We start from the raw sequence: 57,671 nt of genomic DNA on the forward strand, positions 1-57,671 counted from the left end.
CAACACCTAATTTATATATTGTTAAAATTAATATTTAATATTGTAACTAATTTTATGTTACATCTTGCAATATTAAAAGCTAACGGAAGTGAATAGTAATGAAATAGAACTACCTTGTTTTCATATTTTTTATAAATCAATCTCGCATATCTAAGCTTAATTTTTCGGCAAAACGATTCATATCTTCATTGGGAAAAAATAATTTTTTTTATAAAAATAAGATATACTTATAGGCAGATAAGCAGAATTGAATTTTTCATTTTATCTATGAGATATTGTAAGATTTATAATATAGCTACAGTTTAAAAAAATGGGGGCATGAATGTTTGTAAAAGATATGAAAATGCTGATTAAGTATGCAATAGAGCTAGACATCTCGGGACTGGAGTGCAAAGTGGGCTATAAAGGTGATGCTATTTTACGACTTAGTTCTAGTGATCAGGATACCGTTCAAAAGATTGCCTCCTTCTGTTCAAGAGCTGACATAGAGCACAAGATTAGCTACAACGGGGCAAGATCCACCACAGATGTTTTTTGCGTCTTTAATTCAGATACGTACGATTTAAAATAAACAAAGAGCAGTAAACAGAAGCACTCTTAATGCTTCATAAGTTAAATTATTAGAAACGTTTTGCTCTTTGTGATATAATCCCCTCTATTAAAAAAAAGATAAAATTAATTTATGTTTGCATCTGAAATAAACTCTATTTTAAACAACAAAGAGAAGCTTCTTACTCAAGTATATTTTGAGCCCCAGAGGCACTTTGAAGAGAAGTACGGGCGTGATACCGTAGTTTTTATGGAGATAGGAACCTTCTTTGAAGTTTATGAGATAAACAATGACGAAGAGCAGGTCGGAAAAGCAAAAGAGATTGCCGAACTTTTAAATATCCAGCTAACCAAAAAAAATAAAAATATTATAGAAAATAGCGACAAAAACCCGCTTTTAGCGGGAGTTCCTGCCGTCTCTTTCGAGAGATATCTAAGCCGTCTTATTTCAGAGCAGAAATACACAGTAGTCGTTATAAAGCAAAAAGGCACTCCTCCTAAAATTAGCCGCTATGTCTCTCAGATTGTCTCTCCCGGAACAAATTTTGACTATATCATCGACAATGACGACAACTATATAGCGTCGATTTTAATTGACAAGCATAAAGGCATATATATAGTAGGGTACAGCGCAATTGATGTAACAACCGGTAAAACATGGTTATATGAGAGCCATGGAACAAGCGAAGACCCCGCTTATGCGTTGGATGAGCTCTTCAACTTGCTCAATACCTGCCGCACTTCTGAGGTTGTTGTGACATTTTTAGACGGAGTGGATGATCAGCGTCATGTTATGCACTATCTTGAAATTCCCGAGCATTACAACTACAGCGTAAACAACAAAAGAGAAAAAATAGAGTTTCAAAACAAGCTTTTTTGAGAGGTCTATCAAATCCAATCGCTTCTCTCCCCCATAGAGCATCTGGATTTGGAGAGAAGTCCGATGATTACGGAGTCTCTTGCGATTCTTATCGATTTTATCATTGAACATGACATCCACATCATTCAGAAACTTGATTACCCAAAAATAATAGACAATCGCCGTTTTATGTATCTTGGAAACAGCGCGCTTGAGCAGATGGGCGTTATCTCAAGAGATAAAAAAGAGTTCACACTTCTAAAGATGCTAGATAAGAGCGCGACAGCAATAGGGCGCAGACTTCTAAAAGAGAGACTCTCACGCAGGCTTGATCTGGGCAGACTTCACCCTTTTGAGATGAACCACATCTACGACTCGATGATGAGTGTAAAAGAGCTGATAAACTACGCCAAAAAACATAAGATTCAAAAGATACCCTTTCACGAGAGCGAAGTTGATGAGTTTTTAAGAGATATTGCAAAAAGTATAGATCTTGATGTCTCCCGCCGTTTTACAAATGCAACGGTAGATGAGAACTTCTTGATGAGCGGTGTTGATGAGACGATTGACACTTTGGTAAAAGAGAACAGGACCTTTTTTAGGGGCTTGGAAGATATTGTGCTAAAAATCGAGCTTATGCTTGATGGTGCAAATGCACTGAGTAGCTCAAAACTGGTTACTTTAGGCTTTTTGGAAAAAGAGGGGTACTATATCTCTCTTAGCAAAAACAGGTTTTCGATGATAGAGTCTGAATTTAAAAAATCTGAAGATTTTAAAGAGTTTGTGGTTAAAAAACTGACAAACAACGTAAAGATAACATCCAGTTTTACCGATGACATCTCAGATACTATTATGAAAAACCGCCGCAAAATTATCTCGCTTGCAAAAGAGAGGTTTATCCAGCTCCAAAGCGTTTATGAGAGAAGATATTCGCTTCTCTTTGACCGCGTAATAAACTATGTTGCCGACTTGGATGTGGGTGTCAGCTCATCAAAAGCGGCAGAGATGTACAAGCACGCAAGACCTACTATAGTAGATGTAGAGGCGGATGAAAATTTTATGCAGATTATGCAGCTGCGCCATCCGCTTATTGAGACGCAGGAAAATAGCGGTATTTACGTTCCAAATGACATAGTTATGGGAGAGCGCTCATATATGGATTTGCCTCATCCGACGACCGTTATGTTAGATTCTGCTGTGCATGACGGACATCAGATTAGCGGAGTTTTGCTATATGGTATAAACTCAAGCGGAAAATCTTCGCTTATGAAGAGCATTGGACTTGCCACACTTATGGCGCAGGCCGGTTTTTTTGTGAGCGCTTCTGTGATGAAGTTCTCTCTTTTTGATTCACTTTTTACGAGAATTGTCTCAAGAGACAATCTTGCAAAAGGACTCTCAACCTTTGCCGTTGAGATGCTTGAGCTCAAAAACATATTTAACCGAGCTACAGTGCGCTCGCTTATACTCGGAGATGAGATAAGCCATGGAACGGAGACGCTCTCAGGCGTTGCCATAGTCTCAAGTGCCATTATAAAACTCTCATCTCTGCGCTCTTTATTTCTTTTCGCCACGCATCTTCATCAGCTCTCAACCATGCAGGAGATTAGGGTGCTAAAAAATGTTGTAGATTTGCATATAAGTGTTGAATACGACGAGAAGGCTGATAAGCTCATCTTTAACAGAGTTCTTCAGTCGGGAAGCGGAAGCAGTATCTATGGTTTGGAGTTTGCAAAGTCGCTTCACATGGATAGCGAGTTTTTGGAGACGGCAAACAGAATCAGAAAAAGATTGGCAAAAGATTTTGATGAGCTGGAGCTTCTTGTAAAGAAAAAAACAAGCAAGTACAACAAAGAGCTCTATGTGACCAAATGTATTATCTGCGGTGCAATGGCTGAAGATGTGCATCATATAAACCATAAATCATCGGCAGATGCCAAAGGTTTTATTGAGCACTTCCATAAGGACTCAAAACACAACCTTATTCCACTCTGTAAAGAGCATCATAAAGCGATACATGAGGGTAAAATAAAAGTAGAGGGTTTTGTGATGACTTCTAATGGGTTGGAGTTAAAGTATGAAGAACAGTTAAGTCCAAAAAGTGAGAAAAAAACCCTTGAGCCAGAGATAAACGAGAGCACAAATCCAAAAGGATTTATGCTTGATGATTGGGAGTAGATCAGCTAATAGCAGTTAGTTTGTTCTTTACTTCAAGATTATAAAGAAATTTTTCTAGCATATTAAAAAGATAGTTTGTCATTTTTGAGGCACTTTCATACTCTATAGATGTAATGACTCCCATAAAGAACTCTTCGTTTAAACAACTCTCTTCAACTTGTTTTTGAAGGTTTGAAGCTACTTTTTTAGAAGAGGCGTAATCAATAGAGTCAAAAACAACGCAGCACAAATTTTTATCTAGAGAGATATATCTGTCGGTTCTTCTTTGAACGTCTATAATTTCATCAAGGTTTATATCTTTTTTGCAGTAGATGAGAACAAGTGCAAAATTGATTTGGTACCTTTTGTTTCTGTAAGAGTATTCATCCAATTTATTTATAATTTCTTGAGAATAGCTTGGACGACTATCTTTAATTATTTGTAGCATAATATATCCTCAAATTTTTTTGAATATTTTAGCATAAAGTTGCTCTAATGTGCCTGTGCCTGAAATATATAGTATAATTCACGATTAGTTAAAAAGATTAGGCAAGAGATGAAAATATTAGAACTTTTTAAATACATGGTAGAACAAAAGAGCGAGACACCGGATGATGGTGGGCTTTTGGACTTTATAGAGAGCTATCTTAGTGATTTTAAGGCAGTTCGCATTGATGTAGAAGGTGTTAAAAACCTCTTTATATATAAAAAATTTAGCGAGGGTGAGCATCTCTGTTTTGCGGGGCATGTAGATGTAGTTCCTGCGGGGAGCGGTTGGAATACAAACCCCTATGAAGCCGTAGAAAAGGACGGTTGCATATACGGACGCGGTACTCAGGATATGAAAAGCGGTGTCGCTGCATTTGTTCAAGCCCTAAAAGAGACAAAAGATTTCAAAGGAACACTCTCTGCACTTTTAACATCTGATGAAGAGGGCGAGGGAACTTACGGAACGATAGAGATCTTAAAATACCTAAAAGAGAACTCTATACTTCCAGATGCCGCAGTCGTAGCTGAGCCTACATGCGAGGTAGAGTTTGGCGACGCTATTAAAGTCGGACGCAGAGGCTCAATAAACGGTTATATAACCATAAAGGGCAAGCAGGGGCACGCTGCTTATCCAGAAAAATCAATAAACCCGATAGACCTTATTGCTTCAAGACTCTCAAATATGGCTGGAGTGGATCTGGATAACGGAGATGAGTTCTTTGCACCGAGCAAATTTGTCATCACAGACATACGTGCGGGTATGCAGGTAACAAACGTGACTCCAAATGAGCTCAAATTGATGTTTAATGTCAGAAATACTACTCTTACATCGCAAAAAGAGGTAAGAGAGTTTGTGGCTAAAAATCTTGAGGAGTTAGATTATGAGCTAAAACTTACTCAAGGCTCATACCCATTTAAAACAGATACGGATACAAAGCTTGTTAGAAAGATAGATGGCGCAGTAGAAAAGGTAACTGGCATAAAACCAAAGCACTCCACAGCAGGCGGAACTTCAGATGCAAGGCACATGGCTCCGATGGGAATCAACGTTGTAGAGTTTGGCGTAATAAATGATACAATTCACGCTGTAAATGAGAGAACTACTCCAAAAGAGGTCGAGTCTCTTTATGAAGTTTTTAAAAATTTAATAGATATGTGGGAGTAGGATAGTATGAGATATTTACTTTTAGTAATGCTGTTTGTCTTTAATCTTAGTGCTTTTGATTGGCCGAGTGATTATGAAGAGGCATTGGCAGAGGCAAAAAAAGAGCAAAAAGACATCTACCTCTTTATAGGTTCAGAGTATTGCAGATATTGCGAAAAATTTGAAAAAGAGGTGCTCTCTCAAGATGAGGTGATAGAGAGGCTTAAAAAGAGTTACGTGCTAATCTACCTCTCAAGAGATATAGATGATATTCCCTCCCATCTTGAGAGAACACCTGTTCCAAGACACTACTTTTTAACAAAAGAGGGCAAAGTCATCTTGACAACAATCGGCGGCAGAAGTGTTGAGGGCTTTTATGAACTTTTGGATGAAGTTAAAGAAGCAAAAGAGTTTTAAAATAAGAGTACTCACTTTTAGACTGCCACGTCGTTATGCTCCTCTCAGTGACTATTCTTCGTCATTGCGAGCGAAGCGTGGCAATCTAGGTTATGAAAGAGATTTATTAAATAAAATTAAGGAGAAACACAATGAAATTTGTACAAACAAACAAGGCGCCATCGGCAATAGGTCCATACTCTCAGGCGGTAGTAGCAAACGGTATGGTTTTTACATCGGGACAGATTGCGCTTACTCCTGAGGGAGTTATGCTCGAAAATGATGTGGTTATTCAGACAAAACAGGTACTAAAAAATCTCCAAGCTGTTTTAGAGGAAGCGGGTGCTTCAATGCAGAGTGTCATTAAAACGACTATATTTCTAGACTCTATGGACGATTTTGTAACCATCAATGAGATATATGCAGAGGCTTTTGGTTCTCATAAACCTGCGCGCTCAACTGTTGCAGTTAAGACGCTTCCAAAAAATGCACTTGTAGAGATCGATGCAGTAGCGCTGGTACAATGATAAAACTTCTCTTTTTGATGCTGCCCTTTCTTGCGGCGGCAGAGAGCTTACAGTCTATTTTAGAGTATGCTTATCAAAACAATAATAATATAAAATCTTCAAAATATATAAAAGAATCAAGGCTCCAAGAGGTCGAATCAAAAAAGAGCGGCTATCTTCCAACTCTAGATATTGGTGCCTCCTACACAAACACAAGCGACAGAACTGTTTTTCAGATAAAAGATGTCTATGCGGGGTATGCCAAAGCAGAGTTTGATATTTATGACGGCGGAGCAAGATCAGCACTAGTGCAAAAAGCAAAAGATGAGTTCTCTTCAAGCTTGCATGATGAAGAGAGCCTAAAACAAGAGCTCTCTTTGGAGATAGTAAGTGATTTTTATGCCATCTTAACTCTAAAAGCGAGTCTCAGAGCAAAAGAGGACGCTAAAAAATCTCTGCATGAACAGCTTGAGAGAGTAAAACAGTTTCGAGGCGCGGGACTGGCTACAGAGGATGACGTAGAGAGGCTTAGAGCATCTTATGAGAGAGCTCTTTATGAGATAGAGTCGCTCAGCTACGAGCTCCTTGAGCGTAAAAGCTCTCTAGAGCTTAAAGTCGGCAAAGAGATAGAGAGTTTTGATGATTCCCACTTTAAAGAGGCGGATATCAGCGATATTGAGACCAAAGATGCTATAAAGTCGCTTATCTATAAAGAGAGAGCTCTTAAAAATAGCGCAGATGCTATTGAGAGCATCTACTATCCAAATATAAAAGCGGAGGATACCTACACGGTTTATGAGTATGGAGATATAGCTGAGGATCACTTTGCAAAGATTGATAGACAAAACGTCTTTATGCTTACTCTCAATATGAGAATCTTTGACTATGCATCTACGAAAGAGGCGAGAGAGTCTCTTTTGCTAAATGCGAAGGCTCTGAATGAGAAGATAAAATATATGTCAAAAGAGCAGCAGCTTCGTTATGAACTATCAATTGAGAGAATAAAGAGTGCAAAGGTTAAGATAAAAAGTGCAAAGAGTGCTCTGGTTGCTTCATCAAGCGCATTTAAGACCATAAACGAGAAGTACAGTGCGGGCTTGGTTGACTACGTTATCTATCTGGACGCACTAAGTGCTAAAACAGAAGCTGATGCTCTTTATGAGAGTTCATTAAATGATCTGCAGGTAGCATATGCCACGTACTACTTCTACAGCGGCAGAAATTTAGAGGAGTTTATACAGTGATAAAGATATTATTTGGTGTGCTTTTTAGCCTCTTAAGCCTCAATGCGCAGGATGTTTATGCAAACTTTTTTGTAGAGCCTCTTAAAGACGCGGCTTTGGCGTTTCATGCAGGCGGAATTGTAAAAGAGGTGCGTGTAGAGGTCTCTAGCAGCGTAAAAAAGGGAGACCTGCTTGCGACTTTGGCAAACGAGGATATAAAAGCGCTCTTGGATGTTGCAAAAGCAGAGTTGGCAAATGCAGAGGTTGAGTATAAGTATGCCGCAAGAGATTATGAGAGACAACAAAAAGTCCGCCATCTCATCGATGAAGCAAGGTTTGATATCTATGCCCTCGCCTATGAGAAGGCAAAAACAGCGTTTGAGCTTGCAAAAGCTAACCTCACATACAGAGAGGCACTCTATAAAAAGAGTATGCTTTACGCTCCGTTTGAGGGTGTTGTATATGAAAAGAGCGTTGATGTCGGGGATGTCGTAACCGAGATGTCGCCAAAGGTTGTTTTTAAACTGCAAAGCAGGGTGGAGAGAAAGCTTGTTTTGGAGTTTGACCAGAAATATTGGCAGGATGTAAAGATAGGACAGAGCTTTAGATACAAGGTTGACGGGGATGAAAAAGAGCATAGAGGCGTCATTACAAAACTCTACCCGCATGTGGACAAACAGAGCAGAAAACTGCGCGCTGAGGTTGAGGCAAAAGGCTTTACGGCGGGACTATTCGGTGACGGTCAAATTGAAACCAAAAAGTAGAGCAGATGTATAAACTAGCCATAAAAAGACCGATTGCGACTCTTATGTATGTTGTCACGTTGGCAATATTTGGCTTAATGAGCTATAAGTCGATGCCCTCGGCTCTCTTTCCCAATGTCGATTTCCCAATAGTTACCATCCAGACAAACTATCCGGGTGCGGAAGCGGGCACAATCGAGTCACAGGTTACGGATGAGATAGAGGATGCAATATCCAGAATCGGCGGCATCGACAGCATAATTTCAAGCAGCAGTGACGGCGTGAGTGTTGTCACGGTAAAGTTTTTTTTAGAGCGAGATATTGATGAAGCGACAAATGACGTAAGAGACAAGGTCTCAGCCGTAAAACTTCCAAATGATGCCCAGACTCCGCTTGTCAGCAAACTGGACATCGGCTCAGCGCCAATAATCAACATATTTTTAACCGCAAAGAGCGATACTCTTCAAAATCTTATGCTCTTTGCAGATGAGAAAGTAAAGCCATCCGTTCAAAAGATAAACGGTGTGGGTGCGATCAATATCGTCGGCTACAAAGATAGAGAGATAAAGATATTTCCAAACACAAACGAGTTGAACAAATACGCTATCACCATCTCAGAGCTAAACTCGGCGGTAGCCAGAGAGAACGTAAAGATAGGCGGTGCAAAGCTTATAACTAAAGAGCAAGAGCTCACACTAAAAACAAAAGCGGATGCGCTAAGCATTGAAGAGCTAAAAAACATAAAGATAAAAGATAACATTAGATTAAGAGATATCGCCGAAGTTAAAGACTCTCTCAGTGATGCTAAAAGTTACGCTTCATACAACGGCGTAGAGGGTGTTATGCTTGAGGTTCAAAAGATCTCAGGCACAAATACTCTTGGCATTGTAGAGCATGTAAAAAAGGTTGTTCCGCAGCTTGAAGCAATGGCAGGAGAGAGGTTTGAGGTAAAGGTTTTAAACGACACTTCGCCATTTATCATCAACTCTTTAAAAGATGTCGAGTTTGACCTTATCTACGGTGCGATTTTAGCCGCGATTATCGTTTTTGTCTTTTTAAGAAATTTAACAATTACCTTTGTCTCCGCTCTCTCCATACCATCATCTATTTTAGGCACTTTTGCGCTTATGAACTACATGGGATTTGATCTCAACAAGATGACTCTTATCGGGCTTACCCTTGCAATCGGTATTATCATAGATGATGCGATCGTGGTTATTGAGAACATCTACAAAAAGATGGAGGCGGGCATGAGCAAGTTTGAGGCGGCTTATGAGGGTACAAAAGAGATGGCTTTTACCATTTTGGCTATCTCTGCGATGCTTCTGGCGGTTTTTATTCCTGTTTCGCTTATGAGTGGAATAGTGGGCAAGTTCTTTGAGAGTTTTGCCATGACCGTAGGGTTTGCAATTATCATCTCTTACACTATCGCTCTTAGTTTTATCCCGAGTTTGAGCGCGAGGGTTTTAAAGGGAGGCGAGAGCAGGTTTTATAACCTAACAGAACCTCTTTTTAGATTTTTGGAGCGCATCTATGAAGCGATGCTCAAAGTGGTTCTTAGATTTAAAACTATTACTCTGATTTTTGTTTTTATACTCTTTTTCGGTTCGCTCTCGCTATTTCCCAAAATCGGTATGGATTTTATACCAAAAGAGGATAAGTCGGAGTTTGAGATAAAGATAAAAGCAGATGCAGGGATCTCGCTTGAAGAGATGGTTAAAAAGTCCAAAAAGGTCGAGGAGTTAGTAAGAGCCAATCCTCATGTGGAGTACACGACCTTAAATGTAGGCTACAACACAAACCAAGAGAAGCATAAAGCGCTCATCTATGTAAAACTGAGCGCAAAGGACAAAAGAGAGCAAAGCCAAGAGGAGATTATTCAGGATTTTAGGCAGAAGCTTGAGGTTTTTAAGAAAGATATGTTCATAACCGCCTCGGCGATTCCCGACATAAAAGGTGCAGGCGTATCGGTTCCTTACCAGATAGTATTAAAGTCCGACTCGTTTGAAGATCTGCAGAGGGCTAAGAAAAATTTGGTTGAGTATCTCTCAAAAAAAGAGGGGTTTGTCGATATTGACACGGATCTCGATGAGCCAAAACCCCAAATTGATATAAATATTTTAAGAGAAAATGCATCTAGTTTGGGAGTTTCAGCATCGGATATAGCAGAGGCAATATCTATAGCATTCTCAAGCGATCTGGAGATATCCTATTTTGAAGAGGACGGAAAACAGTACAACATCACGCTGAGATTTAGCGATGAAGAGAGAGTCTCTTTGGATGATGTTAAAAAACTTCAAGTCAGATCAAAAGATGACGTACTTGTCTATCTTGACGGCTTGGTCACATTTACAAAGAGCCAAACGCTTGCTACGATAAACCACTTTGATAGAGAAAGAGAAGTGACCATTTTTGCAGACCTTTTCGGGCTTGACCTCGGCGGTGCTGTCTCCTACACCGAAGAGGGGATTGAAAAACTGCTGCCAAAAGGCGTGACATACAGATTTACAGGATTTGCCGAAGAGATGGTAAAGACGGCGGATGCTTTTGCGGCTGCAATAGCTTTGAGTGTTATTTTGATGTTTATTATTTTGGCGATTTTGTATGAGTCGCTCATCCAGCCCATTATCATAATGGTTGCACTTCCTCTTAGTATAATCGGCGTCATGCTCGCACTCTACATGTCGGGACTTCAATTTAGTCTTTTTGTTATGATCGGGTTTATGCTTCTGATGGGAATGGTAGGCAAAAATGCGGTGTTGCTTGTTGATTTTGCAAACCATGCCATGCAAAACGGCAAAAGCGCTGATGACGCGCTTATAGAAGCAGGAGAGAAGAGACTTCGTCCGATACTAATGACTACTATTGCGATGGTCTTTGCCATGCTTCCGCTTGCAATTGGTGGGGGTCTTGGAAGTGAGACAAAAGCGCCGATGGCGATCTCCATAATCGGAGGGCTTTTAAGCTCAATGGTTCTTACTCTTCTCGTCGTACCGGTTATATACAGGGCTATAGCTCCGCTGGATTTGTGGTTAAAGAAGTTTTATGAGAGAAGAATGGAACTTCCATAGACAAATTCAACTTAGTTTTAAAATAAAGATATAAAATAGAGCTAACTATTCTCTTGAGTAGAAAAAAACTAAGGAAAATTTCATGAAGATTTTATTGATGCTTTTATCGTTGTCGGCATTTGCTTTTGGACATACGACTTTTCTACAAAATAGCGGATTTAGCAGCGGATTTTTGCATCCAATGAGCGGTTTAGACCATGTTTTGGCTATGGTCGGTGTCGGAATAGTCGCTTTTTTTGCGCCAATGAGGGGCTATCTTCTTCTGTTTGCTTTTATAGCGGTTATGGTTGTCTCGGCAATACTGGGCTTCATTGGCGTTATGATACCTTTTGTCGAAGAGGGGATACTTATCTCCATTGCCGTTGTTTTTGCACTTATAGGTTTTGCAAAAAAGATATCTCTGAGCGCTATTGTCTCGGTAGTTGCATTTTTTGGTCTCTTTCATGGTTTTGCCCACGGAGCTGAATTTCAAAGCGGAAGTTTTGTAGCTTACATGTTGGGGTTTACTCTCTCCACGCTGTTTCTTCATTTAAGCGGTATCGCTTTGGCTTATGCATATACGAAAACTGTTTTGGTAAAACAAACGCAGAACGTAGAGCGATAACATGTGCAAAGATTGCGGTTGCAGTGTTGTAGAACATAGTCATTCTCATAAAGAGAGCCATTCACATGAACATCTGCATGACAATCCACAGTTAAATGACCCTAAAACCATCTCTATAATTACAAAAATATTAGATAAAAATGACCATGAAGCTGGACATAACAGAGAACATTTTAACGCGCACGGAGTTCTTTGTATAAATCTGATGAGCAGCCCCGGAAGCGGAAAAACGGCACTTTTGGAGAGTTTGTCAGATTTGGGCGAGTTTAAATTTTGTGTCGTTGAGGGCGATTTGCAAACATGCAAAGATGTAGACAGGCTAAAAGCCAAAGGGATACAGGCTCATCAGATTCAAACAGGTTCGGCTTGTCATTTGGATGCATTTATGGTTCATAAAGCTCTGCACCACATGGATTTGGACAATATGGACGTATGTTTTGTAGAGAATGTCGGAAACCTCGTCTGTCCTGCAAGCTATGATGTCGGAAGCCACTTAAATATAGTGCTTGTAAGTGTTCCAGAGGGCGAAGACAAGATAGCAAAATATCCTGTTATGTTTCGTCAAGCCGATTTGATTCTTTTTACGAAAACAGACCTTCTTCCCTACTTTGAGTATGATATGAAAAAAGAGAAAGAGATGGCAAGAAAATTAAAACCAAACGTTGACATCCTAGAAGTTAGTACAAAAGATGAAGCATCATTAAGAAAAGTTTCTCAGTGGATTAAGTTTAAAATGGAGATGCGTTAGTGTGCCTCTCCATTCCAAGCAAAGTGGTTAAAATAGATAAGCAAAACAGCGTAGCTACAGTCGATACTATGGGTGTTAAAAGAGAAGCAAGTTTGGCGCTTGTCGGCGAAGAGGATATAAAAATAGGCGATTACGTGCTTTTGCATATCGGTTTTGTAATGAGCAGGATCGATGAAGAAGAGGCACTTCTTAGTCTTGAAGCATTTGCGAAAATAGTTGAGCTGATGGATGAGGAAGAACAGCTTTAATGAAGCAGTTAGAGCTTAAAAATCTTTATGATGACTTTAGAGATGCAGACACCATAAAAGCTTATGCAAGAATCATAAAAGAGGATGCGGCAAAGCTGAAAAATCCTATAAACATTATGGAAGTCTGCGGCGGACATACGCATACCATCATGAAGTATGGACTTCTTCAGCTTCTGCCCTCAAATATCAAGTTTATCCACGGTCCGGGCTGTCCGGTTTGCATCATGCCAAAAGAGAGAATTGATCATGCCTATGTTTTGGCGATGCAGGAAGATGTGATATTGGTTACTCTAGGCGACATGATAAAAGTACCGGGAAGCAGAGGAACCCTTCAAGATGCAAGAAGCAAAGGGGCAGATGTTCGTTTTGTCTATTCGCCCTTAGAGTGCCTAAAGATTGCAAAAGAGAATCCGACTAAAAAAGTCATCTTTTTTGCCATAGGATTTGAGACGACGACGCCGATGACTGCCGCACTTCTTGATGCGGTTATAAAGCAAAATATCAAAAACATCTTCTTTCACATAAACCATGTAACAGTACCCGAAGTTATGCGTGAGCTGATAGATAGCAGAGATATACATGTAGATAGCTACAACAACAAAATAGACGCATTTTTAGGGCCTTCACATGTAAGCGTGATAAGCGGAAGTAAAATCTATGAGGAGTTTCCAAGGGATTATAACCGTCCCGTGGTTGTCTCTGGTTTTGAGCCGGTTGATGTCATGCAGGCAATCAGCATGATAGTAAAACAGTTCATAGAGGGCAGATGCTCTCTTGAAGTGGAGTACAAACGGCTTGTGACTTATGATGGAAACGTCAAAGCACAGGAGCTTGTAAACAAGTATTTTGAAAAAACAGACCTGTTCAAATGGCGAGGTTTAGGCAATATCCCAAAAAGCGGAATGAAACTAAAACCTGAGTTCAAAGAGTACGATGCAGAAGTTATCTACAAAGATGTTCTCCCTCTCGGCGAAATAGAAGACCATAAACTCTGCATCTGCGGAGACATTTTAAGAGGTATGGCAAGCCCTCCGGAGTGTACGATTTTCGGCACTGCATGTAAACCGACTTCACCGATAGGAAGCTGTATGGTAAGCTCAGAGGGCGCGTGTGCGGCGTATTATAAGTATGGGAATTTGGTATAATACTAAAATACACTTTAACATTTAACTAATTTATGTTAAACCCTGTTTTATATTTATAAGGGATATGGTAGAGTAGTAAAAACAAGAGAAAGGTTACAAAATGCAGACAATAAATTTAAAAATAGATGATACTTTTTTTCCACATTTTAAGGCTATTTTAGAGAGTTTTGTAAAAGACAAAAAAGTTGAAATTATCCAAGATGATGATTTTGACTTTGAAAACAACTATCCAAAAAATGCGGTTGTAAGCAGTGTAGAAGATGTAAGAAAAAGAGTTTTTGAAGCTGAAAAAGAGATAGGCTTAAACGAAGATCAATACAACAAGTTGATGGATAAGTTTTTTACCGAAGAACTCGGCATCAAGCGATGATGATAGAAAAAAAGCCAAAGTATATCTATGGCGTGATGAATATTCTCGGTTTTATTAAAAATGACAAGCCCCTCGCTGCAAAGAAATTTGAAAATAAACTAAACAAACGAATTGATAACTTAATACATTTTCCCCTTAAACATAGAAAATCCATCTATTTTAATGATGAAAATTATAGAGATTTGATTTATCATGGCTATACAGTCATCTATAAAATAGAGAGTGAAAAAATTTTAATACTTGATATTTTTAAATGGCAAGTGAGATAAAAATTTAAATGAAAAACACAATCTATGAATATAGCGAAGTAGAGGATGAAAAGCTAAAAAAGTACATTATAGATACTCCTCTGCTTCATAAATATTTTAAACTTGATTGGAATATTTTAAAATCGCAGCAATATTGCGGCATACTAAACTTTGGAGATGAAGACTACTATCTGCTTCCAAAGATAAGTGAAAATAGTGATGAAAAAAATCTTGATATTTTTATCTACATGTTGATGTACGCTTACGATATAAAGCTTGAAGCCGAAGATATAGCTTCATGCAAAAATGAAAAACATAACATCTTGGAAGTTTTTATACAGATGTTTGCAAGTAACTTATTTAAAGAGTTTAAGCGAGGTGTTTATAGAGAGTACATCACAGAACAAGATAACTTGACGACTTTAAGAGGAAAATATCTCATAAATAAAAATCTAAAGTTCAATCATATAAAAAACAAGATTTACTGCGAATATGATGAGTTTAGCATGGATAATCAACTAAACCAATTCTTTTTATACGCTGTTAAAACATTATTAAAATACACAAAAAATAAAAAGCTTTTAAAACAGTGTGAGTTGGTACTTGATGAGGCAGAGTATAAAACTTTTGATATAAATAATCTACATGTACATTTTAATAGACTAAACAATAGGTTTAAAGATAGTTTTGAGTTTGCACTTTTGCTATTAAACAAATCTATTCCGCTCTTTGCAAAAGATAAAAAGAGTTTTGCATTTTTGTTTGACATGAATGTGCTTTTTGAGAGATTTGTCGGCAAGATGATAAAAGAGCTTGAAGCCGCAACACTGCTTCAAAGTTGTGATACATACGGAGATTTAATTTTAAAACCTGATATTATTGTAAAAGATTTGATAATTGACACCAAATATAAAAAGCTTGGCGCAAAAAATGAGATAAAAAGAGACGACAAGTTTCAGATGTTCGTTTATGGAAAAAACTATAATATAGCAAATACAATGCTTCTCTATCCGAAACATCTGGAGCATTTTGATTATGATTTGGTTTTAGGGGAAAAGGGCGAGGAAGTAAAAATGAAGATAAAGAGTTTGGATTTGTGGTTTGATGGGTGCGGATATGATGAGTTTGTTGAAGAAATTAAAATTAAAGTCAAGGAATTGTCATGTTAGATTTAGAAAATTTTAGAAGATATTTAGAAGATATTGGATTTGGTGCTATACAAAATTACATTGCATATTTAAACTCGTTAATTAATATATTAAATCAAATTGATGAATATCAAGCATTAAATGACCAAGATAAAGTAGTTAAATTTGCTAATGCAAATAATGAATTCAAAAATGAATTTGATCAACACCATAACTACGCTAATAATAGCACATTTAATGATTTTAGAAGTGGCGCTAGAAAATATGTAAAGTTTTTACAATATTTTACAATTATGAATACGATGCAAGAATATGATGAAGATAATTCTAGCTTTGATTTAAATGGTGCGTATATGTTTTTTAAAGTATTTGATGATGTGAACTCTTACCCTATAAAAGCTATATGTAAAAAAATCCAAAATAATTTAGAGTTAGAAGAAAATTTTACTACAAATGATGCAAAAGGCAAGTTAAGAGATATATTTAATGAACAAAATATTCAATTTTTTGACAATAGAAATGAAAATCCAATTGAGCCAGTTCAAAATCTAAAAATCAAAAATATAATCCTCTACGGTGCACCTGGAGTTGGAAAAACTCATAACTATAAAAAAATTGTGGCACTTATTGAGGGTGGTGATTTTTTAGAAAATAAAATTTTTGATTTTATTATCAATAATAAAGATGATGAAATTGAAGAAGGCAGTATTGATAGATTATTTAAACAAGTTAAAGATGAGAAACGAGTCGAGTTTATAGCATTTCATCAAAGCTACTCTTATGAGGATTTTATAGAGGGTTTTAGACCGAGTGTGAGCGGAAATATTGAGCTAAAAGATGGAATATTTAAAAAATTATGTAGTGATGCAGAAAAATCTGATAAAAACTTCTACATAGTTATAGACGAAATAAACAGAGGAAATATTTCTAAAATCTTTGGAGAACTTATCACACTCATTGAAGAAGATAAAAGAGATGTTTATGAAGTAACGCTTCCGTACTCAAAAGAGAAGTTTAAAGTACCCTCAAATCTTTATATCATAGCTACTATGAACTCTACTGACAAGTCTATCGCTACTATCGACATAGCTCTAAGACGAAGATTTACATTTTTAAAGATGAAGCCAAATGAAGATTTGATTTCACATGTAAAGGCGAAGGAGCTGTTTAATAGCCTAAATAAATTTATAAAAGATAATCTAAATGAAGATTACATGTTAGGGCATAGCTATTTTATGAATATACAAAACAGTGAAGATTTAAAATTTGTCAAAGAGTATAAAATCAAGCCGCTTTTAGAAGAGTATTTTTATGCAGATGATGAAAATTATAACAAAGCGGAAGGTATATTAAATAAATATGACTAAAACAATAACATTATCACACGGTAACGGCGGGCAAGAGAACAACGAACTTATCTCTAAGGTTTTTTATAAGGCTTTTAAAAACGACATCCTCGACAAAAGCGAAGATGCGGCTATTATCCATAACGGGGAGTTGGCGTTTTCTACCGACAGTTTTACGGTTTCGCCTCTGTTCTTTGCGGGAGCGGACATCGGAAAGCTTGCGGTTTGCGGTACATGTAACGACCTTGCCATGATGGGAGCGAAACCGAAATATTTGACATGTAGCGTGATTATTGAAGAGGGTTTCCAGATGAGAGACTTAGAGAGAATCGTGCGAAGTATGAAAAAAGAGCTTGAGATTAATGGTGCGATTATAGTGAGCGGAGACACCAAGGTTGTGCCTCGCGGAAGTGTCGATAAGATTTTCATAAACACTACGGGAATCGGCGAAGTTTTGAAAAAGGGCATCAGCTCCAACAACATAACAAAAGATGATGTCATCATACTAAACCGTGATATCGGCTGTCACGGTGCGGCTATCTTTGTAGCTCGTGAGGGCATCGAGATGAGCAGTTCTTTGCAGAGCGATTGTGAATCGCTTTATCCTCAGGTGAAGGCTCTTTTGGACGCAGACATAAAGATAACGGCTATGAGAGATGCGACTAGAGGCGGAGTGAGTGCAGTGCTAAATGAGTGGTCGAGGCAGTCAGATATCTGTATAGAAGTGCAAGAGGAGAGTATTCCCGTTAGCGATGAGGTAAAGGGTATCTGTGAGATGCTCGGTTTTGAAGCGACGGCTTTGGCGAATGAGGGTACTTTTGTTTTGGCGGTAAATCATGATGATGCCCAAAAAGCGGTAGAGATTTTAAAAACTTTTGAGAGTTGCAAAAATGCAGCGATAATCGGCAAAGTAACGGATACGCATCTAAAAAAAGTCATCTTAAAGAGCAGTTGGGGAACTTCAAGATTTTTAGATACGCCAAGCGGCGAGTTGCTTCCAAGGATTTGCTAAAGTTATGAAAATACTTCTTATCGTTTCGGCATTTAACTCTCTTACGCAAAGAGTTTTTTGTGAGCTTCAAGATATGAATCATGCAGTATCGGTGCAGTATGCCATAAGCAATGAGGCGATGATGCAAAGTGTTGACGCGTTTGCGCCAGATATCATCTTTTGCCCTTATCTCAAAAAATACCTCCCATGTGAGATATTTCTAAAAACCCCCACTTTTATTCTCCATCCCGGCATAAGAGGAGACAGAGGACACAACGCGCTCGACCATGCCTTGCGGGACAATAAAAAAGAGTGGGGAGTAGTCATTCTAAAAGCAAACGAAGAGTTTGACGGCGGAGATATATACGCCGAAGTCAGGTTTGAGATGAGAGATGCGACAAAGGCTTCCATATACAGAAACGAAGTCGCAGATGCCGCCTCAAAAGCGTTAAAAGAGCTGCTTAAAAATTTGGACGACAAAGAGTTCAAACCCACTCCTCAACTCAAAATGCCGATGCATAATTACTTAACGCAAAAAGAGAGAGCCATTAACTGGGAAAAAGAGACTGCTCAAGAGATTATAAAAAAGATACATGTAAGCGATAGTTTTCCCGGTGTTAAAGATGAGTTTTTGGGAATAGAGTGTTATCTTTTTGGAGCTTGGGAAGAAGATAAACTCAAAGGCAATCCAAAAGAGATAATCGCCAAAAGAGACGGTGCTGTTTGCGTCGGCACGATTGACGGGGCAATCTGGATAAGTCACATGTCAGAAGTCGGCAGGTTCAAACTTCCCTCAACCTATGTTTTAAAAGATAAAATCAAAGGCGTTAAAGAAGAGCGGCTTCCTCTTATTTTTGACATGAGTTATAAAACATTTTACGAAATCAGCTCCCATAAAGACGGCGAAGTCGGGTATCTCTATTTTAACTTTCACAACGGTGCTATGCATTCTGAGCAGTGCATCAGGCTAAAGTATGCGTTTGAGTATCTGAAAGAGAGTTGCAAGGTTATAGTTTTAATGGGCGGAGCGGATTTTTTTAGCAACGGGATACATCTCAACATACTCGAAGATTCTCAAAAGCAGGGAGAAGACGGCTGGAGCAACATAAATGCTATGAATGATGTCGTAAAGTCAATCATATTCGCAGATGATGTAATCACGGTTGCATCTCTGCATAAAAATGCCGGAGCAGGCGGAGTATTTCTAGCTTTGGCATGTGATTATGTTGTTGCACGAAAAGGAGTTGTTTTGAACCCTCACTATAAAACTTTGGGGCTGAGCGGAAGCGAATATCATACATTTACACTGCCCAAAAGAGTAGGTGCGCACAAGTCAAAAGAGCTGTTGGAGAGCTGTTTGCCGATAAATGCCGCTAAAGCGAAAGAGATAAATATGGTGGATGAGGTTTTTGAAAAAGAGAACTATTTTGAGCAATTAAGAAGTTTTGCCAATAAACTGGCAAATGCGCAAGACGAGTATGATGATTTTATATATGAAAAAGAGGATTATCTGCAAAAAAACAGAGAGTTTATAAATGAGTGCAAAGAGAATGAACTAAAGACGATGCATCCGGAATTTTGGGATAAAGAGAGTTCGTTTCACAGGCTGAGACATGATTTTGTTTATAAAGTCTGCTCAATTGAAACACCTCAGAGATTGAAATCGTACCGGTACGATGGGCTTCCTGCCGAAGGAAACTCAGCGTTAGCGTAGGTAGCGGAATTACTTCCGATACCGTTATATAATAAATAAAGGGTTCCCTTTATTTTATGAAATAAAATTAAGGGAGTATAGATGCATGAGTATAGTATAGTCCAGTCGCTTTTGGATTCATGTGAAGAGAATGCCGTAAAAAACAACGCCACAAAAGTAACTAAAGTCGTAGTAAAAATCGGCGTTATGAGCGGAGTCGAACCTGAGCTTTTAAAAACCGCATTTGAGACATTTAAAGAGAAGACACTTTGTGAAGAGGCGGAGTTTGTTATAAACATCCAGCAAATCGTTATAAAATGCAACAAATGTTTAAACGAATCAGTTTTAGAGAGCATGGAGTACTATTGCCCTAGATGTAAAGATGCGGATATCGAGATTCTTGATGGTGAAGATATGTACCTGATGCAGTTAGAACTTGAGTAGATGAGTAAAAAAAATGTAGATTAGCGTAAAATAGTTTTTTATTTTTCACATATTTTTTAGCAGAAATAAATATAATATTTATGAATAGTTTAATATTTAAAATTGTACTATGCAGTAAAGTTTATTTTAATTTTGTTGTTTAAAGGGGTGTTGAATGAGCGAAAGAAAGATTACTATAGACCCGCTTACAAGGATAGAGGGGCATCTTAAATTTGAGACAATAATCAAAGACGGGGTTGTTACGGAGGCGAAATGTTCCGCAGAGATGTACAGAGGAATTGAGAAGGCGCTTATAGGCTACGATGCCAGAGTTGCACAGCAAGTAGCTCAGAGAGTTTGCGGTGTTTGTCCTTATGCACACGCCGAAGCTGCCTCTCTTGCGCTTGAAAACGCTATGGGAATAAAGCCAAATCATAACGGACAGCTACTGAGAAATATGATTGTCGGCGCTTATCAGCTCCAAGACCATCTTTTACATTTTTATGTTTTAAGTGCGCTGGATTTTATCGATATAACCGCGGTGTTAAAATATGAGGGGGATGATGAGAGCGTCCTTAGTGTAAAAACATGGGTTCAAAACGAGCTCAAAAGCAACAAGATATTTCCTGCAGCCCCTTTTTTGCCACGCTATGAAGCGATGTATGCAAAAGGAAACAACACCAACTTTACGGCAATCAAAAACTACTTAGAAGCTATTAAGGTTATGGCCGATTTGACAAAAGCCGTTGCAATCTTCGGGGCAAAAGCGCCGCACTCTGTAACACTTGAAGCAGGCGGCGTGACAACGATTCCCACCGTCGGAAAACTTGCAAAGTACAGATCTTTAGTAACAAGTGCTAAAAATTTTATAAAAAATAACTACATAAACGACATTATCGCCGTAGCAAAAGAGTTTCCTGAGTACTTTAAAATAGGTGCAGGATACGGAGACTACCTCTCTTACCCATACTTGCCTGATGAAAACGGGGAAAATCATCTTTTTGTAGGCGGCTCGACGATTGATGGCAAGTATGAAGAGCTTGATTTGAAAAACATCTTTGAGGACCATAAATACTCCTACTACAAAAACAAACCCGACTCCAACGTAAGACCTCTTGACTCTAAGGTGCTTACACCCATAGATTATGAAGAGTTTAAAGAGGAGCAGAAAAAAGAGGACGGAAAATACAGCTGGTCGAGAGCGCCTCGTTACAAAGGCAAAATCATGGAGGTCGGTCCGGTTGCAAGAGTTATAAACACTTATAAAAGCGGTAAAAACAAAAAACTAAACGCTCTTGTGGATTCTGTAAATAAAAAATTGGGACTTACGTTTAAAGAGTATAACTCTGTTTTGGGAAGGCATCTCTGTAGGGCTTTTATGGCATTTAGCATCATTGATAAAATCCTAGAAGATACGGAAAAAGTGATTCCCGATGAGCTTGCGTTTGTTGAGAGAGATGTTCCCAAAAATGCTGTTGGATTTGGACTTACCGAAGCAACAAGAGGAGCTTTGGCGCACTGGATAGAGACTGATGAGAGTGGTTTTATAAAAAACTATGACATGATCGTACCCACAACTTGGAATATCTCGCCAAAAGATGCAAGCGGAGTTCCCGGAGCTGTAGAGAAGATGCTTATAGGAACGAAAATCAAAGACCCCGACAACCCGATAGAGTTGGCAAGAATAGTGAGATCTACAGATCCATGTCTTGCATGCTCGGTTCATTAAGGAGTAGCGGATGGATTTTATAACTAGAAGAGAAGCTATTAAGCGGATGATGAGGGTGATAGCGGCTGTGGGTGCTGCGAACTTTTTTAGCTATAGCGACTTGCTTGCTATGGAAAACGGAAAAATGATAAAGCCAAATATAATTTGGCTGCATGGCTCCTCATGTTCGGGCTGTTCTTGCTCTTTTTTAAACATTGAAGATGTCTCCGTGCTTGATATTCTCACTAGATATACAAATGTAATCTATCATCCTGATGTCTCATTGGCAACAGGAAAGCAGGTTGTTGACTTGTTGGATAAAGCTTCAAAAGAGTTAAAAGATAACTACCTTTTTGTAGTGGAAGGTTCCATTCCCGTGGCAATGCCTCATGCCTGTATGATGGGCGATAGACCTATTATGGAGTGGATGGAGCAGATGAGCAACAGTGCTTCTGCATGTGTTGCGGCTGGAACATGTGCTGCATTTGGAGGTATTACGGGAATGCAGGGCATGGATGCGGGTGTAATGTCTGTTGGCAAATTTAACAAACATAAAAACATAAACAAACCTGTAGTATCTCTGCCAAATTGCCCCATGAAGCCTGAACACTTAATTTATGTCATTTTTCATTATGCAAAATTCAGAACCATTCCTGAGCTTGATGCAGAGGGAAGACCGCTTAGATTTTTCTCTCAAACCGTTCATGAGAGGTGTATATACTACTCTGAGTTTCAAGAGAAAAACTATGCAAAAAAAATCGGTCAAGCAGGCTGTCTGCTTAAGCTCGGTTGTCAAGGACCCGTTACGAAAAATGATTGTATGACGATTGGACACAATAACAACACAAATACATGTATAAAAGCGGGTCATCCATGTATAGGGTGTGCAAGCGAGCATTTTCCAAGGCAGATTATGCTTCATACTTTCAAGGACGAAAGAGCCATTGAAAAGTTTAAACATTTTAAGTTTAGGGGATAAATCATGCAAAGGAGAAACTTTTTTGAAACCATCTTGTTTAAACTCTCTTTCCCTCTAGTTTTTAGTGTTGTAGCTATCTCTATAATCTCTATAACACTCAACTACCATCTTCAAAAGCAAAAACTTGAGGAGATGATAGAGGATAAAGGGTCTGCTATTTTACATAACTATATTGTCTCCTCAAGAGACTCTCTTGCACGAGGTCAGCGCAAGACATTTCAATCCGCCATGGACAATATAGCACTTCTAGAGGGTGTGGAGGATACTGTTTTATATGCATCTTCAGGACTTATGAACTATAAGTCAAAAGAGGTGACGGTCGGAAAACCGTTTGTTCATAAAGAGGGTAGCTTTTACAATCCAAACAAAGAGATTTATGAACAAACAAATGGGATGTATCTGCGAACAGACTGGAGTGATAAACCGCTTGAAGAGTCGGCGGGGTTTCATGGAAGCACTTTAATGGATAAAGAGAAGAAATGCAGCAGTTGCCACTTTGAAATTGACAGAGATTTGGAGTTTATCGACAACAGAGCCTATAAAATTGATGAAGCAGGCGATACATCTACCTTTTATGAAAAGATTATTGCTGAGAAAGGGTGTATCGCATGCCATACAAACTGGAAAGAGGGCGGTGTTTCCGGTTATCTCGGAGTAAGTATCTCAAACAAAAAGATGAGCGATCAAGTGAAAGACAACATGTGGAACTTTACGCTCACGCTTGTTACGCTTGCATTTATAATAATCGTTATTGCTCTTATCGTCTCTTTAAAGTTTAAAAGAAAGCTGCAGCTTTTACTAGAGGGAATTAAAAATCTCAATGAAAAAAAGGGTTCACGCATAGAGATTAAAGAGAATGATGAGATTAAAGATATCGCCGGGGAGTTTAATCGCTATATAAAAAACATGGAAGATGGAGTAGTTCAAGATAATAAACTTATTGCCAATCTCTCCGATGTTGCCTCTGAGACAGCCAAAGGAGACATGACAAAAAGAGTTGCAGTAGAAGCAAACAGTGAGTCTCTCAATAGGCTCAAAGAGATTGTCAACTCTATGCTTGATGCCATGAATACAAATATCCAAAAAGTGCTTGAAGTGCTTAAGAGCTATGAAAATGATAACTTTAAAGCGACAATAGAAGTAGCCGGTACTACAGGAAGAGTCAAAGAACTTTTTGAGAGCACAAATAGTCTTGGAAGAGCGCTCTCAAACGCAAGCAGACAGGAGTTTGAGGATGGAAACAATCTTGAAGAGCAGTCTCTTAAACTCTCTGAAAACATGACATTGCTAACAGCTTCAGCGCAGGATCAGGCACAAAAACTCAAAGATACTTCAGAAATAATGGAGTCTATTACAGTGGCAATAAATGAGATTGTTCATAGAACCAATGACGTAGTAAGCCAATCTGAGGATATAAAATCAGCAATAAGTATTATTCGAGATATTGCAGACCAGACCAATCTTTTGGCACTTAACGCAGCCATAGAGGCAGCGCGGGCAGGAGAGCATGGACGCGGCTTTGCCGTAGTTGCAGGCGAGGTAACAAATCTTGCTGAAAAAACACAAAAAAGTCTTAATGAGATTACCGCAACAGTGGGTATCATGACAGGTTCTATCAATGAGGTAAGTTCTACAATGCAGGAGCAGTCCCAAGCAGTCTCAAGTATTAATGATACAATTAGCGCTCTTGAAGAGACAACACAAAAAAATGCAGATAATGCAAAAGAGGTAAGCGAGATAGTAACGCAAACCAAAGAGATGGCGGAACGCTTTGTTTACAATGCTAAATCTAAAGAGTTTTAGAATTGTAAAAGGCAAGATATAGAATATTTGGGATTTGTGGTTAAAAAAGTTCTATAAGAGTAAAACTATTGAAATATAATTTTATGATTAAACAATACTTAAAGCTTGTAAGAGTATAATTCCGAACTTTTTGTAGAAACAAAACCAATGGGAATGTAGATTATGCATCCATAGGGACCCAAGTATTTAAAGATTTAAGGAATTGTACATGTACGCAATTATCAAAAACGGTGGCAAGCAGTATAAAGTTCAAGAGGGCGATATTTTATTATTTGATAAAATGTCTCTTGAGCCTAAAGCTTCTATCGAGATTAAAGAAGTTCTGGCTGTTAACACAGGCGAACTTAAAGTTGGAGCGCCTTTTGTTGAGGGTGCTGTTGTAACTGCTGAGGTTATTAATGAAGGGCGTGATAGAAAAGTTGTTACTTTTAAAAAGCGTCGTCGTAAAGACTCTAAAGTAAAAAGAGGCTTTAGAAGAGATTATACGCGTGTTCGTATTATAAAAATAGCGGCATAAGCTAAAAAAACTCAAGGAGATTTAAGATGGCACATAAGAAAGGTCAAGGTAGTACACAGAATAATCGTGACTCGGCTGGTAGAAGACTTGGTGTAAAGAAGTATGGTGGAGAGGCTGTAATAGCTGGAAACATTATCATTCGCCAAAGAGGAACTAAAGTTCACCCTGGTAAAAATGTAGGCATGGGCAAAGACCATACTATATATGCATTGGTTGACGGTGTTGTATCATTCCATAGAAAAGATAAAAAACGTCAACAAGTTTCAATCATCCCCGCTGCATAATTCTACAATATTTGAGCCTTGGCTCAAATATTTCTACTTCAAATATTGGGCCATGCGCCTAAAAAACTTTAAATATTTAACAGTTTACTTTTTATTGTTACTAGTAAATTTTTAAGTATTAAACATCAAGGAAAATAAATATGTTTACAGATAGTGTTGAACTAACGGTCTCTTCGGGAAAAGGCGGTCAAGGGTGTGTATCATTTCGTCGTGAAAAATTTGTCGTAAATGGCGGACCAAACGGTGGCGATGGCGGCAAAGGCGGAGATATTTGGTTTAAGTGTGATAATAATACGCACACACTCTCTCATTTCCAAAAGAAGATGCATATAAAAGCAGACAACGGCGCTCCGGGTGAAAGCTCAAATATGGCTGGAAAATCTGGCGTAAAAAGAGTTATTATCGTTCCACCGGGTACGCAGATAATCGACATGGATAGCGATGAAGTTGTTTTTGATATGTTGGAAGATGCTCAAGAGGAGCTTTTTATAACAGGCGGAAGAGGCGGACTTGGAAATACACACTTTAAGTCATCTACAAACCAAAGACCTACCTATGCGCAACCCGGAGAAAAGGGTGAGACAAGAAAAATCAAGCTTGATCTTAAACTTATAGCCGATGTCGGTTTGGTCGGCTTTCCAAATGTCGGTAAATCCACTCTTATCTCAACAGTCTCAAATGCTCGTCCTGAGATCGCAAACTATGAGTTTACAACACTCACACCTAAGCTCGGTCAGGTAAATATAGGTGATTTTGAATCATTTATTATGGCTGATATTCCCGGTATTATAGGCGGCGCACACGAAGGCAAAGGTCTTGGAATAGAGTTCTTAAGACATATAGAAAGAACTGAGATTCTTCTCTTCATGGTGGATTTGGCATCTTATAGAGACTTAAGAGAGCAGATAGAGACGCTTAAGGCAGAAGTAGCAGCATTTTCAGACAAATTAGCGCATAGTAAATATGCTATTGCCCTAACTAGAGCTGACGCGGTGCCTTCGGATGAGTTGGAAGAGTTAGTTAAGGGCTTTTTAGAGATGCTCGGACTTGAAGCTACTAAAGATAGTGATATCGGTTTTGATGAGACAGTGCCTTATTATATTCAAAAAACAGCAGATGAGACTCTGGGCTACAACAGAGAACTGCCATATTTTGTGGTGCCAATCTCTTCGGCTACAAATAAAAATATAGAGCCTCTTAAAAAGGCACTCTTTAAATTAGTTCAATCAAAAAGATTAGAGTCCTGAAAAATGAGAAGAGTAGTCGTAAAAGTAGGAAGTGCCGTTTTAACACAAAATGACTCTATTGCTTTAGAGAGAATGAGGGATCTGGTAGATTTTTTATGCGAGCTTAGAAAAACAAATGAGGTGATTTTAGTCTCTTCAGGAGCCGTAGCAGCAGGTTATACTACTTTAAAGCTTGACAGAGGCGTACTGCAAAACAAGCAGGCGTTAGCTGCAATCGGGCAGCCGATACTTATGAGCAAATATAGTAAGAAATTTGGAGCGCATAATGTGTTGAGCGCACAGGTTTTAGTCACCGCTGCAAACCTTCAAAGAGAAGATGAGATACAAAGAATCAAAGATACCGTCAACACACTTCTCTCAAACGGTGCTATTCCGATTATCAATGAAAATGATGCAACTTCCACAAAAGAGCTTGTTGTTGGAGACAATGACCAACTCTCGGCTTACATAACAAAACATACCGATTCGGATCTGCTTATAATTCTCTCGGATATTGATGCATACTATGACAAAGACCCAAGAGAATTTTTAGATGCAAAAATATTGAAAGTGGTAAATAGCATAGATGAGGATGAGCTAAAAAAAGAGGCGACTCCTCACGGCGCTTTTGCTACAGGCGGAATTTTGACGAAACTAAAAGCGGCAAACTATCTTTTGGGACATGGAATAGACATGGTTCTTACAAGTGGATATGATTTGAGCGACATAAAAAGTCTTATGCTTCAAAACAGACATGTAGGCGGAACACTTTTTACTAAGGCTAGGTAATGAAAATAATTTTTATGGGAACACCTGATTATGCTGCGCAGATTTTAGAAAAAATTATAACCGCAAAAGATATGGAAGTCGTTGCCGTCTATACCCAGCCAGACAAACCCGTAGGACGAAAAAAAGTCCTGACCCCGCCAGTTGTTAAGACTATAGCACTGCAAAACAACATTAGCGTATATCAGCCAAATAGATTAAGAGATGAGAGCGCGATTAAACAGCTTAGAGAAATTGAGTGTGACTATATTGTCGTTGCAGCGTACGGTCAGATACTTTCGCGTGAGATACTAGAACACGCACCTTGTATAAATCTTCATGCTTCGATATTGCCGCAATATAGAGGAGCAAGCCCAATACAGCAAACTCTTTTAAACGGAGATAGCAAAACAGGCGTAACTGCCATGCTTATGGATAAGGGGCTTGATACCGGAGATATTATTAAAATCAAAGAGATTGATGTTGGCGAAGATGAGATGGCTGAGTCGCTCTTTGATAGACTTACGGACGCCGCATGTGAGCTTACTATTGACGTGCTAGAGAACTTTAATAAATACACACCACTAAAACAGGATGACGCGCAGTCATCACACTGCATAAAAATCACAAAACAAGATGGTGAAGTCACGTTTGAAGATGCACAGACTCTCTTTAACAAGTATCGTGCATTTACGCCTTGGCCGGGTATCTACCTCTCCTCTGGACTCAAGCTTAAGAAGGTAGAGTTGGTTGAAAAAGAGAGTTCGCATGAGAGCGGAAAAATCCTGAAAATAGAAAAAGAGTCTATCGTACTCGGATGTAAAAAGGGCAGCATTAGAGTCTATAGAGTGCAGCCTGAATCAAAAAATGAGATGGATATTCTCTCTTATATAAACGGAAAAAGGGTAGGGGTTGCAGATACTCTATCTTGAGAGTGTTGACTCAACGCAAAAACATCTCAAAGAGCTGATCCATGAGGGCAAAATTTCTCTCCCTTATGCCGTAGTCGCAAACTCTCAAACAGCAGGAGTCGGAAGCAGAGAAAACTCTTGGATTGGAGTTAAGGATAATCTCTTTTTATCTTTTGCCATTTCACTGGGGCAACTGCCAAAAGATTTGAAACTTGAATCCGCGTCTATATATTTTTCTTATATTTTAAAAGAGACACTTAAAGAGTTTGGTTCAGAAGTTTGGCTCAAGTGGCCCAATGATTTTTATCTAAAAAATCAAAAAGTCGGCGGAATGATTACAAATCTGCTCAAAGAGAGCTTGGTTTGCGGTGTCGGGTTAAATATAGCAAAAGCACCGGATAATTTTACAAAGCTAGATGTGGATTTAAACAGAGATGAGCTTATAAAAAGCTATTTTATAAATATTGAAAAAAAGAGTTCATGGAAGCAAGTTTTTAGTAAATATAAGTTAGAATTTTACAGAAATCAAAACTTTCATACACATAGTAAAAATTTAAGAATTTCTTTAGAAGGTGCGTCACTGCAGAGTGATGGGGCAGTTGTAGTCAACGGCGAGAGGATATATAGTCTAAGATGAGTGAAGTAATAGTAATTGCAAATCAAAAGGGCGGTGTTGGCAAAACAACTACTGCCGTAAACTTAGCTGCCTCACTTGCAGTTGCAGAAAAAAAAGTGCTTTTGATTGACTCAGACCCTCAGGCGAACGCTACCACCTCTTTGGGATTTCACAGAAACGATTATGAATTCAACTTATATCATGTACTTATCGGAACAAAAAAACTAAAAGATATTATACTAAAATCAGAACTTCCGACTCTTCATTTGGCACCCTCAAATATCGGGCTTGTCGGAATAGAGAAAGAGTATTATGATGCGCAAAATTCCAAGGGGCGTGAGCTTGTTTTAAAAAAAGCGATAGCAAATGTCTTAAAAGATTATGACTATATTATCATAGACTCTCCTCCGGCACTTGGACCGATGACCATAAATGCGCTCTCGGCTTCAAGCTCCGTAATCATCCCTATTCAGTGTGAGTTTTTTGCACTTGAGGGTTTAGCGCAGCTTTTAAATACTGTGAAACTTGTAAGAAAATCAATAAATCAAAAACTAAGTATTAAAGGTTTTTTACCTACGATGTTCAGCGCGCAAAACAACCTCTCAAAGCAGGTTTTTGCAGATTTAAAGCAGCATTTTGACAGCAAGCTTTTTAAAGATGAGAGTGGAGAGATTATAGTGGTTCCGCGAAATGTAAAACTTGCAGAATCGCCATCGTTCGGTAAACCTGCAATACTCTATGATGTAAAATCAGCAGGTTCTATTGCATACCAAAATTTAGCACAAGCGATTATGCAGATATGAAGTCACAAAAATTAGGCAGAGGGCTAGGGGCACTTTTAGGCGAGATAGATGAGGCTTATGAAAACGAGGTTTCTCAAAAAGATTCGATTGTAGAGATTCCTCTAAAAGATATAAGACCAAATCCGTTTCAACCGAGAAAACATTTTGAAGAGAGTTCTCTTTATGAGCTTAGCGAATCTATAAAAAATGACGGACTACTACAGCCGATAGTTGTTACAGAAGATGTTGACGGGTATGTTTTAATAGCTGGAGAGAGAAGGCTTCGTGCATCAAAACTGGCAAAGTTAAAAACAATTCGTGCGATTATTTTAAATAGTGATGAACAGAAGATGAGACAATTTGCACTCATAGAAAATATCCAAAGAGACGAGCTAAACTCTATCGAACTTGCGCATGCATACGGCGAGCTTATCAAGCTTCATGAAATTACACAAGAAGAGCTCTCTACTAAAATCCACAAAAGCAGAACACATATTACAAATACTATAAGACTTTTACAGCTTTCACAAAAAACACAAAGAGCACTTATAGAGAAGAAGATAAGCACGGGTCATGCAAAGGTTTTGGTTGGACTTGATGAGAAGCAGCAGCAGCTGATTGTAAACTCAATAATCGGGCAAAAATTGAGCGTAAGAGAAGTCGAAGTAACTATAAAAAGCATGAAAAACCAAAAAACTGACAGTTCTGAGAAAGCAACGACCCCTTCATATAACTTTAAAGAGATCAAAGAGAAACTTTTAGAGCTTGGTTTTAAAAGCAAAAGTTCAAACAAAAGCCTCACAATAGATTTTGACTCTAAAGAGCAGATAGAGGAGTTTTCGAACTTTCTTATTAATGTTACGCACTAAAACGAACACGTCCGTTATAGTGGCAGGGACTAAAGTCCCTACAACCCCCTAAAGCTATAAAAAACTTTGTTTTTCAAGAATTACAAAGAGTTCCGCCAATTCAAGTCGTCATAAATTTAAAATATTTTATAAAAAATATAAAAAAAGTTTAAATTTTTTATTACTTTAACAATTCTTTTAATTTTAACATAGTATAATCACGCAACTTTTAGGAGGTGCTATGTTAGATATAAATCCGATACTACTCGTAGCTACATTAATCGTGTTTCTTACGCTTATAGCCGTACTAAACAGTTGGCTTTACAATCCATTATTCGCTTATATGAGTAAAAGAGATGAAGACATCAAAAAAGATCTTGAAAAGATAGGTTCAAACGATGAGGAAATCAAAGAACTTGAAGCAAAAGCGCAATCTATAATTGTAAATGCAAAACTGGAAGCCGCGGCCTTAAGAGAGAAGGTTATTACGGATGCTAAAGAGTTAGCAGAGAGTAAGTTAGAAGCAAAACGTGCTGAACTAGCTAGTCAGTACTTAGAGTTTGAGCAGTTACTCGCTAAAACTCGCGAACAGTTAAGCAGTGATTTAAAATCACAGATTCCGCTGTTCAAAGAAGCTGTAAAAGCTAAATTTAGTCAAATATAAGGATGTAATGTGAGTAGAATTTTAGTATTTATGCTAATGATATCAACCTATGCATTGGCATCCAGTGGCAGTGCAGAAAACGCAGGAACAGACATAGTACAAAGAACGGTAAACTTTTTACTGTTTGCAGCTCTTATCTGGTATCTTGTTGCTGAACCTGTAAAAAACTATTTTTCATCAAGAAGTCAGTCGATTGCCAATGAGATGAAAAAAGTGCAAGATAAGTTAAGAGAGACGGCAGCTCTGAAAAAAGATGCTTTAGCTAAAATTACAGCGGCTGAAAAATTCACACAGGATTTGGCAGTTAGTTCAAAAAAAGAGAATAAAATTATCAATGATAATATTATGTCTCAATGTGATGCTGATGTAGAAAATATGGCGAAGCAACAAGCTATTTTAATAGAGTTTGAGCAAAGAAAAATGGTTCGAAGTGTTGTCGAAGAGACGCTTAAAGAAGTTCTTGCTCAGAGTGATGAGAGCTTTGATAAAGAAGCGATGGCAAATGTTATCTTAAAGAAGGTGGCATAGCATGGAAGAGTTAATTGCAAAAAGATATATAAAAGCTCTTAAAAAGAGCTCCAGTGCAGAGAAGATGCAAGAGACATCTGCTATATTTTCTATTTTAGCTGAAGCATTTAAAGATGAAAAGTTTATTCAAATCATCAACAATCCTGATATTGATAAAAATCAAAAGTCAGCGATTTTATTGGATGCAGTTAAATCTGCAGAATCAAAAGATGTTGAGAATTTAATTAAACTTCTCGCTGAGCACAATCGAATTGGCATTATTCCTGCAATAGCTGAAGTAATGAGAAAAGATATAGCTGTTACGACAAAAAACTATACTGGAGTTATATATAGTGACAGTGAGGTTGATGCGAAGGTCATAGAAGACTTAAGCAACGGGTTAAGCAGCAAGTTTGATTCAAAAATATCTTTAAAGTTTGAGAAAAGCAGCTTTAACGGAATAAAAGTAGATGTTGAAGATTTAGGTATTGAGATTAGTTTCTCAAAATCAAGAATTAACAGTCAAATTATAGAACATATTGCAAAAGCAATTTAACTTTCAACGAGAGGAGACGTGTAGTGGTAGCAAAAATTCAGGCTGATGAAATCAGCTCAATAATAAAAGAGCGTATCGATAACTTTGAACTAAGTGTTGATATCAATGAGACAGGTAAAATCGTTTCATATGCTGACGGCGTTGCGCAAGTTTACGGACTTAGCAATGTTATGGCTGGTGAGATGGTAGAGTTCGAAGAGGGAACTAGAGGTTTAGTTATGAACCTTGAGGAGAGCACTGTAGGTGTTGTTATTCTTGGAGGAGGAACAATGTTGAAAGAGGGCATGTCTGTAAAAAGACTAGGTCGTCTTCTTCGTGTTCCTGTTGGCGACGCGCTTCTTGGGCGTGTTGTTAATGCTCTAGGTGAGCCGATTGATGGAAAAGGTCCAATTGAGACAACTGAAACTCGTTTCGTTGAGGAGAAGGCACCTGGTATTATGGACAGAAAATCTGTTCATGAGCCACTAGCAACAGGTATCAAAGCTATTGATGCGCTTGTTCCAATCGGAAGAGGTCAAAGAGAGCTTATCATCGGTGACCGTCAAACCGGTAAAACAACAATCGCATTAGACGCTATTATCAATCAAAAAGGTAACGGTGTTGTTTGTATTTATGTTGCTGTTGGTCAAAAAGAGTCAACTGTTGCACAAATCATTCGTCGTTTAGAAGATCATGGTGCACTAGAGTACACTATTATCGTTTCTGCTACGGCAGCTGAGGCAGCAGCACTTCAATTCTTGGCTCCATATACCGGTGTTACTATGGGTGAATATTTCCGTGACAACGCTAGACATGGTCTGATTGTATATGATGATTTAAGTAAACATGCAGTTGCTTACCGTGAGATGTCACTTATTCTTCGTCGCCCTCCAGGTCGTGAAGCATATCCTGGTGACGTTTTCTATATCCACTCTCGTCTTTTAGAGAGAGCTGCAAAAGTTTCTGATGAAAGAGGCGCAGGTTCATTAACTGCTCTTCCTATTATTGAGACACAAGCGGGTGACGTTTCGGCGTATATTCCTACTAACGTTATCTCTATTACTGATGGTCAGATTTTTCTTGAGACTGAACTATTTAACTCGGGTGTTCGTCCGGCGATTAACGTTGGTCTTTCTGTTTCTCGTGTTGGTGGAGCTGCTCAGATTAAAGCTACAAAGCAGGTTGCCGGTACGTTAAGACTTGACCTTGCTCAGTATCGTGAGTTACAAGCATTTGCACAATTTGCATCTGACCTTGATGAGACATCTCGTAAGCAGTTAGAGCGTGGACAGAGAATGGTTGAAGTTCTTAAGCAGCCTCCTTTTTCTCCACTATCTGTTGAGAAGCAAGTTCTAATTATATTTGCCGGAAATGAAGGTTTCTTGGATGACATGGATTCTTCAAACGTTGTTCGTTTTGAAGCAGAGTTGTATCCATTTGTTGAAGCATCTTACCCTCAAATATTTGAGAGTGTCAGAAGTACTTCTAATGTAGATGATGACACTAAGGCACTAATGTTGAAAGCACTTGAAGAGTTCAAAGCTAACTTCATAGTGGCGTAAGGAAAACTTTATGGCAAACTTGAAAGATATTCAAAGACAGATTAAGAGTGTTACTAACACTCAAAAGACGACTCGCGCAATGAAGCTTGTATCAACCGCAAAGCTTCGTCGTGCGGAAGAGCTTGCAAAACGCTCTCGTCTTTATGCTGCAAAAATGAATCAGGTACTTGCCGAAATAGCTGGACGTATTAAATGTAACAAAGTCGGCGGATTGGACAATCGATGTTTTATAGAGATTGAAGATCCAAAAACTGTTGACATTGTTTTTGTAACTGCAGATAAGGGTTTATGCGGCGGTTTTAATATTCAAACTATTAAGGCTGTTAAGAAACTTTTAGCAGAATACAAATCAAAAAATGTAAAAGTGCGTTTACGTGGAATCGGTAAAAAAGGTATTGAGTTTTTTAAATATAACGAAGTTGAACTCTTTGACGCAGTTGCAAATCTTAGCTCAAATCCAGACAAGAGTCGTTCGGATGAGTTTATAATCTCTTCTATTGAAGATTTTAAAGATGGCAAAATTGACGCACTTCATATCGTCTACAACGGCTATAAAAACATGATAACTCAAGAGTTGCATGTAAATAAGCTTTTGCCGGTTGATTCAACTCAATTTGAGTGCGCTGAAGCAGAAAAGTCGATGCTTGAGATAGAGTCTGATGATGAAGAGAAGATGCTGGACTCTTTGGTAAATAGATATGTTCAGTATGCTATCTACTACGCATTGATTGATTCTGTTGCTGCTGAGCACAGTGCTAGAATGCAGGCAATGGATGCAGCTACCAACAATGCAAAAGATATGGTTAAGTCATTAAATGTTCAATTTAATAAAGCTAGACAAGCAGCAATTACTACAGAGCTTATAGAGATTATAAGCGGTGTAGAGTCTATGAAATAATGGAGAAAAATATGATTGGTAAAATAAGCCAGGTTATGGGTCCGGTTGTTGACGTTGATTTTGATGGATATCTTCCAATAATTAATGAAGCAATCGAAGTTAATATACATTTAGAAGGTGCGGTAACTCGTTTGGTACTTGAAGTTGCAGCGCACTTAGGCGATGGCCGTGTTAGAACTATTGCAATGGATATGAGTGAAGGTTTAGTTCGCGGCATGGACGCAAAAGCTACGGGTGCTCCTATTAAAGTTCCTGTCGGCGAGAAAGTTCTTGGACGTATCTTTAACGTAATTGGCGAAACAATTGATAATGGTGAACAAATTACGGATGCTCCTATGTGGTCAATCCACCGTGAACCTCCAAAATTGGTTGAGCAGTCGACTACTACAGAGATGTTTGAAACAGGTATCAAAGTTGTTGACTTGTTGGCACCGTATTCAAAAGGCGGTAAAGTTGGTCTATTCGGCGGTGCCGGTGTTGGTAAAACAGTTATTATTATGGAGCTTATCCACAACGTTGCAATGGGTCATGAAGGTCTATCTGTATTCGCTGGTGTTGGTGAGAGAACTCGTGAAGGAAATGACCTTTACCATGAGATGAAAGACTCAAACGTACTTGACAAAGTTGCACTGTGCTATGGTCAAATGAGCGAGCCCCCGGGAGCGCGTAACCGTATCGCATTAACAGGCCTTACAATGGCTGAGTATTTCAGAGATGAAAAAGGTCTTGATGTATTGATGTTCGTTGACAATATTTTCCGTTTTGCACAATCCGGTTCAGAGATGTCAGCACTTCTTGGACGTATTCCATCGGCTGTTGGTTATCAACCGACACTAGCTCGTGAGATGGGTGCTCTTCAAGATAGAATTACATCAACAAAGAACGGTTCAATCACTTCTGTTCAGGCAGTTTACGTTCCGGCGGATGACTTAACTGACCCTGCTCCGGCTTCTGTTTTTGCTCACTTGGATGCGACTACGGTTCTTAACCGTAAAATTGCTGAGAAAGGTATCTATCCTGCAGTTGATCCATTGGATTCATCTTCAAGATTACTTGATCCACAAATTTTAGGCGAAGAGCACTATAGCGTTGCTCGCGGTGTTCAACAAACACTTCAAAAATATAAAGATTTGCAAGATATTATCGCGATTCTTGGTATGGATGAGCTTAGTGAAGATGACAAAAATATTGTTGAGCGTGCTCGTAAAATTGAGAAGTTTCTATCACAACCATTTTTCGTTGCTGAAGTATTTACGGGTTCTCCGGGTAAATATGTTTCTTTAGCTGACACTATTAAGGGTTTTAAAATGATTCTTAGCGGTGAATGTGACCACATGCCGGAAGGTTCTTTCTATATGGTCGGTGGCATAGATGAGGCGATTGAAAAAGCTCAAAAAATGAAGTAATTCATAAAGGACTAACATGAATAAGTTAAAACTTGAAATCCTTACTCCTAATGGCGTCATCTATGATGGTGAAGCACTTAGCGTAACTCTTCCAGGCGAAGAGGGCGAGTTTGGAGTTCTAGCAGAACACTCTAGTCTGACTACACTGCTTGAAGCAGGTGTAATTGACATAGAGAAAGAGGATAAATCAGTCGAATCAATTCTTATCAACTGGGGCGTTGTTCAGGTTGATGAAGAGAAAGTTATAGTATTGGTTGAAGGCGCAGTAGCTATTCGCGGAGAGACTGAAAGTGCTATCTCTAAAGCACTTGAAGACGCTAAGGAACTTATTGAGTCTATTAAGGACAATAACCCTGCGATCGCTACCGTTACTGCAAGACTCGAGTCAGCAGCACAAAATTTACTCTAGATTATGATTAACGAAATAATTGATTTTTACATAAAAAGCCACCCTGTAACACTAGGGGTTTTGGCAATTTTGGCACTATACTTCATAGTGCTAAATTGGGTTTTTTTCTATCGATACTTTTCTCTTAGTAGTTGGCTTGAGACAGAGAGCAGATCTCTTGAGAGTCTTCTTATGGGAGCAACAGCCGTAGACCCGCAATCTTTTTTAAGCAATTTTTTAAAAACAAGTACAAATGCATCAAAAGATATTTTAGCGCTTGCCGCTTCTGCAGCCACAAAAGATGCAACAAAAGGGCTCTCAGTGCTTTCTGTATTTGCTTCTACAACTCCTTTCATAGGTCTTTTTGGAACTGTTGTCTCAATATTAGACACTTTCACGCACATTGGACAAAGCAGCGGCGGTATGTCTGTAATAGCGAGTGGAGTCTCTGATGCACTGGTAGCAACTGCTGCAGGTATTTTCGTTGCAATATTTGCATATACGTATCACCAGATACTAAAGAGAAAATCATTTGAGCTAATCAGCTTTATTGAGATGCAAAGCGACGCAATAATAGCTAGAAAAGTGTAAAAATGGCTTATGATTGGGATGAGAAACCGGAACTAAACATTACTCCGCTTGTGGACGTAATGCTCGTTCTTCTAGCCATTATGATGGTTATAGCACCAAATATGATTTATGAGGAGAAGATAAATCTTCCTCAAAGCTCAAAAACAAAATCACTATCTAAAATACCACCTGTTCATATTACTATAGATAAAGATTTGAATCTAAAAGTAAACAAAGATAATTTTGAGTTAGATGCTTCATTTCAAGACAATTTTTTTCTCTATTCAAAAAAGCTTGATTTAAAAGCGACTGTGCTTATAAGTGCAGATAAAAGTTTGGATTATGGTGTTGTTATGTCTGTTCTGGCTGCTGTTAAACAAGCAGGTTTTACCGAGGTATCATTAGCTACTAATGGATAATAAAAACTCCTACTTCTATATTAGCGGTGCTATATCGCTCTCTCTTTTTTTCTTTTTTTCACTGCTTTTTTTAATTTTTATAACCTCGTCAAAAGAGATGAAAAGCTTTGCTATGAAAAAAGAGAACTATATATCTATATCTATGGATATCCCAAAAATTCAGACAAGCAGTTCTAAAAAAAGTATAGACACTCCCATTAAAAAAGAGGAAGAAATAAAGCCTGTTTTGAAAGAGGATGCAAAACCTGAGACGACAAAAACGGCTGAAAAAAAAGCAAGAAGCGTTGAAGAGCTATTTAGCGATGTTTGGACGCAAGATATTAAAAAAACGCAAGAGGTTAAAAAGCCAAAAACTGACAAAAGAGTTTTAGACGAAATTCAAAGAAAGATTCAAAAATCCGACACAAACAGAGCTGAATCAATCTCGCAAAAAATCCAGAGTATGGATGCCCAAAAAACAGAAGATGAGAGTTCAAAGAGCTCCACGGCAACAGAGGTTAATGAATATTTAGCTAAAATTCAAGCTTTAGTATATGAGTACTTTTATCCTCCAAAGAACTCACAGGGTAACGGAGTGACGGCTGTTATTGAGCTTAGTGCAATGGGCAAAGTAATTGATTTTAGAATTCTTGCTTATTCAGACAATGAAGCCTTAAACAGAGAGTGTGAGAAGATAAAAGATAGGCTCAGCAGTATACTTTTTCCAAAAAGCCCCAGCAACAGTTCTGGGAGATATAAAATAATTCTAATTTCTGAGGAGTAATATTTGAAAATAATAATTTCATTTTTAATAACTATAACTTTTATGTTTGCAAGTGACGCGACAATAGAGGTTATTAAAAAAGTTGATTCACTTCCTTCACTGGCGATTGAAGATGCCTCTACTAGTTATGATGATACTTTTAGAAATAGATTTTTTAAATCTTTAGTAGCGGATTTAAATGTTCTTTCAATCTTTAATGTAGAGAGAGCTCATCGTAAAGTTAACTATGATGCAAGCAGCGTATTGGTAGAAAACAAAGATATGAACTATGTTTTAAGATATAAGCTAAGCGAAGATGACTCGCGTGCGTTAAATTTAGAGCTCAAACTGATAAGCCAAGAGAAGATTATATTTAACAAAAACTATAAAGTTAACAATACGAACGTATATATGTTTGTTTCTCATACCATAGCATACGATATAAATAAATTTATGGGCGAGGCGCCTGTTGAGTGGATGAAGAGAAAAGTCATCTTCTCAAGAATGGTTGACCCTCAAAAAAGCGAGTTGGTTATTGCAGATTATACTCTGACATATCAACATGTTGTTGTTAAAGGCGGTTTTAACATATTCCCAAAATGGGCAAATAAAGAGCAGACAGCCTTTTACTACAGCTCTTTAGATGAGAAAGTGCCTACATTAAAGTATGTAGATATTAAAACCGGAAAAAGCAGTGTTATAAAATCTTCAGATGGCATGATGATATGTTCTGATGTTAATGATGATGGCAGCAAGCTTCTTTTGACTATGGCACCGCAGGGTCAGCCGGATATCTATCTGTATGATGTTAAAACAAAAAGTACGAAAAAACTGACAACTTTTGGCGGCATAGATGTAGGCGCGCAGTTTTTAGGCAGTGACAGCATTGTATTTGTCTCTGACCGTTTAGGATATCCAAATATATTTTCTAAAAATTTGAGCACAGGAAGTGTTGAACAGATGGTCTATTACGGCAAAAGCAATGCTGCTTGTAGCGTGTTCGGACAGTATATAGTTTATAAAGCAAGAGAGAGTTCTGAGTCATTCGGAGATAATACATTCAACCTTCATTTAATATCTATGGGGACGGATTTTATAAGAAGATTGACTGCTGTTGGAGTAAATGAGTTTCCTAGATTTTCTGTAGATGGAGACGCAATAATTTTTATTAAGAACTATAAGTCCCAAAGTTCTATAGGAATAATTAGAGTAAATCATAATAAAAATTATCTATTTCCTTTGAAGTATGGAAAAGTACAGTCAATGGATTGGTAAAAGTGTGATTATAAAAATATATTAATTTTATTTTGGTACAATCACAACAACTAAAATTTAAGGTAGAAGAAGATGAAAAGCATTGTAATTTCGAGTGCAATAGTAGCACTTTTAGTATTAAGCGGATGTGGCGATAAAGACCCAAAAGTTGATGATTCGGGTATTGATAGCAGCGTTAGTCAAGAAGTTGTACAAGATCCATCAACTCAAGAAGCAGTACAAACAGAGACAGTATCATCTAGTGAGGCAGAAGTTATGAGTGATGTGGCTTCACAGGAGACAGAGACTCAAGCAATGATGAGAGTTGAAAAAGAGTTGTTGAGTATATACTTTGATTTTGACAAGTTTAACGTAAGAAGCGACATGCAGGGAAATCTATCCACTGACGCAGATATTGCAAAGACTAAGGCTAAAGATTTTTCTATTAAGCTAGAAGGCAATTGTGATGAGTGGGGAAGCGATGAGTATAACTTTGCTTTAGGACTTAAAAGATCTAACACTGTTAAAATGGCTCTTGTTGCAGAGGGCGTTGATGCTAGCCGTATAACAATGGTAAGTTTTGGTGAGAGCAACCCTGTGTGTAGTGACAAGACTAGAGAGTGTTGGGCTAAGAATCGTAGAGTTGACTTTAAACTTTTACCATAATAGTATATGAACATGGTTAAATCAATTGCTGCTTTAGCAATTATCCTTCCTTGTTATCTCTTGGGTGCCGAACCATCAGCGTTTGGTGCCGGAGATTTAAACAATCCCAATCCATACGGCCTAACCTCCACAGAGGCTGTTTTGCTGGAGACTAAAAAAAATCTTAATAAAGTTGTCGTAAAAAGTAACAACCAGGCAAATGAAGTTGAATCACTCAGACAAAGAGTTGACGGGCTACAGACAATTATTGAGAGTATTAGTACATCTTCACATGAAAACAAGTTGAAGATTAAATCTCTACTTGATGAGAGTTCGCTCAAAAGCCAAAGCAATGTTGAATATGAGAAGAGAGTCTCTAAAACAATAGAAGATAATAGTAACGCTATTGTCGTAAATGCCAAAGAGATAGAGAAAATAAATCTTTTAATCATCGAGATTTCTAAAATTGTTGATTCTATAAACGAGTCTTACGTTAGCAAAAATGAGTTTAATTCACTCGTACATGATGTTAATAAATTTAAAGATCTTGTAGCAAAAGAGTTAAAAGCAAAAGAGAAGCAGCCCTTAAAACAGTCCACTTACGAGGGGATGACAAACGGAGAGGTTGAAACAAAAGCTAAAGAACTCTATGATCAAAAGAGTTATAGTGAATCAATCAAGTATTATAAATATCTCATAGATAAAAACTATAAACCGGCTCGTTCTCACTATATGGCAGGAGAGATTGAATACTATAAAAAAAATTATGCTGCGGCAATCGCATACTTTAAAAAGAGTGCATCACTCTACTCAAAAGCTGACTATATGCCTACTTTGATGCTTCATACAGCAATTTCAATGGACGAGACAGGCGATAAAAAAAATGCAGTAAATTTTTATGATGCAGTAATTTCACAGTATCCAAACAGTGATTCTGCAAAAATAGCAAAAAACAGGTTAAGTAAAACAAAAGAGTAGTATATTAGCAATTACTATAATTATGATAAAATCACAAAAAACAAAAAAATAAAAGGTATATAAATATGGCAATAGAGGCAAATCAGATTGTATCAATAGAGTATGAAGTCAATGATGGAGAAAAAGTTGTAGATAGTAATATTGGTGGAGAGCCACTGGTATTTATGTTTGGAAAAGGGCAGATTATTCCTGGACTTGAAAATGCAATAATAGATATGACAATAGGTCAAAGAGCAGAAGTTACCGTAAAAGCTAAAGATGCATACGGTGAGTACGACAGTGAAGCAATTCAAGAGGTTCCAAAAGATCAGTTTTCTGGAATTGACTTAGAAGTTGGGATGCCGCTTTATGGTCAGGGTGAAGATGGCGGAACTGTTCAGGTTACGGTTAAAGAGATAGGTGATGAGAGCGTAATAATAGATTTTAATCACCCATTGGCGGGCAAAGATTTGGCTTTTGTGGTAGTAATAAATAATATTAGAGAAGCATCAGCCGATGAGTTAATGAGTGGTATTCCTGTAGAAAATCAGCATGATGATTGCTGTGGTACAGGTGGCGGCACTGGCTGTGGATGCTAGTTATATAACTGCATGTCCATCATCTGCGCAGGCGTTTAAAACAGCAACTCTTTTAAAAACACTGAATGTAAACGCACTCATAACAGGAGAGGTTGGAGTGGGCAAGAGAAGTTTGGCTCACTACATACTTCCTGATGCCCCCATCTTTGATGCATCAAATTATGATGAACTTTTAGCAACTCTTGATAGTGTTGCTAAAGTAATTATTACAAATATAGAAAACTCACCAAATATAAAAAAAGTACTAGATATCTTAAGCAGCAAGAATATAAGAGTTGTAGCTACTGCTAAAAATTCATATTATAACAGAGATGCAGATAAATTTTTTAGTGTTAAATTTGAGATACCTTCTCTTAGAGAGAGACCGGAGGATGTTGAAGAGTTGACACAAAAATTTATAAAAGAGGCATCTTTGCTTTTTTGTTCAAAAGATGAGTTTAAAGTCAAAAACTTCAAGCCTGACTTAAGTCAGAACTCAAACTCTTTAAGAAGACAGATTATGATCAATTATCTTCTGCAGGATATACGAGAAGATGAACTCATGGAGATACTTCAAAACTATCTAACTGAGAAATTGGGTTCCAACAATGATTATAAAAAGTTTTTACATCTCTATGAAGTTCCTCTTATTAGGGCAGGGCTTGAGAGATTTAAATCTCAGCTTCAACTCTCAGACAAACTAGGACTCAATAGAAATACTCTTAGAAAAAAGATGGCTGATAATATTAATTACTTATAAAAAGGGAAAAAATGAAAAAAATAGCAATGATTTTTGCGGGGCAGGGTTCTCAGGCAACAGGAATGGGAAAAGATTTCTACGATAACTCCGATATGGCAAAAGAGATGTTTGAAGAGGCTGGTAAAAGAGCGGGATTGAAGTTTGACGAGTTGCTTTTTGCGGAACACGACCTGTTAAATCAGACTGCATATACACAGCCTGCAATTCTTTTGGTTCAAATGATAGCTTATCGTCTGTTTAAGGAAAAATGTCCGGATGTGAAAGCCGAACTTTTTTTAGGACACTCATTGGGTGAATTTTCTGCTCTTTGCGCAAGCGGTGCGATTGATTATGTTGATGCGGTTGAACTTGTTCACAGACGCGGTCAGCTAATGCAAGACGCATGTAGCGATATTGAAGCGAGCATGATGGTTGTTATGGGACTTGACGATGAGAGCGTTGAGAAGATTTGTGTTGATGCGCAAAGCCAAGGAAAAAAAGTTTGGCCGGCAAACTACAATCAAGACGGACAGCTTGTTGTTGCGGGCATGAAGAGTGATTTAGCATCTCTAGAGCAGATATTTAAAGATGCCGGTGCTAAAAGAGCACTTCTTCTCAACATGTCGGTAGCTAGCCATTGTGAGCTTTTGTCTCCTGCACAAATCCCGCTTAAGAGTTTGATGGAGGGGATGATAGAGGATAGTTTTGAAGCACCGGTCATCTCAAATGTAACTACAACGGGATACACCACTAAGGATGAAGCAGTTGAGCTTTTAACAGAGCAGCTTGTAAAACCCGTTAAATATAAACAATCAATCTTGGCGATAGCAGATAAAGTCGATATTGCAATAGAGTTTGGAAACGGGGCAACTCTAAAAGGTCTAAACAAAAGAATCGCTCCAAATCTTGAGACTTATACTATTTCAGATATGAAATCACTTCAAGAAGTCATAGAGAAAATTTGCAACTAAAATGAGAATTACATTAGCTCAGACATCGCCTAGACTTAACCGCTCAAACATAGATGAAGTTGTATCTATAATAGGCTCTTGTAAACATGAGAGTGATTTAATAGTGTTTGGCGAGCTCTCTTTAAATGGTTATCTGCTTCAAGATAAGCTCTATGAAGATGCATGGGAGATAGATGAGTTGGATATCTTAAAAGAGTTAAGTCTTGATGTTGATATCGTAGTAGGTGCTGCGATTAGAGATGGTGAGAGCTTTAGAAATGCAGCACTCTATTTCTCTAAAGGGAAACTCCTCTCAAAGCACTATAAAGTACATCTTCCAAACTACGGAATGTTTGAAGAGGCTAGGTATTTTAAAGCAGGCACTATTTTTGAGAGTTTTGTGACTCAGTTTGGAAAAATATCTATGGTTGTGTGTGAAGATCTTTGGCATAAAGATGTTCATGAAAAGCTGATAAAAGAAAATCCAAGCTATATAGTAGCGCTTGTTGCATCACCCGCAAGAGGTTTTAGTGATAGCGGAATTGACATAGAAGATAAATGGTATGAAATCATAAAAACGGTTGCAGCAGAGTGCAGAGCCAAGCTTGTCTTTGTAAACAGGGTTGGTTTTGAAGATGGGCTTGGATTTTGGGGTGGAAGCTGCATAGTCAACGAAGATGCAAAAATAGTGCATAAATTGCCGCGTTATAAAAAAACAGTAAAAACATTTGAAACAGAGGAAAATTTATGAAAATAGCAATAATGGGAGCAATGCCCGAAGAGGTTGCTCCGATTTTAGAAAAAGTCGGCTTATATAAAACGGTAGAGTACGCCGGAAATAGATATTATGAAGCAACATACAGAGGTGCCCAGCTTGTGATAGCGTACTCTAAGATAGGAAAAGTATTCTCTACTCTTACGGCTACGACTATGATTGAGCATTTTGGAGCTACAAAGCTTCTCTTTTCAGGAGTTGCAGGGGCAATATCTCCTACTCTAAAGGTCGGTGATCTGATAGTTGCAACAAAACTCTCTCAGCATGATTTGGATATTACTGCATTCGGTCATCCATTTGGTTATGTACCGGAAGGGTCGGTCTTTGTAGAGGCTGATAAAGTAATGATAGAGATGAGCAAAGAGGTCGCGGCAAGCATGGGTAAAAGTGTGCAGGAGGGAATCATCGCAACAGGTGATCAGTTTGTGGCAAATGAAGAGAGAAAGAACTGGATAGGAGCTACGTTTGGTGCAGATGCTCTGGAGATGGAAGGCGGAAGTGTTGCTGTCGTCTGTAATGCACTTGGGGTGCCTTTTTTTATTCTTCGTGCTATTAGCGATGCGGCAGACATGGATGCAAGTTTTAGTTTTGATGAATTTTTAGAGACAAGTGCTAAAGAAAGTGCCGAGTTTGTTATGAAAATGGTGGACAAAATTGTCCTCCCATCTTAGAACGCTAAATGAACAAAGTCCATTTAGCTACGCTAACGCTATGTTTTCTTCGACAGAAGGCCCGCGTGCAGATAAACCGCACTTAAAGATTTTACAATGGCTATAAAGATTTCTAAAAAAATTATGTCTAAACTCGGAAAAACAAATGCCGAGTTTGAACTTATAGAAGAGGGCGATAAGATATTGGTAGGTCTTAGCGGCGGAAAAGATTCGCTTACTTTAGTCCATGCGCTCAAAGAGCAACAGCGCCGTGCACCGTTTAAATTTGAGTTTGTTGCAGTAACTGTCTCATACGGGATGGGTGAAAACTTTGATAATTTGATTGAGCATTGTAAAGAACATGAGATTGCGCATTTCATCCATGATACAAAAATCTACGATTTGGCTGCTGAGAAAATTAGAAAAAATTCCTCATTTTGCAGTTTTTTTTCACGCATGAGAAGAGGTTCACTCTATAGTGCAGCAGAAAATCATGGCTGTAATAAAGTGGCTCTTGGACATCACATGGATGATGCGGCAGAGAGTTTTTTTATGAATTTTATCTATAACGGACAGATGCGCTCGCTTGCACCAAAATATAGAGCCGATAACGGTTTGATTGTCATACGTCCTCTTATTCAAATGAGAGAGCGTCAATTGGCAGCATTTGCACTTGATAATGATATTGTGACTATTGGGGATGAAGCATGTCCATCTATGAGATTTGACGTTAAAATGCCCCATGCAAGAGCAAATACAAAAGAGATGTTATCTAAGATGGAAAAAGAGTTTCCTTCGCTGTTTACAAGTTTAAATGCAGCATTTAAAAATATCTCTGTTGAGACTTTTTTTGATAAAGAGAAGTTTAATATTTAGACTCTATCTTCTCTTCATCTTTTGCAATTTGTGATCTTCTCTCATGCAGAGTCTCATCTTTTAGGGTTTGTAAAAACTCTATCATATTCTCTTGGTAGGAGATGATATCCCTGTCATGCGAGAGCAAAAGAAGCTCTCTAAGCGAATCAATATCTATTTTTTTTGCATATCTTGGCATAAGCTTTAGTTCTTTTTGAATATTTAAGACAAGCGTATCAATATCCAGACCATTGTTTTCTCTTACTTTTTTAACAAGTTCTTTAGTGTTTAGGAGGAGAAGGTTTGCTCTTTCATCGTCATTATATATATCCATACCAATTTTTTTTATAATAGAGAAATCATCCGCTTTTATATTTTCATTTGCGCTAAGGATAAGAGCAAAAAGTTTGGCACGAAACGCCAATGAACTGTGATTGTAAACAAATAGTTCACGAAATGCATTAAATAAGTAATGTTTGATTTTAGAGAGAAACTTCATTGAAACACCTTGTAGAGTCAAGTGCGTAATTATACCAAATCCGCTCATGAATACCTACTTTAAACTTCATTTGGGAAAGCAGATTTGGTTATAATACACTTCTAATAATAAAACAGATTACAGTAGATGAGGATACATGCATGGGAAGAGCCTTTGAGTATAGAAAAGCATCAAAGCTAAAAAGATGGGGAGCAATGTCAAAACTGTTTCCTAAACTTGGAAAAATAATTACAATGGCGGCAAAAGAGGGTGGAACTGACCCTGATATGAATGCTAGATTGCGTACAGCGATTATAAATGCAAAAGCCGAAAATATGCCAAAAGACAACATAGAAGCAGCTATAAAAAGAGCAACTGCAAAAGATACGGCAAGTATGCTTGAGGTAAGCTTTGAGGGGAAAGTTCCACACGGTGTGCAGCTCTTTATAGAGTGCATGACGGATAACAATACGAGAACCGTGGCAAATGTGAAAAATATACTTACAAAACATGGCGGTGAGATGCTTACAAAGGGCTCTTTAGAGTTTATGTTTGACAGAAAAGCGCTGTTTGAATTTCCTCTAAAAGATGGTATGTATTTAGAAGAGCTTGAACTAGAGCTAATAGATGCAGGTTTAGAAGAGATAGAGGAAGAGGATGGAGTTGTTATTGTGACTGGTAACTATATAAGTTTTGGCGCATTAAACAGTGCCTTAGAAGATATGGGCATCGAGATTACGAAGGCAAATCTAGAGAGAATTGCAAATTTACCGATAACTATAACGGAGGAGCAGCACTCAGATATAGATAAAATTTTAGACAAACTCGAAGATGATGAGGATGTTCAAAAAGTATTTACAAATTTGGCATAATAATGTTTTAGAAAAGATATAGGAGAGACTCCTATATCTTTATCCTCTTCCCTGTACGGCATTACCCATATCCCACATCGGCAAGAATATACCAAGAGCAAGAAGAAGAACCATTGCCGCGATAATAAAGAGCATAATAGGTTCGATAGCCTCATTAAGCCCGTCAATAATCGCATCAAATCTCATTTTATAATACTCTGCTACCTTCTTTATCATGGCATCAAGAGTACCGCTATCCTCACCGGCACTAATCATCTGAATAATCATATTTTCAAAAAGTTTTGTATCCGCTAGACCTTCGTTTAAAGCCGCACCTTTTTCAACAGAAGTCCTAACCGAAGAGAGTTTTGCTTTTAGCGGCAGGTTGTCAATCATAGAGATGGAAGTGTCAAGCGCTTCCGCGATAGGAATACCGGCACGGATTAGTTCTGAGAAAACAAGTGTAAAACGGCTGAGCGTTGCATACATTACGATATTTTTTATAAGGTATGTCTTTAAGAGAAGCTGGTGCCAGCTAAACCTGATATCTTTATAGTTGTTAATTAGATACTTAAACATTGCAAATGTTATAACTAAAAAGGCGAGTACATACAACCCATAGTTGTTAAACAGATGTTCTAGTTTTAATAAAATAATAGTAGGTAACGGCAACTCTGCATTAAGCTCTTCAAAAATAGTTTTAAACTCAGGAACAACATAAGATATTAGAATCGTGAAAGCGATAGCCATTGCAATCATAACATTTCTTGGATATGCCATTGCTTTTTTAAATTTAATGATGTTCGCACGTATCTCCTCTAGCATATCGGCAAGAGAGTATAAGGCTTCATCAAGATTACCTGTTTTTTCACCGAGCTGAACCATGGCAATTGCGAGATTTCCAAGCTCAAAACGGAAATTTTCCATAGATTTCGAGAGAGAATGACCGGAATTTATATCTTCTGCCAGCTTGCTAAAAACTAGTTTTAAACTCTCTTCCTGCGTAGATTTTGCAATCTCATTTAGTGAATCATAAATTGATATTCCAGCATTTGTCATAACTGCTAGCTGTCTAATGGATGCAATAAGAGAGTCGGGCTTTATCTTTCTTTTTTTAACATTGCTAAGAAGTGTTGTTTTGAATCTTTTAAACTGAGCTTCAAGCGGTTCTGTCTCTTCTGAAATTTTAATTATAATCCCAGCGTGCTTGAGTTTTGTAAGCTCATTAGCATGTTTTCTATTTTCTGCATACATCCCAATCTGTTCTTTTTTACCCTTGGAGAGGATAGTTGCTACAAAGTATTTCATTATTTTGCCACCCTTAAAATTTCTTCTAAACTTGTGACACCTTCAAGAGCCTTGTTTATACCGTTTTCAAACAATCCGACAAATCCGTCTTCAACTGCTTGGGCATGTAGAGCCTCTAGAGATGCACCTTTTGCAATTAGAGATGACATTTTTTCATTAACAACTAAAACCTCACAAATCATCTCTCTTCCCATGTATCCTGTTCCGTTACACTCTTTACAGCCGGCTCCTGTATAAAATTTAGCATTTTCAGGAACTAGATGTCTTATCTCCTCTATAGCTGCCGCTGAAATCTTCTCCTCCGTTTTACAATTTTTACATATTATTCTTACAAGTCTTTGAGCTTGTATAGCAACTAAAGAACCACTGATAAGGTAAGATGGCACACCCATGTCTACCATACGCGTAACTGCGCTTATGGAGTCATTTGTATGAAGTGTAGAGATTACCAGGTGTCCCGTTAGTGCAGCTTTAATAGCTATTTCCAAAGTCTCAGAGTCGCGAATCTCACCAATCATAATCTTATCTGGATCTTGTCTTAAGATAGACCTAAGAGCCGCCGCAAAAGTCAATCCAACTTTGGGGTTTACTTGAACCTGCTGAATTAGGTTCATTCTATATTCAACCGGATCTTCGACCGTAATTACTTTATCTTCAACATTTCTAAGCTCATTAAGTGCGCCGTAGAGCGTTGTTGTTTTACCGCTTCCCGTAGGACCGGTAACAAGAATAATGCCATAAGGCGTCTTTAGAGCTTTTATAAACTTATTGTAACTTTCGGTATCCATACCGGCTTCCTCAAGTTTAACAAGTGCTTTTTGTTTATCAAGAACCCTCATAACTATTGACTCACCGTAGAGTACTGGAAGTGTTGATATGCGAAAATCATACTCTTTAGCACCAACCAGCGTAGAGAAGCGACCGTCTTGAGGCTTTCTTTTTTCAGCTATATCAAGATTTGAGAGAAGCTTTAATCTTGAGGCAAGAGGAGGATATATATCTTTTTCGAAAATAAACACCTCTGTTAGCTTTCCATCTATCCTTGTACGCACAACACAGTTTTTTTCTGTAGGTTCAACATGCACGTCACTCGCACGACTTTTAATACAAGAGTTTAGGATAACATCAATCAGTAGTAAAATTGAAGAAGCTTCCTGCTGTTCATCCATGGAGTTTATGGAGTTTAACTCATCTCTTATCTTTTTGACTAATCCTTTTACACTACCTTTTATCTCAACCTTAAAAAGATATGACTGAATCTGTTTTTTTGTTGCAACGGCAATTTTAATAGGTTTTGTAGAAAAGAGTCTTTGTACTGACTCATGCGCTTCAATGTCCAAGGGATCACAAAAAGCGACCGTAATGCTTAGTTCATCTTCGGATACCGGCAGCGCATTGTATTTTTTAAGCTGGGCAAGGGAAACTTTTTCAGTAAGCCTGTAATCCATGTCTATCGAGTCTAAATCAAGAAAAATAAGATTTAGTTTTTGGGCAAGTTTAAGAAGAATATCTTTTTCTTGAATGTAGTCATAATCGTCAATTATAGATAAATCATACTCGCCGCTTTGTATCTTCTCAACGATAAATCGAACAAGCCTATCCATCGTCATAAAGCCGGAAATAGTAATATCCCTAAGTATTAAATTACTATCAAGCCCTTTGGCAACAAGTCTGTCTACTTGACTCTTCATGATAGAGCCATTAGCTAGTAAATCAGATGTTATTCTATCCATAATGCCCCCTCTACCAATAAATATGTTTTTTAGTACTTATAGAGTTGTAAAACTCTTCAATAACTATTTTATCTATTTTACCATCTTTTAAAATATAAAGTTTATATTTTAAATTCTTATCATCTTCATCTTCAAATATATAAAACTCCTTTGGTTCATGTTTGCCATATTTTGTATAAAAATCAAAGACTTTTGATAGTACATAGTCGGTTGTAGGCAAGTTTAGTGAGGATATGTCATAGTTGTCAAGCAGAGCATGATACAGAAGTTTTTTTTGCATAAGTATAATTGAGAAATATGCGGCATTTGCGCGTGATTCAGGTGTTAGTTTTAGTACGGTAACGGGAACAGACAATCTATCTACATAATCAACATTAAGACAAGAGAATCCATATAAAGAGACATACTCCTCATCCTTTGAGTATTTTGCAAAGTTCTTAAAACCTATGGTGCAAGCCTCTTTATAATCTTTGTTTTGAAATAGCTCAAGCATTTCACGTTTTACATCGGCATAAAGAGTTATTGCCAAGAGAGTTGTTAGTAGTAGTAATTTCATTTAAATTTCCCTGATAAGATCTCATCTAAGAGTTGTCTAGCCTGTGATGAATCTGAGTGGTTTATATATCTCTTTAGTGTTTCAATCGCCATCTCTTTTTTGCCGAGCTTAACAAGCGATTTTGAAAAAATAATCCAGCTTGCTTCTATATTATTGTTTAACTCATTCGTTGCCAAAGCATAGTTGTATGCTTGCTCATAATTTTCTAATTGATAATATTTTTTTGCAACAAACAGACTTAAAGCAGGGTTGTGATTAACATTAAATCTTTTGATCACATGTTTAATGTCCTCTTCGACATCTCTTCTTTTTATATCTATGGTGCTTGTGTTTGTTGCAGGTTCTTCCACTATGGGTTTCTGCACTAGAGCAATAGACTCTTTTACCTCTTCAACTATAGGCAGGGATACTTCTTCTTTTTTATTCTCTTTTTTTATAGGCTCACTGCTTTTTTCAATAGGTCGTTCAACTTTTTTTTCAATAATGGCAGCAGCTTTAACGCTATCCTCTTTTTTGTATAGCGGTACCTCAGACTCAATTCTCTTTATAAAGTTTAGAGAAGGGGATAGCTGAACTTTCTCCTCTCTCTCTTGAGTCACCGGTGTTTCTTCTTTTTCTTTTGGCACAATAACTTTAGAAGCCTCTTGCTCGATGGCTTCATTTTTATTTTCGATTGCTATATCCGCTTTTCTATCTCCATTATACTCTTGTGTTTTTTGAGCGATAAGCTCTTTTTTTGTCTCTTTTTTTGAATTAAAATCATATAGAAGAAAAAAAGATATCGACAAAATAGCAGCGCTAACGCCTAAAAAAATTGCAAAGTATGGAGTATATGATTTTAGTTTATATTTTTTATGTTTGTTTTCAAGTTCGTTAACATTAAGCATTTATCAATCCTGTATGTATCGCAGCCATCTCTATAATTTTCTTTGAAATCTCATTTCCTCTTATTTCTTTTGGATTGTTTTGTGCATAATAGTGGTATATATCAAAGAGCGTGTATACTAATTTATTTGTATCTCTATAATTTCCATCCGTCAATTTATGAATAAGATTGATTGATTTCGGTACAAACATGCTTGCTGTATCTACGCAATTTACTTTCATAAGTTTTTTTTGAATATATATTTTAAGCTCCACCGGAGAAGCGTTTTCGAGCTTTATGCTCTCCCAAATTCTAGTTTGGAAATGCTCTTTTGCAATAATATCCTCTTTTTCAGTTTTATGAAGGGCGATTACAAATTTTACTTTTCTTGTATCTGATAAAAGTCTGATTTTTTCCATCATAGCCGTAGTATAGAGCTGAGCCTCATCAAGCATTATAATGGGAACTATTGCTTCAATAAGTTCTCTGTTTTCTACAACCTTCATAAATTGCGTAAAATTCAGTTCGCTGTCATATTTGATTCCATATAGATCTTGAGCAATAGTTTTGAAAAACTCACTCTCATCTAGAATAGGCGTTTTGTAGAGATAAGCTTTTTGCGCAGAAGCAACATCTTCATGTAGCTTTGATAAAAACATACTCTTACCTGTTCCAGGTTTACCATATAGAAGAACCATTTTTAAGGGCTTTTCTATAGAGTCTCTTAGGGCTTGGTAAATCATAGAGATTTTCTCAAGCTGGATGTAATCTTTGACATTAACCGTATCTAAAAAAACATCCCTTGAGTTTTCATAGATACTTGGTTTCAATCTTCCTCTCTTATACTATTCGTTGTAACAGAAATCGCTTCTTTTGGGCTAAGCATGATATCCTCTGATAACCCTTCATATCCCAAGTTTGATAAAGATAAACCTTTGTCATTTTTACGAATAATATGAGGCTCAATAACGATAACAAGTTCTTGAGTAATCTTTTGTCTGTTTTCATATTTAAACAGGTAGTTCAGCACTGGAATATCGCCTAAGATAGGAACTTTATTCATGTAGACATTATTGCTGGTATTGATTAATCCACCTAAGATTATACGACTTCCGTCTTTTATAGTTACAACTGAAGAGAGTTGACGGCGACGAAGGTCGGGCGGCATAGTTCTATCTGCTGCTTCAACAAGAGATATATCCGAAGCCGTTTCAGATAGAGACGGATTAATCTTTAATGTAATCATATTGTCATCAGAAATTTCTGGCGTTATATCGAGTAAAACACCGGCAAAAACAGATTGAAGGTCTTCACTTGTGCTTTGGGTTCCACTTGTAGTACCAGAGAGAGTCTCCGTACTTATAATTTTATAGAAATACTCTGTTCCGGCTGTTATAAGTGCCGCTTGATTGTTTAGCGTTAAAACTTTTGGGTTTGAAATAGAAGTTACATCACCTTGCGTTTTAAGAAACTTAATAACCTCGTTTAAGTTTCCGCTTGCACTTATTTTTATAAGGTGAGAGTTTTCAGCAGCTCCACCACCGGCGATTGCTGTGGTAATTTTATTATCCTCAAATTCAGAGACATTTTTGTGAAACAGTTTATCTATACTAAGATCTATATCTTGAAGTTTATAGAGCTGAGACCAATCAACACCGGTTGTTTTGCCGTCACTAAGAGTAACTGAAAGAAGCTGAACATCTATCAATACCTGAAGCTGTACTTTGTCTTGCAGTTTCTTAAGATAGCTTTCAAATCTCTCCATCTGTTTAATTGTAGCAGTGACGGTAATAATGCCTGCATTTTTATTTATGATAGGAAGTTGCGCCGTATATACATCTTGTGGTCTGTTTAGAACTTCTTGAAACTCCAAATCCAGTTGATGCCAGAATACAACTTCATCAGAGCTGTCAATCATCATTCCCGATTTACCCGCGCTTCCCCCACCCAACTCTTGATTTTGAGTTGTTCTGGATGTTGATCCTGTTTGAGAAGTCACACCGGCACCCTCAGAAGAGAGTGTGATATTGGTTTTAGATTCACTTTTTCTCTGTGACAAGATATAGTCAATATTGAACATTTTGGTTTCCAGATATGAAACCCTTAAAATATTGTTCTCAAGAGAGTAAGTGAGGTTATTCTCTTTTAGTACAAGATCTAAAACTTCATTGATAGTTAAGTTATTTAGATTTGTCTTATTTAAGTTGCTCTCCAAAAACTTCTGTGCATTTGGATCAGTTACTATGATACTAAATTCACATTCATCACTAAGCTGCTCTATAAAGTCAATTATCTTAGTGTTTTTTGTCGAACTAATGCTAAAGAGCTCATACGAACAATCAGCCACAACATTAGTTGATAATAGAACCGTTAGAAGAGTTGAGTACATCGTTGTTTTTATAAGTTTCATGAATCTGCCCTACTTATTTTTGAATTTTAAATTTGGATTTTTACTAACAGTTGACAAGACAAGCTCTTTGCCGCCTTGTTTTAGAGTTACAGATGTTTTTGTTATGTCCGTAACCGTATAACTGTTAATCTTATCGTTCACTTTATACCAGTTTCCATCAATCATAGCTGAGAAGTTTATGATTGTGCTTAATACAAGGGCGCTCTTTTTAGGAGCATCGTCCGTTTTTTCTGCCTGTGCTAAAGATGCTGTTTTTGAAGAAGCTACTTTTTTAGCTGGAGCAGCTGTCGTTCTAGAACCTTTTTTTGCATCTTTTGTTTCAGGTTTGTTTTTCTCTAAAAAAACAAACGGACTCCCGAGCGTAGATATATTTACGCCTTTTCTTGGTGGCTTAATCGCCTCTATCTGCTCATCTACCCACTCTAATTCATTAGCATACAGAGAGTTGCCTAAAAATATTGCGAGTAATATTATTAATGCTGTTTTCATTAGTAAGTAATCCCCCAAACTGAGATATCAAGACTTGTGTTCAACGCATCTTGAGCTTTTATGCTAAAGTCATGCACATCTACAACAAGTTCGCTTTGCTCTAGAGAGTTCATAAACTTCACTGTATCTAAATAATTACCTTTAACATCAAGCGCAATATCTAGAACATGACCAAAAGCAGATTCGCTATTTTCTGAGTAGCTGTTTGCAAAGTTAATTATCTTAATGTTGTGTTTCTTTGCATTTATGGAAATAGAGTTAAGATACTCACCCCAAGCTCTTTCGTCATAAATAAGAGAAGAGATAGCCTCTATTTTCTCTTTTATGTAGCTGTTTCTCTCTTTTTGAGCTTCAAGCTCAACTTCAAGACCTTTGATTTCTTGAACTAACATAGCAACTTTTGCCTCAGTGTTGACTTTTAAATAGAGCTTGTCTGAGTCAATTTTTGCAGTTATTTCTTGAACTTTTTTCTTTTGGCTTTCGAACTCACTCATAGACAAATCATAGAATGGATATGCCACAGCGAAAAAAACGACAACAATCATAGCATATACTATATAGGTGTCTTTTTGAGATTTTTCCTTAAAAAAACTATCAATTTTTTGTAAGGTCTCTTCTATCATTAATTTAAAATTCATAATAAATTCACCTTTAATTCACCAAAATATAATTTTGTTTCCTTCTCATAAGATATTTTATCTATTTCAAAGTGAAACTTTCCTTCGTAAACCATTGTCAAATACTTAATCAAATCGGTAATCTTTTTATCATTGCTGGAGACAAGTCCAAGTTTAAGCTCTTTGATTTGGCTGCTGCTTTTTTTACTCTCCTGTGCCTCTGAGTAAAGAGCAGACTCAAGTCTTACGTCGTATCTGTTTAAATCTTTGGTTAACCTATGCAGCAACTCCGCTTTCATAGGGTAATTTACTTTAACGTCATGAATTTTAACAAGCGTGTTTTTCTTATCAATATACTCTTGCTGTTGCTCGGCAAGAAGTATTGATACTTTTGCTTTGTCGGCTTCTCTGTTTTTAATTGTCGCTTCTCTTGTTATTTTAATGTTGTGAACACTTCTGTATTCATCCTCTAAAAGTTTGTACTGCAGTGATTGTGCGTATGTAAGCGTCCAATATGAGGCAGGGTACAAGAAAGCAAGGACAAGCGAAGCAGCCGCAAGCATAATGGCGCGACCGCTATCTCTCTTTGTAAATTTTGGAGGGCGGTAATACGTTGTGAAGTTACACTCATATCTATCTTTTTGAGGTAGCGTGGTGTAGAGATACATAAGTGAGTGCAGATTATCAATATGCGCCTTACCTGTCTCAAGTCCATAGTCAAAGTTAAAGCTGCTACTTTTAATGCTAAGTTCAACCTCTGCCATTTCGTCAAGTTTAGTTATAGATTTAAGCTGCGTATCTATATATACACACTCAATTTTATCTATATCTAATGCCCTTTTTACATAGGTTAAAATATCGTTTATATTTGAAAAGATTTCTTTGTAAAGCTTGATAATATGCGCTTTGTAAGTACTGTCTGTTGTTTTAAGATCTTCATTTGAAAGGAAGTTTATAAAGTCTTCATACTCGATTAACTCTCCGTAAATTTCGCAGAATCTCTCATGCATCTGCAAAAATGAGTAGTTTATAGATTTTGTATATATAAAGTTTTTCTCATTATATATGGTAATAAAGGTGTCATTTTCTTGAAAGTATACAAAACAGTGAACCCCGCCACTCTCTATGAGATCTTTTGAGTAGAGTGACTTTAATAGAAGAGGGGAAGGTATAATATAGTCTATATATTTTACTCTCTCTACTACACTTTTAAATACTTCATCAACAACCATCGGGTCAATTATAAACACATGGAAATTTCTATTGTCTTCATCTAAGGCATTAAAAGTCTCAATATATTGTATCTGATACATAACGGCTTGATCAAGCCCAAGTTCATCGTATGCTTTATTGTAGATAGCGTCATATAAATCTTCTTCCGGAATATTTTTACTAACTGCAATATGGCTATTTATAAAACTTTTTGTGTTTAGATAGGAGATGACATACTGCTCCTTGGAGTATACGGCAGTAGCAGTTTCATTTAAGAAGTTTGAAACGGCACTTACATACGTACCCTTGTAAGGATTGATAGAAAGCACGCTGGAGAAAGAGTGTTGTTCTTTTTTACTCATTTTCATAATCCTGTATGAAATGAACTTTGGACATATGGCAAAATTCATTGTTTTTATAAAACTCAACCCTGTAAACCCTATTGTCTACATCTATAGAGAATCTTTTATCAAAGTCTTCAAGCTTTACGCTTATACCACTTTCATTAATCAATCCCTCAGATGTAAAACCAATTACGTTTACACGATAACCACTTTGTTCTATAACGTTAAAATAATCATTTACAATAATATCTGAAGTTTTGTTTAAAGTTACTTTAACTCCATCAACAATAACATCAAAAGTATCTGTACATGACTTACCAATTTTGAAATACTGCGGACTTAGAGTTACAACTCTTTTGTTGCCTATATAAGCAACAAAGTTGCGCCCCTCTCTTGCGATACTTCCTAGTGGGTTAGAGAACCTAAATACATTACTCTCTGATTTTATCGGAATAAAGCTTAAATATTTTTTTATATTAGTTAAATTAATAGAAATATTGTCATTAATATTTAAATTACCGTACTCTTCAAGAAGTTTAGTGATGCTTCTTTCATCCAAGTAAAACTCTCTTGTAAAGTCAATCTCCATAATATTCATAAACTCTTCGATTGCAAGAAGATGGTAAAAGACTTTTTGTGATAGAGAGGGTAGGTTTTTACTGCTCTCAATTGCAAAAGCTGGTTTATTGTGTGTAACTGCATAGTAGGTAAGAGATAGCTGCATAGCTTCATCATCAAACTTAGTATTTGTATTTTTTACGTCAAAAGTATGATGCTCTTCTATAAGTCTTCTGTTTATTCTCTCTTTTACATCTAAAGCTATGGTATTTAAGTTGCCAAAAGGCTGTGTTTGATTTAGATCGCATTGATCAATTACACATGTTTGACCCCAAGCGTTGGGGTTAAAGATGTTTCCTTTGTCTGTTTTTCTGTAAAAGCCGTTGCCGTCATGCAGATTAAGAACCAGAGAGACATTTTTTTGTGTGATAATCTCTTTAATCTCTTCTACAATTTTTTTATCTTTGTCGCTCTCTTTTATTATCGCGAATTTTCTGTTCATATCCCCATTGATGCCTCTAGAGTTCTTTTGAATGCTTTTTTGATTTAAATCGGGAACAATCCATAAATTTTTTGAGTTTATTTTGTAGTGAGTTGCTAGAATTGATGCAGAGAA

61 protein-coding genes and 1 pseudogene (1 of these 62 running past the window's edge) are annotated in these 57,671 nt (G+C 37.5%); 50 read left to right on the forward strand and 12 right to left on the reverse strand.

All coding sequences use genetic code 11. The features are described from left to right. Window positions 1-322: 322 nt before the first annotated feature. Complete coding sequence (locus IBX42_RS02030; RefSeq protein ID WP_294928034.1) at window positions 323-571, forward strand: hypothetical protein; 249 nt, start codon at window positions 323-325, stop codon at window positions 569-571. A 111-nt stretch (window positions 572-682) separates the two neighbouring features. Then, a pseudogene (locus tag IBX42_RS02035) lies at window positions 683-3,586 on the forward strand (DNA mismatch repair protein). A gap of 1 nt (window position 3,587) precedes the next feature. Here the strand turns inward: IBX42_RS02035 and IBX42_RS02040 are convergent. Further along, a complete protein-coding gene (locus IBX42_RS02040; RefSeq protein WP_294928037.1) occupies window positions 3,588-4,013 on the reverse strand; it encodes a hypothetical protein in 426 nt (141 codons plus the stop codon). A 108-nt stretch (window positions 4,014-4,121) separates the two neighbouring features. Here IBX42_RS02040 and dapE point away from each other — a divergent pair, with 108 nt between their 5' ends. From dapE to IBX42_RS02275, 47 genes are all read left to right on the forward strand, one after another. Next, window positions 4,122-5,219, forward strand: coding sequence for a succinyl-diaminopimelate desuccinylase (dapE, locus tag IBX42_RS02045; protein WP_294928040.1), 1,098 nt, complete (start codon window positions 4,122-4,124; stop codon window positions 5,217-5,219). Between the two features lie 6 nt (window positions 5,220-5,225). Then, complete coding sequence (locus IBX42_RS02050; protein WP_294928043.1) at window positions 5,226-5,615, forward strand: thioredoxin family protein; 390 nt, start codon at window positions 5,226-5,228, stop codon at window positions 5,613-5,615. Between the two features lie 131 nt (window positions 5,616-5,746). Continuing rightward, window positions 5,747-6,121: a RidA family protein gene (locus IBX42_RS02055; RefSeq protein ID WP_294928046.1), complete on the forward strand. Its 375-nt coding sequence runs from the start codon at window positions 5,747-5,749 to the stop codon at window positions 6,119-6,121. Next, window positions 6,118-7,344, forward strand: coding sequence for a TolC family protein (locus IBX42_RS02060; RefSeq protein WP_294928048.1), 1,227 nt, complete (start codon window positions 6,118-6,120; stop codon window positions 7,342-7,344). The genes IBX42_RS02055 and IBX42_RS02060 overlap by 4 nt, the downstream gene beginning before the upstream one ends. Beyond that, window positions 7,341-8,087, forward strand: a complete 747-nt coding sequence (locus IBX42_RS02065) for an efflux RND transporter periplasmic adaptor subunit (protein WP_294928050.1) — start codon at window positions 7,341-7,343, stop codon at window positions 8,085-8,087. Before IBX42_RS02060 ends, IBX42_RS02065 begins: the two co-directional genes overlap by 4 nt. Window positions 8,088-8,092: 5 nt before the next feature. Further along, complete coding sequence (locus IBX42_RS02070; protein WP_294928052.1) at window positions 8,093-11,137, forward strand: efflux RND transporter permease subunit; 3,045 nt, start codon at window positions 8,093-8,095, stop codon at window positions 11,135-11,137. Between the two features lie 82 nt (window positions 11,138-11,219). Beyond that, on the forward strand, window positions 11,220-11,741 hold the full coding sequence (locus IBX42_RS02075) for a HupE/UreJ family protein (RefSeq protein WP_294928055.1): 522 nt from the start codon (window positions 11,220-11,222) through the stop codon (window positions 11,739-11,741). Between the two features lies 1 nt (window position 11,742). Then, on the forward strand, window positions 11,743-12,489 hold the full coding sequence (gene hypB, locus IBX42_RS02080) for a hydrogenase nickel incorporation protein HypB (protein ID WP_294928058.1): 747 nt from the start codon (window positions 11,743-11,745) through the stop codon (window positions 12,487-12,489). Then, window positions 12,489-12,737 carry a HypC/HybG/HupF family hydrogenase formation chaperone gene (locus IBX42_RS02085; RefSeq protein ID WP_294928061.1) on the forward strand — a complete coding sequence of 83 codons (249 nt, stop codon included), beginning with the start codon at window positions 12,489-12,491 and terminating at the stop codon, window positions 12,735-12,737. The genes hypB and IBX42_RS02085 overlap by 1 nt, the downstream gene beginning before the upstream one ends. After that, on the forward strand, window positions 12,737-13,882 hold the full coding sequence (gene hypD / locus IBX42_RS02090; RefSeq protein WP_294928064.1) for a hydrogenase formation protein HypD: 1,146 nt from the start codon (window positions 12,737-12,739) through the stop codon (window positions 13,880-13,882). The genes IBX42_RS02085 and hypD overlap by 1 nt, the downstream gene beginning before the upstream one ends. A gap of 100 nt (window positions 13,883-13,982) precedes the next feature. After that, on the forward strand, window positions 13,983-14,252 hold the full coding sequence (locus tag IBX42_RS02095; protein WP_294928067.1) for a hypothetical protein: 270 nt from the start codon (window positions 13,983-13,985) through the stop codon (window positions 14,250-14,252). Next, complete coding sequence (locus IBX42_RS02100; RefSeq protein ID WP_294928070.1) at window positions 14,249-14,521, forward strand: type II toxin-antitoxin system RelE/ParE family toxin; 273 nt, start codon at window positions 14,249-14,251, stop codon at window positions 14,519-14,521. The genes IBX42_RS02095 and IBX42_RS02100 overlap by 4 nt, the downstream gene beginning before the upstream one ends. An 8-nt stretch (window positions 14,522-14,529) precedes the next feature. After that, window positions 14,530-15,669 carry a restriction endonuclease gene (locus IBX42_RS02105; RefSeq protein ID WP_294928073.1) on the forward strand — a complete coding sequence of 380 codons (1,140 nt, stop codon included), beginning with the start codon at window positions 14,530-14,532 and terminating at the stop codon, window positions 15,667-15,669. Then, complete coding sequence (locus IBX42_RS02110) at window positions 15,663-17,015, forward strand: AAA family ATPase (RefSeq protein ID WP_294928076.1); 1,353 nt, start codon at window positions 15,663-15,665, stop codon at window positions 17,013-17,015. Before IBX42_RS02105 ends, IBX42_RS02110 begins: the two co-directional genes overlap by 7 nt. Beyond that, entirely contained in the window at window positions 17,008-18,006 is a 999-nt protein-coding gene (gene hypE, locus IBX42_RS02115; protein WP_294928079.1) for a hydrogenase expression/formation protein HypE, read from the forward strand. The genes IBX42_RS02110 and hypE overlap by 8 nt, the downstream gene beginning before the upstream one ends. Before the next feature lie 4 nt (window positions 18,007-18,010). Further along, the gene (locus IBX42_RS02120; RefSeq protein WP_294928082.1) at window positions 18,011-19,699 is read left to right on the forward strand and encodes a hydrogenase maturation protein; all 1,689 of its coding nucleotides are present in this window, start codon (window positions 18,011-18,013) and stop codon (window positions 19,697-19,699) included. 81 nt (window positions 19,700-19,780) lie between these two features. After that, window positions 19,781-20,122, forward strand: coding sequence for a hydrogenase maturation nickel metallochaperone HypA (gene hypA, locus IBX42_RS02125; protein ID WP_294928085.1), 342 nt, complete (start codon window positions 19,781-19,783; stop codon window positions 20,120-20,122). Between the two features lie 154 nt (window positions 20,123-20,276). Further along, window positions 20,277-21,830, forward strand: coding sequence for a nickel-dependent hydrogenase large subunit (locus IBX42_RS02130; protein WP_294928088.1), 1,554 nt, complete (start codon window positions 20,277-20,279; stop codon window positions 21,828-21,830). Between the two features lie 10 nt (window positions 21,831-21,840). Further along, window positions 21,841-22,788 carry a hydrogenase small subunit gene (locus IBX42_RS02135; RefSeq protein WP_294928091.1) on the forward strand — a complete coding sequence of 316 codons (948 nt, stop codon included), beginning with the start codon at window positions 21,841-21,843 and terminating at the stop codon, window positions 22,786-22,788. Between the two features lie 3 nt (window positions 22,789-22,791). Continuing rightward, window positions 22,792-24,591, forward strand: a complete 1,800-nt coding sequence (locus IBX42_RS02140; protein WP_294928094.1) for a methyl-accepting chemotaxis protein — start codon at window positions 22,792-22,794, stop codon at window positions 24,589-24,591. Window positions 24,592-24,799: 208 nt separating this feature from the next. Beyond that, the gene (rplU, locus tag IBX42_RS02145) at window positions 24,800-25,108 is read left to right on the forward strand and encodes a 50S ribosomal protein L21 (RefSeq protein ID WP_294928097.1); all 309 of its coding nucleotides are present in this window, start codon (window positions 24,800-24,802) and stop codon (window positions 25,106-25,108) included. A 26-nt stretch (window positions 25,109-25,134) separates the two neighbouring features. Then, window positions 25,135-25,392, forward strand: coding sequence for a 50S ribosomal protein L27 (gene rpmA, locus IBX42_RS02150; protein ID WP_152299655.1), 258 nt, complete (start codon window positions 25,135-25,137; stop codon window positions 25,390-25,392). A 140-nt stretch (window positions 25,393-25,532) separates the two neighbouring features. Then, window positions 25,533-26,639 carry a GTPase ObgE gene (obgE, locus tag IBX42_RS02155; protein WP_294928103.1) on the forward strand — a complete coding sequence of 369 codons (1,107 nt, stop codon included), beginning with the start codon at window positions 25,533-25,535 and terminating at the stop codon, window positions 26,637-26,639. Window positions 26,640-26,642: 3 nt separating this feature from the next. Continuing rightward, window positions 26,643-27,407, forward strand: coding sequence for a glutamate 5-kinase (proB, locus tag IBX42_RS02160; RefSeq protein ID WP_294928106.1), 765 nt, complete (start codon window positions 26,643-26,645; stop codon window positions 27,405-27,407). Further along, the gene (gene fmt, locus IBX42_RS02165) at window positions 27,407-28,315 is read left to right on the forward strand and encodes a methionyl-tRNA formyltransferase (RefSeq protein WP_294928109.1); all 909 of its coding nucleotides are present in this window, start codon (window positions 27,407-27,409) and stop codon (window positions 28,313-28,315) included. Before proB ends, fmt begins: the two co-directional genes overlap by 1 nt. After that, window positions 28,296-28,931, forward strand: a complete 636-nt coding sequence (locus IBX42_RS02170; RefSeq protein WP_294928112.1) for a biotin--[acetyl-CoA-carboxylase] ligase — start codon at window positions 28,296-28,298, stop codon at window positions 28,929-28,931. The genes fmt and IBX42_RS02170 overlap by 20 nt, the downstream gene beginning before the upstream one ends. Beyond that, window positions 28,928-29,713: an AAA family ATPase gene (locus tag IBX42_RS02175; protein ID WP_294928116.1), complete on the forward strand. Its 786-nt coding sequence runs from the start codon at window positions 28,928-28,930 to the stop codon at window positions 29,711-29,713. The genes IBX42_RS02170 and IBX42_RS02175 overlap by 4 nt, the downstream gene beginning before the upstream one ends. After that, on the forward strand, window positions 29,710-30,561 hold the full coding sequence (locus IBX42_RS02180) for a ParB/RepB/Spo0J family partition protein (RefSeq protein WP_294928119.1): 852 nt from the start codon (window positions 29,710-29,712) through the stop codon (window positions 30,559-30,561). The genes IBX42_RS02175 and IBX42_RS02180 overlap by 4 nt, the downstream gene beginning before the upstream one ends. 220 nt (window positions 30,562-30,781) lie before the next feature. Then, a complete protein-coding gene (locus tag IBX42_RS02185) occupies window positions 30,782-31,204 on the forward strand; it encodes a FoF1 ATP synthase subunit B' (RefSeq protein ID WP_294928122.1) in 423 nt (140 codons plus the stop codon). 9 nt (window positions 31,205-31,213) lie between these two features. Next, on the forward strand, window positions 31,214-31,732 hold the full coding sequence (locus IBX42_RS02190; protein ID WP_294928125.1) for a F0F1 ATP synthase subunit B: 519 nt from the start codon (window positions 31,214-31,216) through the stop codon (window positions 31,730-31,732). A 1-nt stretch (window position 31,733) separates the two neighbouring features. Next, window positions 31,734-32,267 carry a F0F1 ATP synthase subunit delta gene (locus IBX42_RS02195; RefSeq protein WP_294928128.1) on the forward strand — a complete coding sequence of 178 codons (534 nt, stop codon included), beginning with the start codon at window positions 31,734-31,736 and terminating at the stop codon, window positions 32,265-32,267. 23 nt (window positions 32,268-32,290) lie between these two features. Next, window positions 32,291-33,808, forward strand: a complete 1,518-nt coding sequence (gene atpA, locus IBX42_RS02200; RefSeq protein WP_294928131.1) for a F0F1 ATP synthase subunit alpha — start codon at window positions 32,291-32,293, stop codon at window positions 33,806-33,808. A gap of 10 nt (window positions 33,809-33,818) precedes the next feature. Beyond that, entirely contained in the window at window positions 33,819-34,706 is an 888-nt protein-coding gene (atpG, locus tag IBX42_RS02205) for an ATP synthase F1 subunit gamma (RefSeq protein ID WP_294928134.1), read from the forward strand. A gap of 11 nt (window positions 34,707-34,717) precedes the next feature. Beyond that, window positions 34,718-36,112, forward strand: a complete 1,395-nt coding sequence (gene atpD, locus IBX42_RS02210; protein ID WP_294928137.1) for a F0F1 ATP synthase subunit beta — start codon at window positions 34,718-34,720, stop codon at window positions 36,110-36,112. A 16-nt stretch (window positions 36,113-36,128) separates the two neighbouring features. Continuing rightward, entirely contained in the window at window positions 36,129-36,521 is a 393-nt protein-coding gene (atpC, locus tag IBX42_RS02215; protein ID WP_294928140.1) for an ATP synthase F1 subunit epsilon, read from the forward strand. Window positions 36,522-36,524: 3 nt separating this feature from the next. Next, a complete protein-coding gene (locus tag IBX42_RS02220; protein WP_294928143.1) occupies window positions 36,525-37,091 on the forward strand; it encodes a MotA/TolQ/ExbB proton channel family protein in 567 nt (188 codons plus the stop codon). A gap of 2 nt (window positions 37,092-37,093) precedes the next feature. Continuing rightward, a complete protein-coding gene (locus IBX42_RS02225; RefSeq protein WP_294928146.1) occupies window positions 37,094-37,489 on the forward strand; it encodes a biopolymer transporter ExbD in 396 nt (131 codons plus the stop codon). Continuing rightward, entirely contained in the window at window positions 37,482-38,252 is a 771-nt protein-coding gene (locus IBX42_RS02230; protein ID WP_294928150.1) for a cell envelope integrity protein TolA, read from the forward strand. Before IBX42_RS02225 ends, IBX42_RS02230 begins: the two co-directional genes overlap by 8 nt. A 3-nt stretch (window positions 38,253-38,255) precedes the next feature. Next, complete coding sequence (tolB, locus tag IBX42_RS02235) at window positions 38,256-39,506, forward strand: Tol-Pal system protein TolB (protein ID WP_294928153.1); 1,251 nt, start codon at window positions 38,256-38,258, stop codon at window positions 39,504-39,506. A 72-nt stretch (window positions 39,507-39,578) separates the two neighbouring features. Then, on the forward strand, window positions 39,579-40,151 hold the full coding sequence (locus tag IBX42_RS02240) for an OmpA family protein (RefSeq protein WP_294928155.1): 573 nt from the start codon (window positions 39,579-39,581) through the stop codon (window positions 40,149-40,151). Window positions 40,152-40,163: 12 nt separating this feature from the next. Beyond that, entirely contained in the window at window positions 40,164-41,108 is a 945-nt protein-coding gene (locus IBX42_RS02245; protein ID WP_294928158.1) for a tetratricopeptide repeat protein, read from the forward strand. 65 nt (window positions 41,109-41,173) lie between these two features. Next, complete coding sequence (locus IBX42_RS02250) at window positions 41,174-41,686, forward strand: peptidylprolyl isomerase (protein WP_294928161.1); 513 nt, start codon at window positions 41,174-41,176, stop codon at window positions 41,684-41,686. Next, complete coding sequence (locus tag IBX42_RS02255) at window positions 41,640-42,425, forward strand: helix-turn-helix domain-containing protein (protein ID WP_294928164.1); 786 nt, start codon at window positions 41,640-41,642, stop codon at window positions 42,423-42,425. The genes IBX42_RS02250 and IBX42_RS02255 overlap by 47 nt, the downstream gene beginning before the upstream one ends. Before the next feature lie 11 nt (window positions 42,426-42,436). Next, window positions 42,437-43,375, forward strand: a complete 939-nt coding sequence (gene fabD / locus IBX42_RS02260; protein WP_294928167.1) for an ACP S-malonyltransferase — start codon at window positions 42,437-42,439, stop codon at window positions 43,373-43,375. A gap of 1 nt (window position 43,376) precedes the next feature. After that, window positions 43,377-44,105 carry a nitrilase-related carbon-nitrogen hydrolase gene (locus tag IBX42_RS02265; protein ID WP_294928170.1) on the forward strand — a complete coding sequence of 243 codons (729 nt, stop codon included), beginning with the start codon at window positions 43,377-43,379 and terminating at the stop codon, window positions 44,103-44,105. Further along, the gene (locus tag IBX42_RS02270) at window positions 44,102-44,800 is read left to right on the forward strand and encodes a 5'-methylthioadenosine/adenosylhomocysteine nucleosidase (RefSeq protein ID WP_294928173.1); all 699 of its coding nucleotides are present in this window, start codon (window positions 44,102-44,104) and stop codon (window positions 44,798-44,800) included. Before IBX42_RS02265 ends, IBX42_RS02270 begins: the two co-directional genes overlap by 4 nt. Before the next feature lie 96 nt (window positions 44,801-44,896). Beyond that, entirely contained in the window at window positions 44,897-45,655 is a 759-nt protein-coding gene (locus IBX42_RS02275; RefSeq protein ID WP_294928176.1) for an ATP-binding protein, read from the forward strand. On the opposite strand, the gene IBX42_RS02280 is transcribed toward IBX42_RS02275, so the two are convergent. Next, window positions 45,645-46,133, reverse strand: coding sequence for a hypothetical protein (locus IBX42_RS02280; protein ID WP_294928179.1), 489 nt, complete (start codon window positions 46,131-46,133; stop codon window positions 45,645-45,647). The genes IBX42_RS02275 and IBX42_RS02280 overlap by 11 nt on opposite strands. A gap of 140 nt (window positions 46,134-46,273) precedes the next feature. Between IBX42_RS02280 and IBX42_RS02285 the strand changes: the two genes are divergently transcribed. Further along, on the forward strand, window positions 46,274-46,984 hold the full coding sequence (locus IBX42_RS02285; protein WP_294928182.1) for a YebC/PmpR family DNA-binding transcriptional regulator: 711 nt from the start codon (window positions 46,274-46,276) through the stop codon (window positions 46,982-46,984). 39 nt (window positions 46,985-47,023) lie between these two features. On the opposite strand, the gene IBX42_RS02290 is transcribed toward IBX42_RS02285, so the two are convergent. The 10 genes in view from IBX42_RS02290 to IBX42_RS02335 are tightly spaced (at most 10 nt apart) and all read right to left on the reverse strand, a layout consistent with a single transcriptional unit that may run on beyond the window. Then, window positions 47,024-48,271, reverse strand: coding sequence for a type II secretion system F family protein (locus IBX42_RS02290; protein WP_294928185.1), 1,248 nt, complete (start codon window positions 48,269-48,271; stop codon window positions 47,024-47,026). Continuing rightward, window positions 48,271-50,004 carry a GspE/PulE family protein gene (locus IBX42_RS02295; protein WP_294928188.1) on the reverse strand — a complete coding sequence of 578 codons (1,734 nt, stop codon included), beginning with the start codon at window positions 50,002-50,004 and terminating at the stop codon, window positions 48,271-48,273. Before IBX42_RS02295 ends, IBX42_RS02290 begins: the two co-directional genes overlap by 1 nt. 10 nt (window positions 50,005-50,014) lie before the next feature. Continuing rightward, window positions 50,015-50,560 carry a hypothetical protein gene (locus IBX42_RS02300; protein WP_294928191.1) on the reverse strand — a complete coding sequence of 182 codons (546 nt, stop codon included), beginning with the start codon at window positions 50,558-50,560 and terminating at the stop codon, window positions 50,015-50,017. Then, window positions 50,557-51,447 (reverse strand): CDC27 family protein, encoded by an 891-nt coding sequence (locus tag IBX42_RS02305; protein ID WP_294928194.1) that lies wholly within the window; start codon window positions 51,445-51,447, stop codon window positions 50,557-50,559. Before IBX42_RS02305 ends, IBX42_RS02300 begins: the two co-directional genes overlap by 4 nt. Beyond that, the gene (locus IBX42_RS02310) at window positions 51,440-52,255 is read right to left on the reverse strand and encodes an AAA family ATPase (RefSeq protein ID WP_294928197.1); all 816 of its coding nucleotides are present in this window, start codon (window positions 52,253-52,255) and stop codon (window positions 51,440-51,442) included. Before IBX42_RS02310 ends, IBX42_RS02305 begins: the two co-directional genes overlap by 8 nt. Beyond that, the gene (gene mshL, locus IBX42_RS02315) at window positions 52,252-53,835 is read right to left on the reverse strand and encodes a pilus (MSHA type) biogenesis protein MshL (protein WP_294928200.1); all 1,584 of its coding nucleotides are present in this window, start codon (window positions 53,833-53,835) and stop codon (window positions 52,252-52,254) included. The genes IBX42_RS02310 and mshL overlap by 4 nt, the downstream gene beginning before the upstream one ends. Before the next feature lie 9 nt (window positions 53,836-53,844). Continuing rightward, window positions 53,845-54,324: a hypothetical protein gene (locus IBX42_RS02320; protein WP_294928203.1), complete on the reverse strand. Its 480-nt coding sequence runs from the start codon at window positions 54,322-54,324 to the stop codon at window positions 53,845-53,847. Continuing rightward, window positions 54,324-54,962: a type 4a pilus biogenesis protein PilO gene (pilO, locus tag IBX42_RS02325; RefSeq protein WP_294928205.1), complete on the reverse strand. Its 639-nt coding sequence runs from the start codon at window positions 54,960-54,962 to the stop codon at window positions 54,324-54,326. Before pilO ends, IBX42_RS02320 begins: the two co-directional genes overlap by 1 nt. After that, window positions 54,959-56,515: a hypothetical protein gene (locus IBX42_RS02330; RefSeq protein ID WP_294928208.1), complete on the reverse strand. Its 1,557-nt coding sequence runs from the start codon at window positions 56,513-56,515 to the stop codon at window positions 54,959-54,961. The genes pilO and IBX42_RS02330 overlap by 4 nt, the downstream gene beginning before the upstream one ends. Continuing rightward, window positions 56,508-57,671, reverse strand: partial view of a M99 family carboxypeptidase catalytic domain-containing protein gene (locus IBX42_RS02335; RefSeq protein ID WP_294928211.1) — the 3' portion only. The gene runs 153 nt beyond the window's last position; the window shows 1,164 of its 1,317 coding nt (coding positions 154-1,317); its start codon lies off the right edge, out of view — the gene reads right to left on this strand; its stop codon occupies window positions 56,508-56,510. Before IBX42_RS02335 ends, IBX42_RS02330 begins: the two co-directional genes overlap by 8 nt.

Origin of the sequence: Sulfurimonas sp. (genome assembly GCF_014859695.1) — a bacterium.
In the GTDB taxonomy this organism is placed as follows: Bacteria; Campylobacterota; Campylobacteria; order Campylobacterales; family Sulfurimonadaceae; genus Sulfurimonas.

Excerpts from the sequence above, each read along its gene's own strand:
- hypA (WP_294928085.1), top strand. The coding sequence starts at position 19,781 with ATGCATGAGTATAGTATAGTCCAGTCGCTTTTGGATTCATGTGAAGAG.
- IBX42_RS02220 (WP_294928143.1), top strand. The coding sequence starts at position 36,525 with ATGATTAACGAAATAATTGATTTTTACATAAAAAGCCACCCTGTAACA.
- IBX42_RS02105 (WP_294928073.1), top strand. The coding sequence starts at position 14,530 with ATGAAAAACACAATCTATGAATATAGCGAAGTAGAGGATGAAAAGCTA.
- IBX42_RS02225 (WP_294928146.1), top strand. The coding sequence starts at position 37,094 with ATGGCTTATGATTGGGATGAGAAACCGGAACTAAACATTACTCCGCTT.
- proB (WP_294928106.1), top strand. The coding sequence starts at position 26,643 with ATGAGAAGAGTAGTCGTAAAAGTAGGAAGTGCCGTTTTAACACAAAAT.
- IBX42_RS02240 (WP_294928155.1), top strand. The coding sequence starts at position 39,579 with ATGAAAAGCATTGTAATTTCGAGTGCAATAGTAGCACTTTTAGTATTA.
- IBX42_RS02130 (WP_294928088.1), top strand. The coding sequence starts at position 20,277 with ATGAGCGAAAGAAAGATTACTATAGACCCGCTTACAAGGATAGAGGGG.
- IBX42_RS02300 (WP_294928191.1), bottom strand. The coding sequence starts at position 50,560 with ATGAAATTACTACTACTAACAACTCTCTTGGCAATAACTCTTTATGCC.
- IBX42_RS02245 (WP_294928158.1), top strand. The coding sequence starts at position 40,164 with ATGGTTAAATCAATTGCTGCTTTAGCAATTATCCTTCCTTGTTATCTC.
- IBX42_RS02050 (WP_294928043.1), top strand. The coding sequence starts at position 5,226 with ATGAGATATTTACTTTTAGTAATGCTGTTTGTCTTTAATCTTAGTGCT.
- obgE (WP_294928103.1), top strand. The coding sequence starts at position 25,533 with ATGTTTACAGATAGTGTTGAACTAACGGTCTCTTCGGGAAAAGGCGGT.
- IBX42_RS02265 (WP_294928170.1), top strand. The coding sequence starts at position 43,377 with ATGAGAATTACATTAGCTCAGACATCGCCTAGACTTAACCGCTCAAAC.
- IBX42_RS02185 (WP_294928122.1), top strand. The coding sequence starts at position 30,782 with ATGTTAGATATAAATCCGATACTACTCGTAGCTACATTAATCGTGTTT.
- IBX42_RS02275 (WP_294928176.1), top strand. The coding sequence starts at position 44,897 with ATGGCTATAAAGATTTCTAAAAAAATTATGTCTAAACTCGGAAAAACA.
- rpmA (WP_152299655.1), top strand. The coding sequence starts at position 25,135 with ATGGCACATAAGAAAGGTCAAGGTAGTACACAGAATAATCGTGACTCG.
- IBX42_RS02250 (WP_294928161.1), top strand. The coding sequence starts at position 41,174 with ATGGCAATAGAGGCAAATCAGATTGTATCAATAGAGTATGAAGTCAAT.
- atpC (WP_294928140.1), top strand. The coding sequence starts at position 36,129 with ATGAATAAGTTAAAACTTGAAATCCTTACTCCTAATGGCGTCATCTAT.
- IBX42_RS02070 (WP_294928052.1), top strand. The coding sequence starts at position 8,093 with ATGTATAAACTAGCCATAAAAAGACCGATTGCGACTCTTATGTATGTT.
- IBX42_RS02295 (WP_294928188.1), bottom strand. The coding sequence starts at position 50,004 with ATGGATAGAATAACATCTGATTTACTAGCTAATGGCTCTATCATGAAG.
- IBX42_RS02280 (WP_294928179.1), bottom strand. The coding sequence starts at position 46,133 with ATGAAGTTTCTCTCTAAAATCAAACATTACTTATTTAATGCATTTCGT.
- IBX42_RS02110 (WP_294928076.1), top strand. The coding sequence starts at position 15,663 with ATGTTAGATTTAGAAAATTTTAGAAGATATTTAGAAGATATTGGATTT.
- IBX42_RS02030 (WP_294928034.1), top strand. The coding sequence starts at position 323 with ATGTTTGTAAAAGATATGAAAATGCTGATTAAGTATGCAATAGAGCTA.
- IBX42_RS02285 (WP_294928182.1), top strand. The coding sequence starts at position 46,274 with ATGGGAAGAGCCTTTGAGTATAGAAAAGCATCAAAGCTAAAAAGATGG.
- IBX42_RS02230 (WP_294928150.1), top strand. The coding sequence starts at position 37,482 with ATGGATAATAAAAACTCCTACTTCTATATTAGCGGTGCTATATCGCTC.
- IBX42_RS02075 (WP_294928055.1), top strand. The coding sequence starts at position 11,220 with ATGAAGATTTTATTGATGCTTTTATCGTTGTCGGCATTTGCTTTTGGA.
- IBX42_RS02095 (WP_294928067.1), top strand. The coding sequence starts at position 13,983 with ATGCAGACAATAAATTTAAAAATAGATGATACTTTTTTTCCACATTTT.
- IBX42_RS02100 (WP_294928070.1), top strand. The coding sequence starts at position 14,249 with ATGATGATAGAAAAAAAGCCAAAGTATATCTATGGCGTGATGAATATT.
- IBX42_RS02180 (WP_294928119.1), top strand. The coding sequence starts at position 29,710 with ATGAAGTCACAAAAATTAGGCAGAGGGCTAGGGGCACTTTTAGGCGAG.
- IBX42_RS02290 (WP_294928185.1), bottom strand. The coding sequence starts at position 48,271 with ATGAAATACTTTGTAGCAACTATCCTCTCCAAGGGTAAAAAAGAACAG.
- IBX42_RS02120 (WP_294928082.1), top strand. The coding sequence starts at position 18,011 with ATGAAAATACTTCTTATCGTTTCGGCATTTAACTCTCTTACGCAAAGA.
- IBX42_RS02195 (WP_294928128.1), top strand. The coding sequence starts at position 31,734 with ATGGAAGAGTTAATTGCAAAAAGATATATAAAAGCTCTTAAAAAGAGC.
- hypD (WP_294928064.1), top strand. The coding sequence starts at position 12,737 with ATGAAGCAGTTAGAGCTTAAAAATCTTTATGATGACTTTAGAGATGCA.
- IBX42_RS02305 (WP_294928194.1), bottom strand. The coding sequence starts at position 51,447 with ATGCTTAATGTTAACGAACTTGAAAACAAACATAAAAAATATAAACTA.
- atpG (WP_294928134.1), top strand. The coding sequence starts at position 33,819 with ATGGCAAACTTGAAAGATATTCAAAGACAGATTAAGAGTGTTACTAAC.
- IBX42_RS02055 (WP_294928046.1), top strand. The coding sequence starts at position 5,747 with ATGAAATTTGTACAAACAAACAAGGCGCCATCGGCAATAGGTCCATAC.
- IBX42_RS02040 (WP_294928037.1), bottom strand. The coding sequence starts at position 4,013 with ATGCTACAAATAATTAAAGATAGTCGTCCAAGCTATTCTCAAGAAATT.
- IBX42_RS02270 (WP_294928173.1), top strand. The coding sequence starts at position 44,102 with ATGAAAATAGCAATAATGGGAGCAATGCCCGAAGAGGTTGCTCCGATT.
- IBX42_RS02255 (WP_294928164.1), top strand. The coding sequence starts at position 41,640 with ATGATGATTGCTGTGGTACAGGTGGCGGCACTGGCTGTGGATGCTAGT.
- atpD (WP_294928137.1), top strand. The coding sequence starts at position 34,718 with ATGATTGGTAAAATAAGCCAGGTTATGGGTCCGGTTGTTGACGTTGAT.
- mshL (WP_294928200.1), bottom strand. The coding sequence starts at position 53,835 with ATGAAACTTATAAAAACAACGATGTACTCAACTCTTCTAACGGTTCTA.
- rplU (WP_294928097.1), top strand. The coding sequence starts at position 24,800 with ATGTACGCAATTATCAAAAACGGTGGCAAGCAGTATAAAGTTCAAGAG.
- IBX42_RS02175 (WP_294928116.1), top strand. The coding sequence starts at position 28,928 with ATGAGTGAAGTAATAGTAATTGCAAATCAAAAGGGCGGTGTTGGCAAA.
- hypB (WP_294928058.1), top strand. The coding sequence starts at position 11,743 with ATGTGCAAAGATTGCGGTTGCAGTGTTGTAGAACATAGTCATTCTCAT.
- dapE (WP_294928040.1), top strand. The coding sequence starts at position 4,122 with ATGAAAATATTAGAACTTTTTAAATACATGGTAGAACAAAAGAGCGAG.
- IBX42_RS02330 (WP_294928208.1), bottom strand. The coding sequence starts at position 56,515 with ATGAGTAAAAAAGAACAACACTCTTTCTCCAGCGTGCTTTCTATCAAT.
- fmt (WP_294928109.1), top strand. The coding sequence starts at position 27,407 with ATGAAAATAATTTTTATGGGAACACCTGATTATGCTGCGCAGATTTTA.
- IBX42_RS02060 (WP_294928048.1), top strand. The coding sequence starts at position 6,118 with ATGATAAAACTTCTCTTTTTGATGCTGCCCTTTCTTGCGGCGGCAGAG.
- hypE (WP_294928079.1), top strand. The coding sequence starts at position 17,008 with ATGACTAAAACAATAACATTATCACACGGTAACGGCGGGCAAGAGAAC.
- IBX42_RS02140 (WP_294928094.1), top strand. The coding sequence starts at position 22,792 with ATGCAAAGGAGAAACTTTTTTGAAACCATCTTGTTTAAACTCTCTTTC.
- fabD (WP_294928167.1), top strand. The coding sequence starts at position 42,437 with ATGAAAAAAATAGCAATGATTTTTGCGGGGCAGGGTTCTCAGGCAACA.
- pilO (WP_294928205.1), bottom strand. The coding sequence starts at position 54,962 with ATGAATTTTAAATTAATGATAGAAGAGACCTTACAAAAAATTGATAGT.
- IBX42_RS02320 (WP_294928203.1), bottom strand. The coding sequence starts at position 54,324 with ATGAAAACAGCATTAATAATATTACTCGCAATATTTTTAGGCAACTCT.
- IBX42_RS02135 (WP_294928091.1), top strand. The coding sequence starts at position 21,841 with ATGGATTTTATAACTAGAAGAGAAGCTATTAAGCGGATGATGAGGGTG.